The sequence below is a fragment of the Xanthomarina sp. F2636L genome (assembly GCF_026410195.1).
GTDB lineage: Bacteria > Bacteroidota > Bacteroidia > Flavobacteriales > Flavobacteriaceae > Xanthomarina.
Genome location: NZ_JAPMLM010000069.1, coordinates 1 through 57,671 on the forward strand (window position 1 = coordinate 1; position 57,671 = coordinate 57,671).

A 57,671-nucleotide genomic window follows, 5' to 3' on the forward strand; every position below is an offset into this window, starting at 1 on the left:
CCAACTTGTTCAGATGGCGTTCAAAACGGTAATGAAACAGGTGTAGATTGTGGTGGACCAGATTGTGCACCTTGTGAAACTTCTTGTACAGATAATGAAGTTATTGTATCTATTAAATTTGATAATTATCCTGCTGAGACAGCATGGTCACTTAAAAATAGTTCAGGTACAACCGTAGCTTCTGGTGGAACTTATGGGTCTGCAGCTGGAGGATCTACTATCTCTGAAACCTTATGTTTACCAGACGGATGTTATACATTCACAATCACGGACACTTATGGCGATGGCATCTGCTGCTCTTACGGTAATGGAAATTACTCTGTTACAGGTTCTACTGGAACATTAGTTTCTGGGAGTTCTTTTGGAAGTTCAGAAGCCACTGATTTCTGTTTAGGTGGTGCACCAGCTCCAACATGTACAGATGGTATTCAAAATGGTGATGAAACCGGAGTTGATTGTGGAGGTTCATCTTGTGCTCCATGTTCAACAGGTGGTACAGAAGTGCTTCACGAGGGTTACTTCGAATCTGGTTGGGATGGATGGTCTGATGGGGGAAGCGATTGCTACCGTTACTCAGGATCACGCTCTTACGAAGGCAACTACTCTATTAGGTTAAGAGATAATTCTGGTACAGCTTCAGCAATGACCTCACCTTCATTTAATTTAACCGCTTATGGTCAAGTGGAAGTGGAATTCTATTTCTACGCATACAGTATGGAAAACAACGAAGATTTCTGGTTGCGTTATTATAATGGTTCTAGTTGGACTACAGTAGCAAGTTATGCCAGAGGAACTAACTTTGATAATAACACCTTTTATACGGCAACCGTAACTTTAGATGCCTCGCAATATAATTTTGCTAGCAACTCTCAGTTTAGATTCCAATGTGATGCAAGCAATAACAGTGATTATATTTATATAGATCAGGTAACTATTAGAGGAGTCGGTTCTGGTTCTAGAGGAAAAGGAAACTCTCTTCAAGCTATTAGAACATTAGATACCAATGATGGTTTTACTTCTGAAGATGACTTCTTACTATATCCAAATCCTGTAAAAGGTGCTATTCTGAATGTAAAATTACCTGGAAATATTTCAGGATCTTTCAGAATTATCAATATGATTGGTCAAGAAGTGTTAAAAGGAAACTCCATTAAAGAAATAAACGTGAGCAGTTTAAAATCTGGCATGTACTTTATAGAAGTGAATGATGGTGAAGAGATTATGACTAAGAAATTTATTAAACAATAATCATAATTAATTATTAAATGAAGAAGTCCAGAGTGAAAGCTCTGGATTTTTTTTTTTGGTTTTGTATGTTTGGATCAGGTGAAAGAGGTATTAAATATTCACAATCTCATTAGTATGAAGTAGTTCATCACCACGGAGTCTCAGGAAGATTTGAGCCACAGCAATCGTGTCTTTTTCGCAATAGGTAATAATCCGGTCTATTTCCTTTTCTTCGTAATAAACCCGATAGACTTCACTACCATCAATATCATCTTTAGGCGAAGGAATTCCTAAAATATTAGTCAATAATTTTAAAGAAGTATAATGCTTATAATCGCCAAATTTCCATAATTCTAAAGTGTCCAGATGTGGTACTTCCCAAGGTTTTTTACCAAAGAGATTCAGCTTATAAGGTAATTCTATGTCATGAATAATCATCCGTCTGGCGATGTACGGAAAATCGAATTCCTTTCCATTATGGGCGCATAATAAGTGTTTGGTCTGACTGAAATATGAGGCAAGTAGATTTTTAAAATCTTTTAAAATATCGGTTTCTTCTCCGTAAAAAGAAGTTACCCGAAAGGTTCTAATACCTCCTTGATATTTAAAATAGCCTACCGATATGCAGACTATTTTACCAAATTCGGCCCAAATGCCTGCTCTATCGTAGAATTCTTCGGCAGTAAATTCGTCTTTTCTTTGATATTGGGTTTTTTGTTCCCAAAGGTCTTGTTTGGTTTTATCTAAATCTGAGAAATGCTGATTTTCTGGAACAGTTTCAATGTCCAGAAAAAGAATATTCTCGAGATTTAATTTATTAATCATCTAAACAATTTTTAAGACTTAGATAATAAAGTTACGCATTGTTTTCCAAATATTCCAGCAACTCCAGCAGCAAGACCTCCAATAATTCCCGTAACTAAAATTAAAAGATAAGCATTTCCATTTAAAGGTAATAATACGGCCATCTTTTTAGCTAGAATAAAATCGTTAGTACTGCTTAACCAAAAGGAATAGGCCACCCAGAAAAGAGTAATAGCTAAAAAAGGTACGACAAATACCGAAGCACGTTTCAAACTAAAAAACAGACCTGTGGCAAAGGCTGCTACCATAACCGACCACCAAGGTAAAAACTGTGAAAGAATAATGGCTAAGATTATTGTTACTATAAAATTAATGATATTTTTTGTCATGATTACGGAGTTAAAGTTTGGGTGGAAATTACGCCTTCTGTGTTGTTTTGATCTTGAATAAAGAGAGCTTCAAAATATTCTCCAACAGCCCAACGATCAATAAAATTATCGTAATATTTACTGCCTGGATTTCCAGATTGACCTCCTGGATATATTCCTAAAGCGGTTGGTGGCGATGTCATTTCTACAATCATTCTCCAAGAAGGACCATGATTGGTATCGGCTGCATTTACGGTATGTCTGTCTCCTCCAATTGGTAAATCGAATCTGGAAAAAGCAGGTAACCCCTGTAATAAATGTCCAACATAAGTTGCTTTATAAGCTTGCCAGTTATAATTGCCATGAATTTCCTTCCATTCATTAAGCTCTTTAACTGTTTCTTTAAAAGTAATTAAAAACAGGTCTTTAGCTGTTTCTTTTTCAGGTGTTGCTACAATATCCATAAGTTCGTCTTCTGGATAGTTTTTAAGTAAATATATGGTTTGGTACATAAACGGTTTCATATAAGCTATGTTTTCATCATCAAATTCATCCCAGGTTAATGGGTATAATTTCTTCCACCATAAATCCCAAATACTCGGAGCAATTTTATCGATATCGCTATTATAATCCCAGGTTGTAATAAGTTTTAAAACTTCTTGTTCTTCGTTACTCAAGCTAGAAGTATCTAAGTGTTCTAACATGTATGGCAATAATTCAGATGCTCTTAAGTTATAATTGTTGTTTTGAAGGTCTTTAAAATCTTGAATGTTAAAGGTTTCTTTTGAACGGAAGAAATCGTTAATCACACGGTTTCTATAAGTTTCATAACCATCGTTAAACACATAAAACGGATAAGATTTATCTACAGGGTGTTGATTTGCCGAACTTACAAAACCACGTTCTGGATTTTTTGAAAAGGCGTTATTCTCTTTAGGAATAAAGCTTTGCCAGTCGTGATCTGGATTGCTGCCATCCATTAAAAACTTTCCTTGTCCTTGCCACTTATTTGGAAATAACCCTTGAATCCATAAGGCAATATCTCCTGAAGTTGATGCAAAGGCAAAGTTTTGAGCTGGAGCCACCCAATGTTGAAGAGCTGCTAAGTAATCGTCGTAATTTTTTGATGAGTTTAAATCGATTAAAGTTCTTTGATTGTTACCACCAATATGCCCAATCCATTTCATAGCATAACCTACTTCTTGTCCGTTGCCTTTAAAAGTATGATCGTAACTTACAGGCCCATGATGGGTATAAATTACCGAGTCTATAAAGGTTTCTTTTCCGTTAATTTTTATTTCTTCAACCCTTAAGGTAGCATCTTTCCAAGCACCATTATATTTATACTGAGTTCTACTCTTATCCTTAAATTCAATTTTATACCAATCCTTGACATCTCTTGTGGCATTGGTTTCTGCCCATGCAATATCTGTATTAAAACCTGAAACCACGCCCATGGCTCCAGGAAGGGTTGCACCGTAGGAGTTATGTTTTGGCGTAGCCAATTGCATAACAAACCATATTGACGGTAAATTAAGGCCTAAGTGTGGATCGTTGGCAAGAATGGGATTACCAGAATAAGATTTTTTACCAGATACCGCCCAATTATTGCTCCCATTATTAGCGTGAGGTTTTTCCATGGTTTCCGCAATAGAATCTAAGGGTAATTCGCTAAGTGGAGTTTCAGTAATAGCGGTTTCTATATAGCTCCAATCTGTTTCTTTAGAAATAATTGGATCGTTTACATCAAAAAAATCTGGGTATAGCAAATCAAATCGCTCTTCACCTAATAACCTCAAGGCATTGGTATATTCTAAATCGTGCTCTCTACTACACAACATATCTGTCATATACATAAGTAAATAGGCTGTTTTATCTAAAGCCCATAATTCCGGCTGATAGCCTAACAATTTGTATTCTACAGGATAGTCTTTTGGGTTTAAAGATTGAATATAACTATTAACTCCATCGCTGTAAGCTTCTAGAAGCTCTATAATCTCTGGATCTTCAGCTTCCATTTTCTTTATGGCGTTTTCGGCACCAAAACCTATGCCTTTTCTGCGTTGGGCTCTATCGTAATCCAAAGCTTTTTCACCAATAATTTCAGATAATCTTCCGGCAGCTGCAAAGGTTTGGAAATCCATTTGCCAAAGTCTATGTTTGGCTGTAATATAACCTTGTGCTCGGTATAAATCTGTGTCGTTTTGTGCAAAAATATGAGGCACAAGGTTTTCATCGTAGTGCACAGTTACCTTCTCCGAAAGGTTAGGAATCTCTACATTTCCAGTAATAGATTCGGTTTGTTCATTTTGCCAGATTCCTTTAGCTGGATTTAAAAATTCACCTAGAGCAGGAATTGCCCCGAACTTAGTGTTTAAAATGAAAAAAATGCCAATAAGAAGCAGCAGGGAAACTAAAAATTTGAGGTATTTCATTTAAGAAGGTTTTAAGGACTAAAGATATATGTTTTTGTTGAATTTTAAATTTTGAAAAAACATGAAAATTTAAATTAAAAAAGGGATTGTTGTTTATACGGACTTTCGTGATCTAGCAGCCATTTTTTTCTGTGTAAACCTCCAGCATAACCGGTTAAGCTGCCATCGCTACCAATAACTCTGTGACAAGGAACTACTATCCATAAGGGATTTTTACCATTAGCATTGGCAACAGCTCTTATAGCTTTAACATCGCCAAGTTGTTTGGAAAGTTCGAGATAAGACAGTGTTTTTCCAAAGGGGATTTTTAATAAGGCGTCCCAGACTCTCTTTTGAAAATCTGTACCTTCTGGATGTAATTCTAAATCAAAATCTGTACGAGAACCTTCAAAATACTCTGTGAGTTGCTGCACGCAATCCTCTAATTCTAAGGGAATAATATCAGTAATTGGTTCTTCGGAATTCAATACAATAATAGATGAAATGCCATTTTCGTCTCCAGCAATCTTAGTAAAGCCTAGAGGTGTTTTTATAATGCAATCTTTCATTATTCGTCAGGGTTAATATCGTCTATTAAACCAAGACGCTGTGCTCTGGCTTCCCAACTGCGTCTAGCTAATTGTTGTAAATCTGGAACATCATCACTTTCGTCCATAATCTCTAACCCCAAAAGAGTTTCAATAACGTCTTCCATGGTTACCAATCCACTTACCGAACCGTATTCGTCTACCACTAAAGCCATGTGATTTTTGCTTTCAATTAATTGCTCAAACAATCGAGGAATAGGCATACTTCTATTAACTATAATGATATTTCTTTTAATGTCTGAAAGTAATTTACTACCATTACCAAAGGCCATTTCTTTAAATACTTCGTCCTTTAAAACCAAGCCTGTAATATTGTCTGGATTATTAGTAAAAACAGGAATTCTAGAGAATTTTATATTCGCATTATTTTTAAAAAAAGCTTGAATTGTTTGGTCTTCATCTTCAATTGTCATAACCGTTCTGGGCGTCATAACATCTTTTGCCAAGACCTCTTTGAAGGTTAGCATGTTTTTTATAACTTTACTTTCCGATTCATGAAAAACCCCTTCTTCTTCGGCAATATCTGTCATGGCATGAAAATCTTCACGACTTAAAACACTTCCATGTCCTTTACCTCCAATAAGCTTGGTAGTGAGTCTTAAAAGCCATAAAATCCCTGTGTATTTTAAAGGAAAAATTAAAATATTAAGAGAGGTTGCTGTAAATCCTACCAAGGATTTCCAATAAGAAGCACCAATGGTTTTTGGGATAATTTCTGAAACTATTAAAATTAACAAAGTCATGATGGCCGATACAATTCCAACCGTATTTATTCCGAAGAGTTCTAGTTTATAAGGTAGTTTTTCAGCTTCAATTCCAACCATCATAGCACCTAGCGTGTGAGCAATGGTATTTAGGGTAAGAATAGCAATTAGAGGCTGATCAACATCAGCTTTAAGAGCTTCTAGCTTAAAAGCATAATCTTTCTTTTCTTGTTTTTTTACACTAATAAAAGTAGGAGTAACGCTTAGTAAAACAGCCTCCAAAATGGAGCATAAAAACGAGAAAAATATAGAAACTGTGGCCCAAAGAAGGAGTGTACTCATTAATGTTTGTTTTGTTTCCTGCTAATTTAAGAATATTAAAAGAGTTAGACTATATGGTAAGATAGGAATTTTAGGAAACTTTAGTTTTTATAATGTGTTGTAAATCTGATAATTCCAAAAGAGTTAAAATTAAATTTATTAGAGATAATCTATACTTAGTATTTTAGTGTCTTTTGCCATGTTAGATTTACCTTTCACTCAAAATAGGATTTGATTGAATGAAAAGCAATTGCCTTTTAATTAAACAGATTAGATTGATGTCATTTTATAGAAATATTTCATTTTGATATAAAGTGATGAAAATAAACATCATATTGCATAAAACATATTACAGATCTCAAATTTATAAACATGAAAACCTACCATACTCTTTCTCAAATTTCAATTCTTAAAAAATACTCTTATAAATTTCTTTTTGTTGCCTTCTTAGGGATTCACATCCCTTTACTAGGTATTATATTTTATGCATTATTTGCAACCTCTATTTCAACTACAACATTTATTTTAATTACTTTAGGATTAACATTATTAGCTACAGCATTAACTTTAAGAGTTTTAAATGCTCTTTTAGCGCCTATAATAAAAGGTGAAGTGGCATTGAAAGATTATGTAGAAAATAATACTCTTCCAAACTTACCTATTAATTACACCGATGAGGTGGGAGACATGTTAAAGAATATTCAATACACAATTGAGTGTTTAGATGAAGTGGACAAAGAGAAACAAGACATTATTGAATTGATTTCTCATGATTTACGAACACCAATTTTACAGTCCCTTGAAGTAATTAATTTTTTAAAAGAAGATGGAGATGATGCGCAACAACGAGAAGAAAATTTGAATTTATTGAATGAAATTTCAACCAAGCAACTTAAATTTCTTGAAGAAATGCTTAAGACTCTAAAAGCAAACCATATAGAGGTTGGTTTTAAAAATTTTGAAAACTTATCAGTTTCAGAAATAATTAATGAGATTATTGCTGACTATAAGAATCGTATTGATGAGAAACAGTTGACTGTTATTAATACGGTTCCAGATGATTTAATGATGTATGGACATGCCATTGGTATGAAACAAGTGTTTGAAAACCTATTAAATAATGCCATTAAGTTTTCTGAGAAAAATGATGAAATACATATATCTGGAGTTTCAGATAAAAACTCAGTCCAAATTATAATAAAAGACCATGGAATGGGTTTTAACGAACAAACCAAAGAAACACTTTTTAGTAAATTTGTACCAGGTCATTTAGGGACTAGCGGAGAACCAACTACAGGATTAGGACTTTATTTAACCAAAAAAATTGTTGAAAAACATAGAGGTACCATTCAGCCTTTTAGTGATGGGCAGGGTAAAGGTGCCAAATTTGTAGTTTCTATTCCTAAATAATTTCTATTCTAAGAAGAAGCTAATATGTATCGATTATGTTTGCTTATTCTTATCGTTTTAAACTGAAATGTGATACAAATTCACGATCATTATTATCATCATCTTTAAAAATAACTTTAAACCAATAATCCGAACTAGGTAAAACCTCTCCATTTAAAGTCCCATTCCAACCACTACTGTGTGGATCCAGATCTTTTAAAAGTTTTCCTTGTCTGTCGAAGATATAAATTCTAGGTTCTTTAAGTTTTTCAACACCAATTATCTGCCAAAAATCGTTATAACCATCATTATTTGGTGTAAAATACTTCATATAACCAATTAGAGTTTTTCCAACTGTTACAGTTCCACAGCCATTGGCATCTCCTATATGAAACTCATGATATCCACTAGGAACATTATAAAACACATGGTTTTCTTGATATTGCCCCTCATCCATAGCATATAAATAATCTCCATGTCCTACAGCTATAATTTCTACCACATGGTTGTCTGAGAATGGTTCAGTAACAATATTTACATCTAAGGTTTGAGGTGGACCAGAAGGTAAAATAGTAGCTTGTTTTTCAATGGAACAACCTGTAGCATTTATAGTAACATTTACCGAATAATTACCATAATTATTTGCAGTCAGTTTATAGAATGTTTCTCCAGGAATTAAAGCACCCTCAAAGTACCACTCGAAAGTATGTAAAGTATCAGATAAACCAGTTGATAATATTGGTAGTGAATAAAATGTATTTGGGGTGTCATCACTATTTACACATAAATAATCATCGTTTATCTCAAATACAGCAGGAAGCTGAATAGTGATAGTAAAAGGCATATACGAATAGCAATTGTTGCTTAAAGTTGTTTTTTTGGCATACAAGGTATAACTAGGTAAGCCTGATGTGGTATAATTTGTTTTTGAAACGGCAACGTTGTTCATAACATCTAACTCCGTCTCATGATAAGTGATATTAAAGTCTGCAGGATTATCTGGTCCAATTATAAATGCATCTGCTCCAGAAAGATCTATATTTGTTATATAATCGTAATCTTCATCACAATAAAATTGTTCAGGGATATCATAAGATGTTGGTAATGGCGGGCCATATATTTCAATGGTTTCATTACTAGAAGTGATGCAACCATACTGTTCTATTATAAAATTGGCATAAGTTCCTCTATCCAGATTTGCTAGAATAATATCTCCATTGGCATCAGCCTCAATATTGTTAGGACCAATTAATTCCCCGTTATAAGTATATTCATATATGTAATTTGTATATGGAGTTAGCCCATGTAATATAATTTTTCCATTAACGTTGGCACAATCTGTTACATCTTCTTTTTCAATAGTGTAGTCTGGGAACTCTGGATCTGATAATTCAAAAACAGTATCGATACTCGTGTTACAAGCAGCATAAGTTATGTTAATATTATCATAGGTTCCAGCGTCTAAATTTTCTATTGCTATAGCCCCATCTTCGTCGGCAATAAATGTTTCATCTGGAACAAAAACTCCGTCATCTTCATAGTTGATTGTGTAAGATTCTCCAGGCTCTAAACCTGAAAACACAATTCTACCATCGGTTCCGTCACAAACGGTTGGGTTTTCTTGAAAAATATTTACAATAAGAGGAATGAAAGAATCATCAATCTCTTCTAAAATATAATAATAAGTGAAAGCAACGGTTTGGTTAACATCGATATTATTAAGTTTTACAGCTAAAGAAATGGCTTCATCTACGTTATCTCTTGAACTGCCTTCTATGCCAACGTAGGCAGAGCTTGCATTCCAAATAGCACTGGCGAAACGATTATTGAATCCACCATATGTCACTCTCATATTTTCGTTTTGTGAATAAAAACTTACATGAGATCCATCCATATCCTGTGGAGTTCCAAGAGGGTCTTGAGATGCTGTAATAAGACAAACATTATCTGTTACAGAACTGGCTTGAGAAAATAAGTTCATGTCGGTTTCATAGCTCCCACTTAGAGTTACATTGTTGTCTGGATCGACATTATGCATAAAAAACACATTGGTTTTTGGAGTATCAGATAAGTTTTTTATAATGGTTTTCATTTGAATAAATAGACCATCTTGAGTGACACTATAATAACGTTTTATGTTTAAGCCGTTTATGTTTCCTTCCCAAGTAATTTGGGACGAATCTTCGAAACAATCTGAAGAAATAAGATTTACATTGGTAATTTCTCCCGGGATTTGAAATGTGTCATCTACATTATTATTACTATAATTAGCACCATCTATTTCAATGGTAAATCCTTCTTCAGGAGACCCAGGTGTAAAAAAATCTCCATCGTAATCGACCCATCCGTCTCCAAGTGGATTGGCAATAAACCCAAACCTACCAACGCCATCCGACTCTCTATTGTTATGAAAATTTGGAGGCTTATTGATAGTTTTTGCTCCAAAAACTCCTTTCTCATTTATTCCTATCTCAATGTAATTCCCTTTTGCCCATCCGTCTCCATCTATTAAATGAGCTTCTAATTGAGCTTGAACTTGATTAAATGTTAGGCAAGATAAAATAGCTAAAAAACAAAGTTTAAGTGAAATATTCATTGGTTGGAAAGGTAGTTTAGGTCTGAAATAGTAGGTCTTTTTAAATTCAAAAGTGAAATATAAATATTATTTTTTTATATATGAATACTAAATGTTACTTATTAATTAGTTTTACTACATCCTTAGCAAAATAAGAAGCAATTATGTCTGCTCCAGCACGCTTCATAGCTGTAATTTGTTCCATCATTACGGCATCATGGTTTAACCAGCCTTTTTCTGCAGCAGCTTTAAGCATGGCATATTCGCCAGAAACCTGATAAACTGCTACTGGAACATCTACTTCTTCTTTAATGTCTCGAACAATATCTAGGTAGCAAAGTCCTGGTTTTATCATGACGATATCTGCACCTTCGTCAATATCCATTTCTGTTTCTCTGATGGCTTCAAAACGGTTGGCATAATCCATTTGGTACGTTTTCTTATCTTTTGGAATGTTTTTTAAATCTACCGGAGCAGAATCTAAAGCATCGCGAAAAGGACCATAAAATGCCGAAGCATATTTAGCCGAATAACTCATAATTCCCGTGTTTAAAAACCCTTCGTCTTCAAAAGCCTCACGAATACTTAATATACGACCGTCCATCATATCGCTTGGTGCTACAAAATCTGCTCCAGCATTGGCGTGAGACAAGCTCATTTCGGTGAGTATATCGACACTTTCGTCGTTTAAAATCATTCCGTTTTCCACAATACCATCATGTCCGTACATAGAATATGGATCCATGGCCACATCTGTCATTACTAACATATCCGGACAGGCATTTTTAACAGTTTTAATGGCACGTTGCATTAATCCTTTTGGATTTATAGCTTCTTTTCCAGCATTGTCTTTTAAGTTGTCGGGAACTTTTACAAAAAGCAATACCGACCTTAATCCTAGATTCCAGAGTTCTTTGACTTCTTTTTCAAGTAAATCTAAACTGTAACGATAATAATTTGGCATGGAAGCAATTTCTTCTTTCACTCCTTTGCCTTCAACCACAAAAAGTGGTACTAAAAAATCTGTTGGAGAAATAATAGTTTCTCGGACTAAGCTTCTAATAGCTTCGTTAGATCTTAGTCTTCGGTTTCTTTTTATTGGATACATAATTTCTAATTTTTGGCATAACCTAAGTAATACCATGTGTTATTTTCTTTTATAAAAGCAGATTTTTCATGAATATTGTTATTGGTACCGTTTTCATTAAAATAAGCATTAAATATAACTGTGCCTTCTTCATCATTTTTCAAACCTTTAGTGGTTTTAAGCACCTCAAGTTTTATCCATTTTACAGATTTAGCCCATTTTACAATGGCTTCTTTTTCTGCTATTGGTCTTGTAGATTTATGATGGGTTTGCATTAAATAATCACCATTGGCCAAAACAAAAGCACTATATCTAGAACGCATAAGTTGTTCTGCTGTTTCCGTTTTTCCATCGTTTAAATGAAACATTTTGCAGCATTCTTGATAGGTTTTATTATTTCCGCAATAGCATAGCATGTTAATCTCGGTCTATTGGTTTTGCAATGTGATTATTCTTTTTTCTTCAAATCTAAATCTTCAAAATCGAAACTAAAATCGGTAATATCAGAAATTGGTTTTAATTTCATGCCTTGAGCATTTCCATTCTCATCGAATTGAAAATTTACAAACACATCGGCATCATAACTTCTATCATCCCATTTTGCAATCATAACATTAGAGGAATAAGGAATTAATTCGCCTTTTAATCTTGGAGAAGTTTTGCAGGAAATTCGTAACGTATTTCCGTCGTTTAAAATCTCTACATCTCCAAACCAATTATCTGTGTATGTTCCTATAATTTGCTCGTTTTTTATCTGACATTTTTTATCTTTCTTAAAAGCCTCCGATTTTGCAAAAACTTCTTGTTTTTCTTTTTCAAATTCAGCATTTCTCTTGGTCATTAATTCGTTGTATTTTTTTAGCCAATCTCTATCTTCAACATCTAAATATGCGTCTTTTATAGTATTAGTAATGGTACTAAATGCAGCACCACTTTGCTGATTGGTAAGTACAACAATTCCTAAATTCATATCAGGAATTAATGTAAATTGTGTAACTGTTCCTATTAATCCACCCGTATGATATACTTGTTTATGTCCTTTCACATCGGTTAAAAACCAACCTAATCCATAACCACGAAAATTAGAATCGTATGAGTTTTTTAAAGATACAGGGCTTGCTATTTGAAGATTCCATAATTGATAAATTTGCTTGTCTGTAACAAGTTTTACACCTTCTTTTGTTGTAAAACCATTCATTAAAAACACTGCCCAGGTGTTCATATCTTTAATATTACTAATAATTCCACCAGCCGCATTTGCAGTTTCATTCCAATCGTGAGGAATAGCTACTACTTTGCCATCAACAGGGGCGTGAGCATCAATAATATTTGAAACATTTGCCTTTTTAGCGTTATTATAACTTCCATAGCTTGAAGTCATTCCAACAGGTTTTAAAATCTTTTGTTCTATAAATTCTGCCCAAGAAAGCCCAGAAACTCTATGAATAACTTCGCCAGCAACAATGAACATTATATTGTTATAATCTAAAGTGCTTCTAAAAGAATTCTCAGGTTTTAAATATCTTACATTATGGATAATGTCGTTAACCGTAAGACTTCCTCCTTCGGGGAAAAACATCAAATCGCCTTGACCTAAACCAAGACCAGCACGGTGTGTAATTAAATCTTTGATGGTTACTTCCTGCGAAGCATAAGCATCATGCATTTTAAACTCAGGAATATGTTTAGAAACTTTGTCATTAAAACTTAATTTACCTTCATCGGCCAAAATGGCTAAAGCAGTTGCAGTAAATCCTTTTGAATTCGATGCAATTCCGACTAAGGTTTCATCAGTCATTTCTTGATTTGTAGTCAAAGATCTTACACCAAAGCCTTTTGAATATATTGTTTCGCCATCTTTAATAATTCCTACTGAAATACCAGGAACATCAAAGGTTTCTAAAGTGTTTTGAATGAGATCATCTAATTTCTTTTCTTTAATTTGAGAAAAGGAAATACAGGATATTAAAAATAATAAAATAGAGAATTTTGTTTTCATTTTTTATTGATTTTGAATTTTAAGAAACAATCCATTCTTTAGGATTTTCGAGTACTTTTATTAATTTTTCTTCTTCGCTTCCAGGCTCTGGATGATGATTGTAAACCCATTGTACATGAGGTGGTAAACTCATTAAAATACTCTCTATTCTTCCGTTAGTTTTGAGACCGAAAAGCGTACCTTTATCATGCACTAGATTAAATTCTACATAGCGTCCACGACGAATTTCTTGCCAGGTACGCTGTGTGTCTGTATAAGGTAAATCTTTTCTTTTTTCGACTATAGGTACATAAGCTTCTAAAAAACTATCCCCTACTTCAGTTACAAAGTCGTACCAGTTTTTCATACTCATGTTGTCTGTAGCTTTGCAGTAATCGAAAAATAAACCTCCAATACCTCGACCTTCGTTTCTATGCGAATTATAAAAGTATTCATCACATCTGTTTTTGTAGGTTGGATAAAATTCTGGATGATGGTTGTCGCAGGCTGTTTTACACACTCTATGAAAATGTGTGGCATCTTCATCAAACAAATAATAAGGTGTTAAATCTTGTCCACCGCCAAACCAACTATCTACAATATTTCCTTCTGGATCGTACATTTCAAAATAACGCCAATTGGCATGAACTGTTGGAACCATTGGGCTTTTTGGGTGTAGGACCAAGCTTAATCCACAGGCAAAAAAATTGGCGTCTTTTACGCCAAAATGCTTACGCATGGTTTCTGGAAGTTCGCCATGGACAGCAGAAATATTTACGCCACCTTTTTCGAACACATGCCCATTTTCTATAACCCGGGTTTTTCCGCCACCACCTTCAGAACGTTTCCAAAGGTCTTCTTGAAATTTGGCTTTACCGTCTACAGCTTCTAGTTTCGATGTAATACTATCTTGTAGCCCTTGTATGTATTGGTAAAATTTATCTTTCATTTTTTTGTTTTTTAATAGTGAAGCTCATATAGCTCCATATCTACACTTGATTTTTCTAAAACAAATTCTTTTTCCAAAGTTCTAGACCAGATAAACCCGCAACGTTCAGCTACCTGAATGCTGCTTAAATTTGTTTTGTGAATAAGTATGTGCAGATTTCTTAATCTTAACTCTTCTAAAGCAAAGTTAGAGACTGCTTTTATACTTTGTGTAATCCAACCTTTCCCCGAATATTTTTTGCCAATACAATAAGCAAATTCACCTTGTTTTAATTGATAATCAATGCTTTTTAGAGTAATTAAACCTGCCACAGCATTAGTTTCAATATCTTTAATAGCAAAAGTGTACTCTGTTTTATTTTTAGAGGCTTTATTTTTATTGGAGATATATATTTTAGAAGCAGCTTCCGAAAGATTTTGCTCTAAGGTTTTAGGTAAATATTTTTGAAAACTTTTTCCATTAGAAATCATCAGAGCACTTAAACTTGAGGCGTCTTCAGGTTTAAGCGCTTCAAGTTTAAATGTTTCTGTGGAAAAAGTCATTTTTTATTCTCGGTATTCTTTAACGGCATCAATAAATGCTTTGGCATTATCTAGCGGAATATTTGGTAGAATTCCGTGCCCTAAATTTACAATATATTTATCTTTTCCGAAATCGTTGATCATTTGATGTACCATTTTTTTGATTTCTGCAGGTGGAGAAAACAATCTTGTAGGATCGAAGTTTCCTTGCAATGTAATATTTCCACCAGTTAAATACCGTGCATTTTGAGCTGAGCATGTCCAATCAATTCCGAGGGCTGAAGCACCAGATTTTGACATTTCTTCTAAAGCAAACCAGCAACCTTTTCCAAAGGCTATTACTGGAGTTTCATCTTTTAATGCATCGATAATTTGTTGGATATATTGCCAAGAAAATTCTTGGTAATCTACAGGAGACAACATGCCTCCCCAAGAATCAAAAACCTGAACAGCATTCACGCCAGCCTTTACCTTTTCTTTTAAATAGGCAATGGTAGTATCTGTAATTTTTTGAAGTAGTTGGTGAGCAGCAATAGGGTTTGTAAAACAAAATTCCTTTGCTTTATCAAAATTCTTACTTCCTTGACCTTGTACGCAATAGCATAGAATAGTCCATGGAGAACCAGCGAAACCAATTAACGGCACTTCGTTATTTAGTTTTTCTTTGGTCTGTTTTATAGCTTGGTATACATAATCTAACTCTACGGTAACGTCTGGTACAATTACGTTGTCCACATCTTTTTGAGTACGAATAGGATTTGGTAAATAAGGTCCGAAATTAGGTTTCATTTGCACCTCAATATTCATGGCCTGTGGAATTACCAGAATATCGCTAAATAAAATTGCAGCATCCATTCCGTATCTACGAATAGGTTGTACGGTAATTTCACTAGCTAAATCTGGAGTTCTACAACGTGTAAAGAAATCGTATTTTTCTTTGATTTCCATGAATTCAGGTAAATACCGTCCAGCTTGACGCATCATCCAAACTGGAGGACGGTCTACGGTTTCACCTTTTAATGCTCTTAAAAATAAATCGTTTTTTATGCTCATATTTTCTGTCATCCCTGAATATTCGGGAATATTTTTAGTTGTACTTTAATTCTTGTAATAACCTTAGTTATAATGTTCGTTTACTAATTCAATAACACTTTCAACAGTCGGAATTTTAGCAACTCGAACGTCTTTAAAATGTTTTTTTGCTTCTAAAGCTGTAGAGTCGCCTATGCAGAAAGCTATTCCATTTGCATGGTTTTTCTTAATAAAGCTTTGAACAGTTGAAGGACTGTAAAACATAACACCTTCAATATCTTGGCCAACCTCAATAGCATCGTATTTTGTTTGGTAAGCTTGAATTTCGTTGATTTTTATATTATTTTCGGTTAAAATATGTGGTATATAATCTAATCTTAAATCACTACAAAAATAATTAACTTCGGTTCCTTCCATGAATTCAGCTAAGTAATTGGCTAAGTCTTTTCCGTAATTTTCAGAGTGAACAACTTTCCCAATACGCTTTTCCACCATACGTTTGGTGCGGCGACCAACACAGTAGATGTTTTCAAATTTTAAATCCTCTGCAGGGCAATTTGTTAAAATAGCTTCAACGGTGTTTTGACTTGTAATAATTACATTTTTCATTGGAGCTTTTAAAATGGCAGCTGGAATTCTATTTAAACTTATTTTAATAGCATCGTTACTGGTTGCAACAAGATCATCGTTTAAAAGCTTCATTTGTCCTTCGGTTAAAGACTTTGTTGAATAAATATTGGTTTTTTTGTTCTGATTCTTAATACCATCCATCAAAGTTTTTCCACCACGCTCTATAACATAGTTAGAACAGTATTGAGCTATATCTTTGTGTTCTCCAAGTTTTTCAGTTCTTGTTACTTCAATTTTCTTAGTTCCATCAGGACTTAATAAAACCCCCTTAAAAATAACTTCTTCATTCTTAATATATGCTATAGCTCCAATAGGAGCTGAACATCCTCCTTCTAAAAGGTTTAAGAATTTACGTTCTATAGTTGTGCAAATCTCGGTTTCTTCATGATTTAATTCAGCGCAAATAGCTCTAACTTCTTCATCTTCTTCCAAGGCTGTTACCATAATAGCGCCTTGTGCAGGAGCAGGAATCATCCAATCTAAATTGATAATGTTTTCTGGTTTGATATTTAATCTTCCTAAACCTGCGGCAGCAAAAATTGCTCCATTCCATTCGGAATTATCCTGAAGTTTTTTAAGTCTTAAATTAACATTTCCTCTTAAACCAACTACGGTATGAGTAGGGTATCTATTTAACCATTGTGCACGACGACGCAAACTTCCTGTAGCTACAACGGCATCTTTAGAGGATAAAAACTCTTCATTATTTTTAAAAACTAAGGTGTCTTTTATGTTGCCACGTTTTATAACAGCCGCCTGAACTATACCAATTGGTAAAATAGTAGGAACATCTTTAAAGGAGTGAACGGCAATATCGATATCTCCATTTAACATGGCAATATCTAAAGTCTTGGTAAAAACACCGGTGATACCAAGCTCATAAAGGGGTCTGTCCAAAACTAAATCGCCAGTAGATTTTACTGGAATGAGTATTGTTTTATGACCTAATTGTTCTAATTGTTGTTGTACTGTTTTGGCTTGCCATAGTGCTAATTGACTATCGCGAGTTCCAATTCTAATTATTTTAGACATGGTTTGTAGTGGCTTCTAATTGAAAAACCTTTTTTATGAGTTCTAGGCTTTCATCTGTAGGAATTGCTTCATCTCTTAAGTGATGAGCAAAATGATTTGTAATTTTTTGAATGATATTATTACTAATAATCTCTGCTTGTTCTTCATTAAAACCAGATAATTTTTTGCGTTGCGTATCTAATTCAGCAATTTTAAAATCGTTTAGTTTTAATTTTAAAGCTTTAATGGTTGGTGCAAATTTTCTGGTTTCTAACCAGCTATTGAATTCTGTTTCAACCTCAACTATAATTTGCTTTGCTAAAGGAATTTGTGCCTTGCGTTTTTCTAAGGTTTCGTCAGTAATTTGAGATAAATCGTCTAAATGGATTAGCGTTACATGTTCTAATTCGGTTACGTTATTATTGACATTTTTTGGAATAGATAAATCTAAAATTAATAACGGATTTTTAGATTGAATAAGATGTTTGTCTACCGTTGGATTCTGTGCTCCGGTAGCCACAATTAAAACATCTGATTGATTTATTTCTTCTTGTAGATTTGAATAATCTTTTACGATTAAATTAAATTTTCCAGCAACTTCTTCAGCTTTGTTTTTAGTCCTGTTAATTAAGGTAATATGTTCATTTTTAGTATGTTTTACAAGATTTTCACAGGTGTTTCTACCAATTTTTCCAGTACCAAAAAGTAAGATGTTTTTATGGGTAATTTCTGGTATATTTTTCATTATATATTGAACCGAAGCGAAAGAAACAGAAGTTGCTCCAGAAGAAATATTTGTTTCAGTTTTAATACGCTTACTAGCTTGTATAACAGCATTAATTAAACGCTCTAGAAAGGCATTTAATAAGGATTCTTTTTTAGACTTTCTGGCACTTGTTCGTAGTTGGCTAATAATTTCGAAATCTCCAAGAATCTGACTGTCTAAACCAGAACCAACTTTAAACATATGAGAAACAGCCTCCTTACCTTTAAAGATATAAGCTACATTTTGAAACTCTTCAACTGTGCCTTTGGTGTTTTCACAGAGTAATTTTATAAGCTGATAAGGGTGTTCAGCAAAACCATATATTTCTGTTCTGTTGCATGTAGAAGTTACAATTAAACTTTCAATGCCAGCCTCTTTAGCTTGTTGTAATAAATTATTTTTAGCATGCTCGTCTAAACTAAAATGTCCTCTAACTTCGGCATCGGCTTTTTTATAACTTAAACCAATGGCATAAAAGTAAGTTGTTTTTGATGTGTTCATATATTCCATACCTAACTTGGGAATTGAGGAACAAATGTATATCTATGTTTAGATAAAAAGTAACGCTCAAAGAACTTTAAGTGTCGTTAGTCGCTTTTTAACTATATTTTTTAATATTATATGATAATTATCATACTTTTGCCCTTATATCAATGCTTTTAGACTGTTTAGTTTAGAATCAATCTAAATAAAAAAGAATGAGACCAAGTTTTAGTACTGAAAAAAATATCGCTCAAGGTTCTTTTGATGAGTTGGAAATTGAGAAAGATTTTTTTGTTCTAACTTATCGTAACGAAAGTGGAGTATTTGAAGCGCTTGATCGTGAGATAGATAGTAATTTTATACAGTTTCATTACTGCGTAAAAGGATCTAGTCAATTTGTTTTTAATAAAGGAAGATATGCTCTTGACATTCAGGATGAAAATTCGTTATTACTTTATAACCCACAGCGCGACTTGCCTATTCATTTAGTGGTGAGTCCAAATTCTTGGTTGGTTTCTGTATTAATTTCTATTAAGAAATTTCACAGTTTGTTTTCTCAGGAGGCAGATTATATAACTTTTTTGAGCGAAGATAACATCGATAAAAAATATTATAAAGACGGAAAAATTTCACCATCCATGGCCATTGTGCTTAATCAGTTAATAAATTATAATTTAAACTCGTCTATTAAAAATCTATACTTTAAAGGAAAGGCTTATGAGTTATTGAGCTTGTATTTTAATAGAAGCGAAGAAGCTAATATTGAACAATGTCCTTTCTTAGTGGATGAAACCAATGTTATTAAAATAAGGAAAGCCAAAGACATTATAATTTCAAGAATGGCAGAGCCTCCAACTTTACAAGAATTGGCAGATGAAATTCAACTAAGTTTAAGAAAGCTGAAAGAAGGCTTTAAAGAAATTTATGGCGATTCTGTATTTAGCTTTTTATTCGATTATAAAATGGAAGTTTCTAGAAAATTATTAGAAACTGGAGACCTAAATGTTAACGAGGTTGGTTTAAAAGTGGGCTATAGTACTTCAAGCCATTTTATTTCGGCCTTTAAAAAGAAATATGGAACTACTCCAAAAAAATATATAATGTCGGTATCTTCGCAGACTTAAATTTATTTGCTGTTTTTTAAAAATGAAATTTCAATTTTTCATGTTCCCCAAATAGCTAAACAAAATAAAAAATATGAAAGGCGTATTATTTGTAAATCTCGGATCTCCTGAAAGTCCAACCGCTAAAGATGTTAAACCATATTTAGACGAATTTTTAATGGATGAACGCGTTATAGACGTTCCGTTTTGGGCAAGAGCTCTTATCGTAAGAGGAATTATTTTAAATACCAGACCTAAAGCATCAGCTGCTGCCTACAAAAAAATCTGGTGGGAAGAAGGCTCTCCTTTAATTGTTATCTCTGAAAGATTACAAGCTAAGGTACAACAACAAGTTGAAAATTACCCAATAACCTTAGCCATGCGTTATGGAAGTATGACTATTAAAAAAGGCTTGCAAGAATTAGTAGATAAAGGTGTAGATGAGGTTTTATTAGTGCCGTTATATCCGCAATTTGCTATGGCAACCACCGAAACTATTGTGGTACTTGCTGAAAAACTGAGAAAAGAGCATTTTCCTAATTTAAAAATTACTGAGTTCCCTCCATTTTATAATGATCCTGATTATATAGATGTTTTAAGTAATAGTATTTCAACACATCTAAAGGATAAAGATTACGAACACCTCTTATTCTCTTATCACGGAGTTCCAGAACGTCATATTTTTAAAAGAGACGTTACTAAATCTCATTGTAAAATAGATGGAAGTTGTTGTATAACACCATCAAGTGCTCACGAATATTGCTACAGACACCAATGTTTTGAGGTAACTAGGTTGGTTGCTAAAAAACTGAACTTAGCACCAGGAACATATTCTAATAGTTTTCAATCCCGATTGGGTTTCGATCCATGGTTACAACCTCCAACCGATAGAACTATTGAACGTTTAGGAAAAGGAGGAACTAAAAATATGGCAGTAGTAACACCTGCTTTTGTTAGCGATTGTCTTGAAACTTTAGAGGAAATTGCCATGGAAGGACAAGAAATTTTCCATGAAATTGGTGGTAAAGAATTTACAACCATTCCGTGTTTAAATGATGATGATCCTTGGGTTAAATTACTTGCAAAATGGATTTTAAACTGGGCAGAGCCTAGTATTGCAGAACGCGTTTAATGGCAAATGTATCTTCACAAGATTTAGGGATACAGCCTATTGGAAAGCTTTTAGTTAAGCAGGCCGTTCCGGCATCCATAGGTATTTTGGTCATGTCGTTAAATATTCTTGTAGACACTATTTTTGTTGGTAACTGGATTGGCTCTACAGCCATTGCAGCTATAAATGTCGTGTTGCCTGTTTCTTTTTTTATTGCTGCTTTAGGTATGGCTATTGGTATTGGAGGTTCCTCCATTATATCCAGAGCTTTAGGTGCAGATAATATTGAGAAATCCTTAAAAACATTTGGGAATCAAATAACCTTGACTTTGTTATTAACCGTTTCCATGGTTATTTTGGGGCTGTATTATGTGGATGCAATTATCCCTGCTTTTGGTGGAAAAGGAGCTATTTTTGAACCTGCAAAAATATATTATACCATTATACTATATGGAATCCCATTTTTAGCTTTGTCTATGTTGGGAAATACCGTTATTAGGGCTGAAGGCAAACCAAAATTTGCTATGTATGCCATGATGATTCCTTCTGTTGGGAACTTGTTTCTAGATTATGTGTTTATCAATATCTTAGATTTTGGTATGGAAGGAGCGGCTTGGGCTACTACTGCTGCTTACTTATTAAGTTTCGGATTTATTTCCTGGTATTTTCTTTCTAAGAATTCAGAATTAAAAATAAATTTTTCGCATTTCGGACTTCAAAGATCTATCGTTTCAGAAATTGGGTCTTTAGGTTTTGTAACCCTAGCTAGACAGGCTGTTGTAAGTGTTACTTATCTGTTTATGAATAATATTCTTTTCGATTTAGGAGGAGAAACCTCCGTAACAGCTTATGCTATTGTTGGAAGAATGCTCATGTTTGCTTTGTTTCCCGTATTTGGTATTACTCAAGGATTTTTACCAATAGCAGGGTTTAATTATGGAGCAGGTAAATATGAAAGAGTTAGAGAATCCATAAACACAGCTATAAAATATGCCGTGTTTTTGGCAACGATTATCTTTATACTTCTTATGATTTTCCCAGAAGCTATAACTAATCTATTTACTCAAAATCCAGAAGTACTTAAGGAAACACCAACGGCCATGAGATGGGTTTTTGCAGCCACACCTATTATTGCCATTCAACTTATTGGAGCAGCATATTTTCAGGCGATAGGGAAAGCCATTCCTGCGCTTTTGTTGACATTAACCAGACAGGGTTTCTTTTTTATTCCTTTAATTCTTATTTTACCTATGTTTTATGGTGAATTAGGTGTTTGGATGTCCTTTCCAATTTCAGATATTTTAGCAACTATTGTCACAGCTTATTATTTAAATAAGGAAATAAAATCGACGCTTTTAATTCAATCAACTGAAAAAGAATAATTACATTTAAACTGTGGAATATTATAATTACATAAAATCGCTTCATCTTATTTTTGTTATTACTTGGTTTGCAGGTTTGTTCTACATTCCAAGACTTTTTGTTTATCAAATTGAAGCATTTCATAAGTCTTCACCAGAAAAAGAAATTTTAGGAAAGCAATTGAGGCTTATGGCAAAAAGATTGTGGACTATTATAACTTGGCCTTCGGCTATTTTGGCAACCATATTTGCTGTTTGGTTATTAATTTTACAACCACAATGGCTGCAACAGCCCTGGATGCACGTTAAGTTAACTTTTGTGTTGCTTTTGTATCTCTATCAATATAAAACTCATATCTATTACAAGCAGTTACAAAATAATGTGGTTAAAAAATCGTCTAATTTCATGAGGCTTTGGAATGAAGGAGCCACATTTATACTTTTTGCAGTAGTATTTTTAGTGATTTTAAAAAGCGCCATCAATTGGGTTTTTGGTGTCATTGGTATCTTTGTTTTGGGCGTATTAATTATGTTAGGTTTTAAAATGTATAAAAGAATTAGAGAGAAAAATCCTGATGCTTAACCTATAATTTCAATAGATTCATTCTTCATGTTAAATTATAATTTAAGCCAGCTTAAAAGTACATTTGGTTTGATTATTGTTATATTTATCTCAGCACAATTGTAACCATGTACTTAGGAAAATACTCTTTACGACTTCGCATATTTTTAGCCATGATTCTTTTGGTATTGTTAGCATCCGTATTAATTGCTGCTGTAACAGTTTATCAATATAACGAGGAGGCTAGAGATTATCACAACGACAGGTTAGATCGAAAAGAAGAAAATATTCGGGAGAGCATTAATTATACAATTAGAGAAACAACCTATCCTGTTTCTACCGAAACCATGCCTCTAATTTTTAAAAAAGAGATTTATGAAATTGCAGCCATCCATAAACTGCAAATTAATTTATACGATTTAGATGGGGGACTCATAAAATCTTCTAGGGCAACTTTTGAAACGGATTCGCTTACAAAATGTCTCGATTCTGAAGTTTTAAATACCTTATCTAATACTATTGAGCATAGATATGTGAGCAAAACTTTCGAGAATAACCAAGCATTCTTATCTTCCTATTCTTATATTACTGATAAAAAATTCAAACCTTTAGCCATATTAAATTTACCATATCTGGAGGATGATAATTTTTTGGATAAAGAACTTAATGAGTTTCTGGAGCGCTTATCTTATGCCTATTTGCTCATGTTGATTATAGCTATTAGTCTGGCTTATTTTCTTTCAAAATATATTACAAAATCACTTAAAACCATAAGTGATAAAATGAATGAAACCAGACTTGAAAAGCGCAACAAAAAAATAGAAATTGAATCTTCTAGTGAAGAGATAGCAACTTTGGTAAAGTCGTATAACAGCATGATTGATCAACTAGAGGAAAGTGCTGTAAAGCTAGCCACCAGCGAACGTGAGCAAGCTTGGAGAGAGATGGCAAAACAAGTAGCTCATGAAATTAAAAACCCCTTAACACCCATGCGATTAAGTGTGCAAAGTTTTCAGAGAAAATTTGATCCTATGGATGAAAACATTCATCAGAAAGTAGACGAATACTCAAAAACACTTATTCAACAAATAGATACTATGAGCTCTATAGCTTCAGCGTTTTCAAACTTTGCAAAAATGCCAGCCCAACAAAATGAAATGTTGAATGTAGTAGAAATTTCGCGCTTGGCTTTAGATATTTTTAGTGAAGATTATATCGTGTTTCAATGTGATGAATCAGATATTATGGCCGAGTTTGATAGAACACAACTCATTCGAGTTATAACTAATTTGGTGAAAAATGGTATCCAAGCTATTCCAGAAGAGCAAGAAGATAAACTTATTGTTGTTAAATTATCAGAAGAAAAAAATCAGGTTGTTATAGAGATTTCAGATAATGGGATTGGTATAACAGAGGAAAATAGCCAGAAGATTTTTGAGCCTAAATTTACCACAAAGAATAGTGGGATGGGACTTGGACTTGGAATGGTAAAAAACATTGTGGAAACTTATAAAGGAAGTATTACCTTTACATCTCAAAAAAATATAGGTACCACTTTTAAAGTGACCTTCCCAAAAAATTAACCGAAATATTAAAATATGAAATACGCCCTTTTATTATTTTTAGTAACTTTTAATCTAAGCTTATCTGCTCAGTCAGAAAAAATCACAGGCAAATACGTGAAAACGTTAAATACAGATAGCGGAGATGTTATGACCTGGACAATTAGATTAAATTCTGATCGTACGTTTTTATACCATTTTCAAATAAATAACAAAAATGAAGAGTTAAAAGAAGAAAATGTCTTCGGCAAAGGAATCTGGAGATCTCAAAGAGGTTTAGTTTTTTTTACCACTAATGATAAAGATTTAGACAAAATTCATACTTTAAACTTTTCCAATTCTAGAGCAAGAATCCATATTGATGCTTCTAAAAATACTTTTATTGTTTTTTATGATTCTGATATTTCAGAAATAAAAGAATTGGAGCTTTTAAAGGAAGCTAATTAACATAAAATAATACAAAATGAGTTACGAAAATATCTTAGTTGATTTCCAAAATGGAATTTCGACACTTACCATTAACAGACCTAGTAAACTGAATGCTTTAAACAAAGCTACAATTCAGGAATTACATGATGCTTTAGACGCAGCAAATAAAGATGCCAATACCAAAGTTATTATCCTTACAGGAAGTGGCGAGAAAGCTTTTGTGGCAGGAGCAGATATTAGCGAGTTTGCACATTTCGATGTTTCAAATGGAGGTAAACTGGCAGCCAAAGGTCAAGAGTTATTATTCGATTTTGTTGAAAATCTATCTACTCCAGTAATTGCTGCCGTTAATGGTTTTGCACTTGGAGGAGGTTTGGAATTAGCCATGGCTTGTCATTTTAGATTAGCTAGCGATAATGCCAAAATGGGATTGCCAGAAACATCTCTTGGAGTTATTCCAGGTTACGGTGGGACTCAACGTTTACCACAATTAGTTGGAAAAGGACGCGCTATGGAAATGATTATGACGGCTGGAATGATTGACGCCAATCAAGCGCAAGCTTATGGCTTGGTAAATCATATTACAAGTCCAGAAGAGCTGTTGTCACTTGCTGAAAAAATTGCAGGTAAAATCATGCGAAATTCTTCTGTAGCCATAAAAGGAGCAATTAAAGCTGTTAACGCTAATTTTAAAGATAGCGTGGATGGGTATCAGGTAGAAATTGAGGAGTTTGGAAACTGTTTTGGAACCGAAGATTTCACAGAAGGAACTACAGCCTTTTTAGAAAAACGTAAAGCAGATTTTCCTGGAAAATAATTCTAGTATAAAATCTGTTAAATACAAAAAAGCGATTTCAAATAATGAAATCGCTTTTTTTATTTATTATAACTAGATAAAATTAATTATCTATAATAGTTAATTCGTCAATAATAGACTGTGCATTAGAATATTTATCTATCAACCAAAGTACATATCTAATATCTACATTAATGGTACGTTGTAAATCGGCATCAAAAATAACATCTCCAGCCATAGCTTCAATATTTCCATCGAAAGCCAATCCAATAACTTCACCTTTTCCATTAATAACAGGAGATCCAGAGTTTCCACCAGTAATGTCATTATCCGATAAGAAGTTTACAGGAAGTTCGCCTTTTTCATTAGCATAACGTCCGTAATCTTTTGTTTCGTAAATATCTAACATGTCTTGAGGTAAATCGAATTCAGGATCGTCTGCTTTATATTTTGCTACCATCCCTTTTAAGGTTGTGTAGTTGTTTACTTCTGCATCGTTACTTTTGTTTTCATTAGTTGGTAAAGCTCTTACTTTTCCGTAAGATAAACGCAATGTAGAGTTAGCATCTGGATATTGAATACTGCTTAATCCAGAAACACGTAAACCTTCAACTAATAATCTAAACGATTTTTGATAGTCATTTTCAGGTTGTACTAAAGCTTCAGGGTTTTCACGGTATTTAGTAAGTAAAGTTGTCGATAACTTATATAATTCATCATTTTCAATAACAGCTTTATCTGGAGACTTTAAAAAAGCTTCTACTTTTTCTTTTGAAGAGAAAATACTAGAATCAAAAGCAGAATTGATATAAGATGTAAAATCGTTATTGTTTTTACTTCCAACTTCAGTAATTAATTCTGGTAAATCATAGTTAGATTTTGTAGTGTATAATTCTAACTGCTTTGCTAAAACTTCTTTTTCTAAAGGCAGGTAAATGTCTTTATAAGCATTGTCTACAAAACTTTGTAGTCTTGGAAGCATTTCTTCGCGTTTTGCTTCGTTTGCATCAGCATATTGTTCAAAAGCGCCACCTAACCTATATGGTAAGGCTGCAAATGTACTAGAACGCAACATCCCAACTAAATAGTTGTCGTGTTTTGCTTTTTCGTTAGTAAGCGCATAATATTTATTGATGTTAGATATAACATCTCCATATTCTTCTTTATTGGCTTTTTTATTGGCCCATTTGTTAAATTTCTTTTCAACTTTGGCTTTTGTTTTAACGGTTTCATGAGCTGTTAACGCATCAATCATTCCACCTCTATTTTTCCAATAGTTAGCAATACTAGCATATTTTGAAGCATACATTAAGTTAACAGCTTCATCTTTATTCATATACTTTTTCATAACATCCATGCTTAATTTTGAACCTTCAACCCAAGCAGGATATGCATATTTTACGTTTTGCTCCACCCCTTGAGCAGGCATCCAACGGTTTGTTCTTCCCGGATATCCTAAAATCATAGCAAAGTCGTCTTCTTTAACTCCATCGATATTTACCGGAAGATGGTACTTTGCTTTCATAGGAATGTTTGTTTCAGCGTAATCGGCTGCATTTCCATCTGTATCTGTGTAAACTCTAAATAAAGAGAAATCTCCTGTGTGTCTTGGCCATTCCCAGTTATCCGTATCTCCACCGTATTTTCCAACGCTTTCTGGAGGAGTTCCTACTAAACGAACATCTTTATAATCTTCGTAAACAAAATAGTAAAATTCGTTTCCTTGGTAGAAAGAACGTACAGAAACGGTGTATTTACCACCTTCGTTATTTTCTTGCTCAATTTTTGCAATTTCTTTGTTAATAGCAGCTTCACGTTCTTTTTCGCTCATGCTATCATTTACCTGAGATAGAATTCTTTTTGAAACATCGTCCATTCTAACAAAAAAGCGAACGTATAAGCTTTCTGGTTTTAATTCATCTTCAAAAGAACCAGCCCAATAGCCATTTTTTAAATGGTTTTGTTCTGCAGTTGATAGTTCTGCAATAGCCGAATATCCACAGTGATGGTTGGTAAGTACCAAACCACTATCGGAAATAATACTAGCTGTACAGCCACCATTAAATTGAACAATACCGTCTTTTAAGCTCTGGTTATTGATACTGTAAATTTCTTCGGGAGTTAATTGAAGTCCCATTTTTTGCATATCGCGATAATTTAAACGCTCTATATGCATTAAAAACCACATTCCTTCGTTGGCCAATAATGGCGACAAAAATGTCATGGAAAGAACGGTTAACGATAAAATAAATTTTTTCATATTCTCAAGTTTAGTGATAAAGGTCAAAAATATCGAAAATATCTATAGTTAACGTGTTTTTAGGTTGTTAAAAAGATGTTATAATTTTAAGATCAAGCTAAATGAACACTAAAGAACTTAGAAAAATAAATTTAAGTAAAACCAGAATCTCTTATTTTATACCCTCCCACTCCGCATAAAATTGCTCAAGATATTGCAGCATAAAGTCGTGTCTTTTAGTGGCAATTTCTTTACCTGTTTTGGTGTTCATTCTATCTTTTAATAAAAGGAGTTTTTCGTAGAAATGATTGATTGTTGGAGCTGTTGAGGATTTATATTCCTCTTTACTCATATTAAGATTGGGCTCAATTTCTGGATTATAAAGCGCTCTATTTTTAAAACCACCATAATTAAAAGTCCTGGCAATACCAATAGCACCCAGCGCGTCTAATCTATCGGCATCTTGAATAACGTCCAGTTCTGGCGATTGAAATTCTTGAGTTAGGTTGCCTCCTTTAAACGAGATGTTTTCAATTATTAGCACCACATGATTAATAGTATCTAGGTCTACTTGAATACTTGTTAAAAATTCCCGGGCTAATTTAGGTCCTATGGTTTCGTCTCCCTTGGTAAATTTACTATCGGCAATATCATGTAAGAGAGCGCCAAGTGAAACAACGAATGTATCCACTTCTTCATTTTTAGAAATGAGTGAACAATTATTAAGCACTCTTTGTGTATGAAACCAATCGTGTCCACCTTCGGCATTTGCAAGGGTTTTCTTTACAAAGCTGATTGTTTTTTCAATTTGTTCTTTCTGTTGCATTTTAATATTTCCCAATAGGCTCTACCCATTTAAACTGATAGGAGTTTTCAGGAACTTTCATACGTTCAGATAGTCTTGTAAGACGAGAAGGAAGTTTCATTAAATAATCACGTGCTTTTTCTGCTTCATCAGAAAGGTTGGTAATTTTATCAATTTCCCAACGCACAATAAGTTTTTCTAAAATATCCACATAATCTTTAGATGTATAAACTCCTATTCGTTGTGCCGTGTTAGAAAATTCTTCGAAAGCAGAACCAATTTTACCACCAGATTCTCTTAAAAAATGTGCTGGCATGGTTATTTTTAATTTCATCATTTGCTGAAACGCCATCATCATTTGGTTTGGATCTACCTTGAAAATACGTTCTACAAATTCGCAATATGCATGGTGATGTCTCATTTCGTCTCCAGAAATAATTTTACACATTTTACTTAATTGCTTATTTCCTTTGTCTTTTGCTAGTTTTGCCACACGGTTGTGAGAGATATAAGTGGCTAATTCTTGAAAACTAGTATACAAAAAGTTTTTATAAGGATCCTGGTCTGTGCCAATATCAAATCCATCAGCAATAAGATGATGGGTGGTTTTTTCAATTTCCTTCATATTAACACGTCCGGATAGATAGAGGTATTTGTTTAAAACATCACCGTGACGGTTTTCTTCGGCCGTCCAATGTCTTACCCATTTTCCCCAAGAGTTTCTTCCAATTTGGTCTACACCTTCAACATCCATTAACCAAGATTCGTAAGTTGGTAGTGCTTCTTCAGTAATCATATCTCCAACTAAAACTACCCAAAAATCGTATGGGAGTTCTTTAGAAAGTTCTCTAATTTCTTTGACTTCTTCCATAAAGTTTTCACCTTCAGAATTAGGTAAAAAATCTGTAGGCTGCCAAATACTGTCTACAGGAATTAAATATTTTTCAATTAAAGAATCTACGTCCTTCTCTAAATGATTCATTACTTCCAATCTGATATTTTTTAACGACATAATTTAGAATTTTAAGGGCTGATACTCGAGCCTATAGTTTTTTCAACTTGTTTGATAAGTTCTTGCCTATCTTCAAAGTTAGATAATTTTATAGGTTCATGTACAGTTAATTGGATATGATTTCCAATTCCCATTGGAAATTTACCATATTTTAACATTTTCCATGAGTTGTTAATGCTAATAGGAACGATGGTCGCTGAAGGAATTTTCTTAAACAACATTTCTAAACCTTTTGTTTGAAATTGTTTTGGATGTCCGTTTTTACTACGGGTTCCTTCTGGGAAAATAACAGCAGCCCGGTTGTTTTTTTCAATATATTCTCCAAATTTCATAATGGCTGGCAAAGCTTGTCTAGGGTTTTTTCTATCTATTAAAACCGAACCTCCATGACGTAAATTATAAGATACACTTGGTATCCCTTTTCCTAGTTCTTTCTTACTAATAAACTTAGGGTGATGTTTACGCATATACCACATAATAGGCGAAATATCGTACATGCTTTGATGATTAGCCACAATAATTAACGGCTGATTTGTAGCAATTTTATGAGGATTGGTGAAGGTATATCTCGTGCCCAAAATATTAGTACATCTCATGATGAAAAACTGAAGTGCATCCACACTTTTTTTATGGGCTTGATATCCTAAAACATTAAAACAAAACCATTGAATGGGATGGAATATCGCTAAAGTACTTAAAAAGACTACAGCATAAATGGACGTTAAAATATAGGCTAAAAGTTTTTCCATGCTACAAAATTATATTTTTGATAACTAAGAACAAAAAAACCACAATCTAAAAATCGTGGTTTTATATTCAAGGATCATTTATTTAAAGAATGAATGATATTTAAAATACTAGCAATGCGTATTGTAAGCATCTACTAAGTTATCTGCAATAACTTCTGCCGGACGGCCTTCAATATGATGACGTTCTAACATGTGAACTAATTCGCCGTCTTTAAATAAAGCAATACAAGGAGAACTTGGAGGAAATGGAATCATGTGTTCTCTAGCTTTATCAACAGCTTCCTTATCTACACCTGCAAAAACAGTAACTAAATTATCAGGATGTTTTGCATTTTTAATACTCATACTTGCTCCTGGACGCGCATTAGCTGCTGCACAACCACATACAGAGTTTACAACAACTAAAGTAGTCCCTTTTTTTGCTAAAGCATTATCCACAGCTTCGGCAGTATGTAATTCTTCAAAACCAACTTTGGTTAAATCTTCGCGCATTGGTTTTACTAATTCTGCTGGATACATATTTTTTAATTTTTAAGATTAATATTTTAGACTGCAAAGATACGGAAAAAGTATTCAGTTGAATATGGATATTAGCAGTCTTTTAACGTGTTTGATAATTTGTATGCAGCTTTTATTTTATTTGGAATAGGTAACAATTTCATTAAAAAAACGACTAACAATAGTATATTTACCCAAATATTAAGATTGTAATAAAAAGGATGTTCTGAGTTTGTAGTAACAAGAGAAGGATGTTCAGAAAAAAATAAAGAATAATACATGAATTTTTCAAAATGGATTGGCGCAGCTATAGGATGGTCTTTTGGTGGTCCAATTGGTGCTATTTTAGGAATGATTTTAGGAAGTGTTGTCGATGGATTTTCTAAGGGAACAATTAAAGTCGATTCGCAACAAACCTACCAAAAAGCTAGACGAACCCAATCTGGAGATTTTGAAGTTAGCTTATTAATTTTAGCGTCCATTGTTATAAAAGCTGATGGGAAACAAAATCAAAAGGAACTTGATTTCGTTCGACAGCAATTTGTAGGAATGTATGGAAAAGATAGGGCTAACCATGCTTTTAAATTGTTTAAAGAACTAAATAAACAAGAAATCCCTGTTCGTCAGGTTTGTTTACAAATTAGACAAATGATGGATCATCCATCACGATTACAATTGCTTCATTTTTTATTCGGAATAGCTAAAGCCGATGGTATTATTGTTGAAAGCGAAGTGAAGTCTATTGAAACTATTGCAAATTACATAGGCATCAGTCATCGAGATTTTGAAAGTATTAAAGCCATGTTTTATAACAGCAGCGATAATGCCTATAAAATCCTTGAAATAACAAAAGAAGCTACAGTAACTGAAATCAAAGGAGCTTATAGAAAAATGGCTAAAAAATACCATCCAGATAAAGTGATTCACTTAGGAAAAGAACATCAACAGGGCGCTGAAGAGAAATTCCGTCAGGTTCAAGAAGCCTATGAGCAGCTGCAAAAGGAGCGAGGGTTTTAGTAGCATCTGAAAATGCACTTAAGTCTTGGTATAATTTTTGTCGATAATCTGAGATAAATCAGTTTATTATGAAACAGATTATTTTCTTAACTTTAGTCATTCTTCAAACGACTGTGTTTTCGCAAACTAAAACTATTACAGGAACATATCAATTCATTTTTGAAGGTTCCAACGGGAGCTTTGGCGAAAAAATAATATTACATCCAGATGGAACTTTCAATATCCATAGTTTTAAAAAACTGGATGGTTCGAATCCTCCTGAAACTAATATATTCGGGAAAGGAACTTGGAAGTTGGATAAAAAGATGGTTCACTTTACAACAATTGAAACCGATTTTGATTCAAAATTTACTTTAGATTTGAATCATACTCAAGCACGTTTTAATACAAAATCCTCTAGAGATACAAATAAGCGTGAAGTTCCAACAACCTTAAAAGTTATAAAATCGGAGATACCTTGGCTCATAGGCCGAACTCTTAAAAAACAATAAGCAGTTTGTTAAGAATCCATCATGAGATTTTTTCTTAACCTCTAAATAAGAAGAAATCATCTTTCATATCTTCTATTTGTGCGTCCTCGTTGGTAATAATATAGTCGATAGCTTTAGATGTAAATTCGTCTCCTTTTTGAGTTAAAGACACAATATTTTTATCAATTAGAATCATGTTGTTTTTTAGTGCCAAATCTAAAACAGTTTTAGCTCTTACCTTTTGCCAATTGATGTGTTCTTGTAAATGATTAACATGACGCTCACGCGTTTCTGTATGATTTTTTAAATGAAGTAAAAAGGTCAATAAAGATACTTCTGTACGTTGTTGTTTTTCTCGATACATGACAGCAATTAGTCCTTTACTTGGTGCAAATAAATAGATGACTAAAAACAGCAATCCTAACATGGTTGTGATAGACCCAGCTATGGAAGCATCTAGCCAATGCGCCAACCAATAACCTGAAATAGCACTAAATACACCAAAAATTACGGCTAAGCCAAGCATTTTTTTTAAGTCTGTGGTTAATAAATAGGCGCTAGCTGCAGGCGCAATCATTAAGGCGACGACTAAAATGGCTCCAACGGCATCAAAGGCGCCAACGGTTGTAACGGAAGCTACCGTCATTAATCCGTAATGAATTAAGGCTGGTGAAAAACCTAAAGAAGCTGCTAAACCAGCATCGAAAGTACTTATTTTTAATTCCTTAAAAAATGCAAATAATAATCCAATTGTAATGGATAGGATAATTCCAATAATCCATAGAGATTTTGGTCCGACATCTATTCCACTAATAAAAATTCTGTCAAAGGGTGCAAAAGCTAGTTCTCCTAATAATACGGCATCCACATCTAGATGAATATCGTTGGCATTTTTAGCTATTAAAATTACCCCAATACTAAAGAGGGCAGGAAACACCAAGCCAATAGCTGTATCTTCCTTTACCAAACCTGTTTTTTGAATGCGTTCTACCAAAACAACCGTTATTACTCCAGTTAAAGCCGCAAGTAAAATTAATAAAGGCGAGTTGAGGTCTTGAGTTATAAAAAAACCAACCACAAGCCCAGGTAGGATAGAATGACTAATGGCATCGCTAATCATAGCCATTTTTCTAAGAACTAAAAACGTACCAGGAATAGCACAAGCAATAGCCACCAAACTAGCAATTAACTGTATTTCAATTTGTGCATTATTCATCTTTTAGGGCTTGTTGATTATATAAATTAGCTGCCGTTTCAAAGCCTTTTTCAGTTAAACTCCACATGGTTCCATCTAGGGTAACATAGCCTTTATCTACTAACTTTTGAAGCGTTTTCCGAGTATACCCTTGAAAGTTATTTAAGATTTTAATGGTATGTGGATGTGAAATATTATCATGCGTTTCTGCAATATGATACATAAATGCCAAGGTTTTTTGTTGTTCTAAGTCACGTCTGTTAGCTATAAACCTAATTTGACGGAATAACAAGCCTCTGCTAGGCGAAAATATAAAAGAAATTACCACAAAAACAGAAGCGACAATTACAATGACTGGTCCTGTGGATAGATTATTCTGACTGGCACTGATGGCTGTTCCAAAAACTCCAGAAAACGCTCCGAAAATGGCAGCTAAAAACACCATTTTAGATAAGCTGTTTGTCCATTGTCTTGCAGCAGCAGCAGGAGCAAGAAGCATGGCGCTCATTAATACAACCCCTACAGTTTGTAAACCTAGAACAATAGCTAAAACAATAAAAGAAGTAATAAGAATATCAATAAAGTTGGTATTAAAACCAAGGGTTTTAGCATAGTCGGCATCGAAAAGAAATAATTTGAATTCTTTCCAAAAAAACAATAAAACGAACAAACATAATCCTGTGATAATAGCCATAAGCCATACATCTTTTTCTACCAAAGTAGCTGCTTGTCCAAATAAGTATTTGTCTAACCCAGCTTGATTCGCATTGGGTTGTTTTTGAATAAAAGTTAGCAATAACATTCCAAATCCAAAAAATAATGAAAGAATTAGTCCTAGAGCTGTATCAGATTTTAAATGAGTTTTGGTTACAATTCCTCTAATCCAGAAGGTGCCAATTAAACCACTTATCAAAGCCCCAATAAGTAAAGTGTTTGTGTCTTTAGACCCAGTAATTAAAAAAGCAATAGCAATTCCAGGGAGAGCGGCGTGAGAAATAGCGTCTCCTAGTAAACTTTGTTTTCGCAACACAGCAAAGCTACCTAACATTCCGGTTACAGCACCTAGAATGGCAGTTCCTAAGGTGATGGTTCGTAAAGTGTAATCACTGAAAACTAAAGAAAAATACTCTTGAATATCCATTATTCTTGAATGCTTACTTTATAATTAATTCCGTAGGTTTTTGTTAAGTTATCATCATTAAAAATATCTTTAACAGGTCCAGTAGCAATTTTCTTCACATTTAAAAAGGTTACCCAATCAAAATATTCTGGAACAGTTTGTAAATCGTGATGTACTACTATCACTGTTTTTCCAGCTTTACGCAATTCTTTTAAAATATTGATGATGGCAATTTCTGTGGTAGCATCAACTCCCTGAAAAGGTTCGTCCATAAAATAAATAGAGGCATCTTGCACTAATGCACGAGCTAAAAAGATACGCTGTTGTTGCCCACCTGAAAGCTGACTGATTTGTCTGTTTTTAAAAGCTAACATACCAACTTTTTCTAAAGCTTCGAGCGAGGATTTTTTTTCTTTTAGCCCCGGACGTTTTATCCAGCCTAAACTTCCGTAAGTTCCCATCATTACAACATCTAAAGCCGTAGTTGGGAAATCCCAATCTACACTTCCTTTTTGTGGCACATAAGCTACTAGTTTACGCTGCTCATCATAAGGTTTTCCATAGATTGTTACACTTCCAGCAATTGGCTTTAATATTCCTAGAATGGCTTTTATTAAGGTGGATTTCCCGGCACCATTTGGGCCAACAATAGCCATAAGAACCCCTTCTGGAATTTCTAAATCAATATCCCAAAGTACGGGCTTGTAGTTGTAAGCAACAGTTAAATCGTCTACTTGTACCGCCATCTTGCGTTCGGAAACAGGAGTTTTTTCTTGAATTTTTATTTCGCTCACCTAGTTTTTATTTTTGTCGTTTTCATTATTTACTAGTCTTTAAGGAAATTCCTGAATAGTAAGATCGCTTATTTTAATGCATTCACAATGGTTTTCACATTGTATTCAAACATGCCAATATAAGTGCCTTCAAGAGTTCCAGCGTTTCCTAATGCATCGGAATACAAAGTACCTCCAATAGCCACGTCATGTTTTTTAGATATTACTGCGGCTTGCAGGGCTTCGATAGTTCTTTTAGGAACAGAACTTTCAACAAAAATGGCTTTAACTTGTTTGTCAATAATAAAGGCTGCAAGTTTTTGAACATCTTGAACTCCAGCTTCAGTAGCAGTAGAAAGGCCTTGCAGGCCAACTACTTCAAAATCAAAAGCTATCCCAAAGTAATTAAAAGCATCATGGGCAGTTACTAAAATACGTTTATCTTGTGGAAGAGTTTCTATAGTTGCGCGTAATTTTTCTTTTAAAACCTGTAATTTTTCTATATAGGTTTTTGAATTAGCCTGAAAAAAAGATTTATTTTCAGGGTTTTCTTTAGATAGATTCCTTGCTACATATTCTGTAATCTGAATCCAATAATCGATATTAAACCAAATGTGTGGATCGTAATTTCCGGCAAAACTTTCTGAAGAAATAAGTGTGCTTTCATCTAAAGCATCAGAAACGGCAATGGTTTTAATGTTTTGATGACCCATTTTTTCGAAAACTTCAACTAATTTCCCTTCTAGGTGTAAGCCACCATAAAAAATAATATCTGCATTTGCTAATTTAGAAACGTCGCCTTCACTGGCTTTGTAAAGATGCGGATCGACTCCAGATCCCATTAAACCTTGAATGTTAATTTTATCTCCCCCCACGTTACTTACCAAGTCGGTAATCATGGTAGTTGTTGTTACAATATTTAGTTTGCCATTGCTTTCTTGGGCGTTTTTACAATTAAATAAAAGTCCAAAAATTAATAAGCTAAAAACTAATTTTTTCATGAGTCTAAATATTTATTGCGAAGTTACTAAAAAAATGAGTATTTTTTAAAAAAGTGTATATCTAAGTCCAAAGAATAATCGGATACCTTGATTAGGGCCATACACATAACTGGGATCGAAAGTTAAGGCATACGGGTTATCAGGTGTTGCGACAACATCTCCATTGGAATCGAAAATAACATTTTCATCGAAAGGATCATCTGCTCTTGCAATAATAAACGGATTTCCTTTGTTAGGCGTCCAGTTTAATAGGTTTTTTACACCTGCATATATTTCAAACTTTTCAAAACCATCATAAGTAAATTGAATGTTTTGAATACTCCAAACCGGAGAGTATTCTTGTCGAGGATCTAAGTCGCTTAGTAAAGGTAAACGCATAGGTCCGAAAAGGTTTCCGGTATAATCTATGGTTATATTTGTTGGATAGTTTTTATATGAAAGCGACCAAACTCCCGAATACTGCTCAGTTAACATTTGCTTCACTTTTTCACCATCTATAGTTTGTGAAACATCTTGGAAAGTAGCACCTACAGAAGCGCGGATTCCACTTGCGAAAACAGCATCCACATTAAAACTAATACCTTTAGAAACGGAATACCCATCTAAATTGGAGTAGATTATCTGGTTGGGATTGGTATCGTAATCAGGAATAATGGCATTGGTAAAATAAGTGAACCAAGCAGAAGTATCGAAAGTAAAGTGCATGCCACTTGTGGTATATATTTTTTTTAGATAATTTAAATTCACGTTATAAGATTCTTCTGGGCTTAACTCTTCCTCTATAATAACATCTCTAGCTCCGGTAAGAGCAGCATGTTCTTCTGTAAATAAATTGACCACTCTAAACCCTGTTCCGGCGTTTAATCGGATAATATCGTTTTCAGTTGGTTTAAATCTGTATGCAATTCGTGGTGTAACGATGGAACCATGACGTTTATCATAGTCGTAACGCAAGCCAAGTAACAGGCTTTGCTTTGTATTGAAAGCAATTTCATCTTGAATAAAAAGTGAAGGAATTATTATTTCATCGGCTATATCTGTGGCTGTGGTATTATCGTTATAGTAATTGTAGCGCAAGGCTGTACCAAATAAGAGATCGTGGTTATTTAGCTGTTTATCCCATATTAACTGACCAAAAGCAATACGTTGCTGAGCCATATAAAATGTATCACCATAAGCAGAATTTTGATCGTGATCTGAATATGAAAATTGGAAGTTTATCCGCTCATTAACTGGAAGTTGGTAGTTGCCAAGTATTTCATATCTGGAGGTATAGATGCTTTCGCCATAAACTTCATTACCACCCCTAAAACTCGAGTTCCATTGCATTTCTCCTCCCCAGCGATCTTCATAAAAATACCTTCCAGCTAAAGAAAACTGTCTATTATTTTTTCGTTGAAAACTCCATTTTTGAAATACAGAAATACGATCTTGAAGAGTGACATCAGTAAAATTATCGTTGTTATTATCAATTGGGTTACTGTAATTATAATAGTTTGCACCAAATAATAGAGAAGCTTTTTCTCCTACTTTAGTTTTGAACCCAGCATCTACATTCAATTCTCCCCAACCAGAAATATAACTATCTGCAAAAAATAAGGGAGCATTTTCTGGCAACTTGGTTATAATGTTGATTAAACCACCAACAGCTTCACTTCCATACAGTGATGAAGCTGGACCTTTTACAATTTCTACTTGCTCAATAAGAGAGTTTGGAATTCCAGATAGCCCATAAACAGTTGACAAGCCACTAACTATAGGCATTCCATCGATTAAAACTAAGGTATAAGGACCTTCTAGACCATTAATATGAATATCTCCAGTATTACAAACATTACAATTTAATTGCGGTCTTACTCCATTGACATTTTGTAGAGCTTCAAAAATATTTGGTGTTGGATTTCTCTTTAAGAAAGTTGGAGTATATACTTCTACAGGAACAGCACTTTCTAACCTGGAGACAGCTTTTAAAGTTCCGGAAATGGTTATTTCATTTAGAGACTCACCACTTTCCAAATTAAAGTTGACGTTGCTGTTTTTATCGGTTATTTTAATTTCCTTTTTTACAGTATTATAACCTGTAAAAGACGCTATCAATTGATAGGTTCCAGGCTCTATATTTTCAATAAGGTACTTACCATCGTAGTTGGATGTTGTACCTTTTATGGTGTTTTCTAAATAAATACTTGCAAAGGGAAGTGTTTCGTTGTCGCTTGTAATAGTTCCTTTAATTGAAAATTTGTTTTGAGCAATAAGGCCTAAGTTGCAAAATAACAGCAAATATGTTAGTCTCATGTTAAATATATTTTTGTCAAAGATAAATAAATTTTTAGATTAGTCTAAAAATTTATTTGTTATTTAATTGTTTTATATTTGTGTGTATTTAAAATTTAAAATGATAACCTTAACAGAAGAAAATTATATTAAAGCCATTTACCATTTAAGTAAACATGGTAAAGAAATGGTAAGCACTAATGCATTGGCAGAAGCTATGAGTACAAAAGCTTCGTCTGCAACGGATATGGTTAAGAAGCTAGCTGAAAAAAACTATGTAGATTATAAAAAATATCAAGGCGCCATACTTACCGAATCTGGTAGCACGATTGCTATTAACGTGATTAGAAAACATAGGCTTTGGGAAGTGTTTTTAGTAGATAAATTACATTTTTCTTGGGATGAGGTTCATGAATTAGCTGAGCAGTTAGAGCATATAAAATCTCAAAAACTAATTGATAAGTTAGATGCTTTTTTAGGACATCCAACTCACGATCCACATGGAGATCCCATTCCAGATAAACATGGCGACTTTACTTTTATTGACAAAATAACGTTGGCTCAGGCGCAAATTAACGCAACTTATAAATGTGTTGGAGTTAACGATAGTTCTTCAGAGTTTTTGCAATATTTAAACAACAACAAGATAGAGCTTGGAACAAAAATTGAAGTCTTACATAAAGAAGCTTTTGATAGTTCGATAAAAATTAAAGTAAACGAATTAGAAATGGTAGTTTCTAACAGTGTGGCACAAAATTTATATATCCAAAAAACATAATTGTCTTAATATAATACAGGCCTATTTTACACATTTTATATGATGAAACAAGCTTTATTTTTTTTATTTTTCTTTAGTTTCTTGATCGCTTTTTCTCAAGATTCGACCCTTGTAAAAGTGGAAGCTCCAAAGATAGCTGCAAAACTATTTTTAGGAAAAACCTATCAGGTAGAAGATGTTCAAATAAAGTTTTCTGATGTATTATCGGATTCTCGATGTCCTGAAGATGTAACTTGTATATGGGCAGGTGAAGCTATTGTATTGATTGAAATTTTAAAAGATAACCAAGTAATAGAGCAAAAAAATCTGACTTTTCAACCTGGAAAGAAAATGGATGAAAAGTTATTGACCTTATTTACTTCCGAAACATCTACAATAACAGCTCTTGGAATTTTACCCAATTTAAATTCTAGAAAAAAAATTAAGATAGAAGCGTATTATCTTCTGTTAGAAATAGCTAATAAAGAATAAATATTTAATGGCAATTATCGCAATCGTGTGGCTTAACTCCTTTTTTTGATTTGGGTTTTTTCCAGAAAAATTTCTTCACCAAAAAAGCCACAGCCAAAAAAAGTGCTGCAAAGGCTAAAATATTTTGTAGAAGATCATTCATAAATTTGTTAGTCGTAATTCACATTAAAACTTTAAATCAATATTTGGTAAGCAATTAGGGCTACCACATAGGCAAAAGCACTCATTAATACCAATTGTAAAATAGGCCATTTCCAACTATTGGTTTCGCGTTTTACTATGGCAAGTGTACTCATACATTGCATGGCAAAAGCATAAAATAGCAATAAGGAAATTCCTGAAGCAAAATTAAATAGTGGCCCACCTAAAATAGGATTTACTTCTCCAGCCATTCTGTTTTTAATAGTTTCTTCTTCGTCGTTACCTACACTATAAATGGTTGCTAATGTACCAACAAAAACTTCTCTAGCTGCAAATGATGTCACTAAGGCAATCCCAATTTTCCAATCGTAACCCAAAGGTCTAATGGCTGGTTCTATGGCTCTTCCTGTTAAACCGATAAAGGAATATTCTAATTTTTGAGAGGCTATTTCGTTTTCTAATTGCTCTTCGGATAAATCTTGTGAAGCAAATTTTTCGGTAACTATTTCTTCAGCATTATTAAATTCATCTCCTGGGCCATAAGATGCCAAAAACCATAAAATTATAGAAATAGCTAAAATAATTTTTCCCGCACCAAACACAAACGACTTTGTTTTTTCAATTACTGTTAAAGCAACATTCTTCATTAAAGGCAGTTTGTAATTTGGCATTTCTACTACAAAAAACGATTTACTTTTGAATTTTAATATTTTATTCAGAATCATGGAAGAAATCAAGGCAGCTCCAAATCCTATTAAATAAAGTAACATTAAAGTTAAAGCTTGATAGCTCATTCCTAGAAAGCTTCCCTCGGGAATCACTAACGCGATAATAATTAAATACACTGGAAGTCTGGCCGAACAGGTAGTAAATGGTGTTACCAAAATAGTAATTAACCGCTCTTTCCAACTTTCAATATTTCTAGTGGCCATAATAGCAGGAATGGCACAAGCAGTTCCGGAAATTAATGGCACAACACTTTTTCCACTTAAACCAAAACGTCTCATTCCTCGATCCATTAAAAAGACGACACGGCTCATATAACCACTTTCTTCCAACACAGAAATAAAGAGAAATAAAAAGGCAATTTGTGGAATAAATATCACAATTCCTCCTAGCCCTGGAATAATTCCTTCAGATAGTAAATTGGTGAAAGTTCCTGTGGGTAAAGAGTCTTTGGTCCATTCACTTAAAGCGGCAAAAGAAGCATCAATAAAGTCCATTGGCACGGCAGACCAATCGTAAATAGCTTGAAATATAAGGAGTAGAATTAGCAGGAATATAACATAACCCCAAATTTTATGAGTTAAAATCCTGTCTAATTTTATACGTAAATCTTTAGCTGTACTCAGGTCTATGGTTTGCCCTTTTTTAAGAACATTATTAATAAACTGGTAACGCTTTACTGTTTCTTTTTGCTGTAACCTTTTTAGGTCAGCTTTAGATTTTGTTTTAAAATCTTCAACGGTTTCATATTCATTTCTATCCGTTTTACCAAAGTTAACATCTTGTGTAATAACTAACCAAAGCTTATATAACAACTGATTTGGAAAAACCTTTTGAAGATCATCAAAATATTTTTTATCAATTTCGGATGCATTCAAACAAGGCTTAATAGAAAGGTCTTTATAATTTGAAATCAATTCTTTTAAAACATCAATTCCATTATTTTTTCTGGTGCTGATTAAAGCAATCTTGGTATCAAGTTCTGCTTCTAAATAAGGAACATCTAAAGAAATACCTTTATATTTCATTCTATCTGCCATGTTTATGGCAAGAATAACAGGGATTTCTAGATCTTTTATTTGAGTAAATAAAAGTAAATTTCTTTTTAAGTTTTCTACATCGCTTACTACTACTGCAACATCCGGAAAGTCTTTGTCGTTTTTATTTAAAAGCAATTCTATAACCACATTTTCGTCTAGAGAGGATGCATTTAAGCTGTAGGTTCCAGGTAAATCTATAATATGGGCTTTAACGCCACGAGGAAGTTTACATATACCTTCTTTTTTTTCGACTGTGATACCTGGATAATTACCAACTTTTTGGTTTAAACCTGTTAAGGCATTAAAAACCGAAGTTTTTCCAGTATTTGGGTTCCCTATTAAGGCGACGTTGATTTGTTTACTCATTACAAATTTCAATTAAAACATGGATAGCTGTTTCTTTTCTTATAGCCAAATGCGTTCCGTTTATATTAAGATACAGAGGGTCTGAAAATGGAGCTACTTGAAGAAGTTCGACCTCATTTCCTGGTAAACAACCCATTTCTAGTAATTTTAAAGGAATATAAATGGAGGAAACATCAGTAATAATGGCTTTCTCTCCTCGTTTTAGATGTGCTAGTGTAACTTGCAAGCTTATTTAGATTGATTTTAAAGAAGCAAAAATAGTATAAAATTTTAGTCTAAAAAAATTGTGAACTATAAAACTATTTATATTCCTCTTTTAGGATTTCAATTTCATCAAGCAATCGTGAAATATCTTCAGAATTTGTGCCATCATAATAACCTCTAATTTGACGTTTTTTATCTATAAGCATGAAGTTCTCGGTATGGATCATATCATATTCATCTCCAGTGCCATCTGTTTTTACAGCTAGATAACTTTTTCGTGCTAAGGCATAAATTTCTTTTTTGTTGCCTGTTACTAAGTTCCATTTACTATCTATAACCCCTTTATCAATTGCATATTTTTTTAGTTGTGGCACCGAATCAATTTCCGGAGTAACAGTATGAGAAAGCAGCATGACATCTTCATCTTCTTTAATAGCGTTTTGAATTAAAACCATATGGTCCGTCATAATCGGACAGATGGTCTGACAGGTAGTAAAAAAGAAATCGGCTACATAAATTTTGTCTTTATAAGTATCTTGATTTATGGTTTCTCCGTTTTGATTAGTTAAGCTAAAATCAGCAATTTTATGATATTTTTTTACATATTGAATGGTACTGTCTACCATTTCGGTGTTTACCATTGCTGGTTGGTAAATTGGAAGTGGTTTATAAACATCAAAAATGTTGTAAATAATGGTAACTATGATAATTGATAGGGTTGCAAATACTATAGCAAAGTATTTATAGTCTTTAAAAAATGAAAGCATTTCCTTTTAATTTGAAATTTCTTGTAAGATTTGATTGCAAAAATACGATAGATAAGTGTTTAATTCGGTATTTTTAACATCTTAAATACAATACCGTGAATAGATTTTTAAATTACTTACTTGTTCTTGTGCCTATATTTTCTTACGCACAAGATTTTACTAAATCGATGGAAATTATTAGAGAAGCTGAAACAAAAGCTGCTTTAAATAAAATGTTTCAACGAGTGAATATGAATACAGGAAATTACGATGTAACATATCATAGATTAGAATTGAATGTCGATCCTAGTCAAGCCTTTATTTCAGGTGATGTCACTACCTATTTTGAAGCCAAGGAGAATCTCTCAGAAGTTACTTTCGAGCTTACTCAGAATATGGTTGTCTCTGAAGTATTGCAACGTGGAAATCCACTTTCTTTTGTGCAAAACTCAGAAGATGAGGTTGTAATAGCTTTAAATCAGGTTCAAAATGTGGGTGTTTTAGATTCATTAACCATAAGCTATTCTGGAAACCCGGTGAGTTCTGGATTTGGGTCTTTCGAACAGAACACCCATAATGGCGATCCAATAATATGGACACTTTCAGAGCCTTATGGCGCTAAAGGATGGTGGCCTTGTAAACAAGATTTAATTGATAAAATAGATAGTATTGATATTTATATTACAACTCCAGTAAACAATCCTTCAAACGAAGAATATGTTGCTGTTGCCAATGGATTGGAACAAAGTCAAACCATAATTGGTACTAATAAAACCACACATTTTAAGCACCAATATCCAATTCCTGCGTATTTAGTAGCTATAGCGGTAACCAATTACTCGGTGTACTCTCATACTGTAGAAAACAATGGAAATCCTTTTGAAATTGTTAATTACGTATATCCTGAAAACCTAGCTTCGGCTCAGGCTAGTACTCCAGTAACAGTAGATATAATGGATCTTTTTTCTAACTTGTTTCAAGAATATCCTTATGCAAGCGAAAAGTACGGACATGCTCAATTTGGCTGGGGTGGAGGTATGGAGCACACCACAGTGTCTTTTATGGGAAGCTTTGGAAGAGGTTTGATTGCTCATGAATTAGCACATCAATGGTTTGGTGATAAAGTTACTTGTGGTAGTTGGAAAGACATTTGGTTAAATGAAGGTTTTGCTACTTATTTATCTGGGCTTGTGGTTGAAAACTTAGATGGTAATAATTCATTTATTAATTGGAAAAATTCATTAAATAACTCAATTACCTCCCAAAATGGAGGCGCTGTCTATTTAACAGATTCTGATACGTTGAATATAGGTAGAATATTTAGCAGCAGACTAAGCTATAATAAAGGCGCCATGGTAACTCATATGTTAAGAAAAAAAGTGGGTGATGCCAACTTTTTTCAAGGAATGCAAAATTACTTAAACGATTCAAACCTGTCTTATGGATACGCTAAGACAGAAGATTATAAGCAAATAATGGAAACAACAAGCGGACAGGATTTAACGGAATTTTTTAGCGATTGGGTATACAATCAGGGATATCCAAGTTATTCTATAGAATGGCATCAGCCTAGTACAGATCAAATTCGAGTTTCAATTTCCCAAACGCAAAGTCATTCATCTGTTTCATATTTTGAAGCCCCAGTTCCAATTAGAGTTATAGGTACCTCAGGAGGGGTTTTAGATTTGGTTTTAAACAATACTGTTAATAATGAAATGTTTTTAAGAGAGGTTACTTTTCCTGTTGATAATATTATTTTCGACCCCGAAAAAGACATAATTTCAAGGTATAATACTGTGACTTTGGGTATAAAAGATGTAGATTTAGATATCCAATTTAATATATATCCTAATCCAACAAAACAAAGCATAACAATTTCTAAACCCGAAAATATAACTGTTAATAAAATAAATGTGTACAACACTATTGGCCAACTATTGTTTACAACACCATGGTCTAGTCAGTTGGATTTCTCATCCTTGTCTACAGGTTTGTTTTTCTTACAAATACACACTAATAAAGGTATAATTAATAAATCCGTGTTAAAAAACTAGGTATTACAGGAGTAATTGTTTTCTAAATGATGCTAAAACATTACTTTTGCAAATTAATTTACATTAGACACTAATTTACATGGAGTTTGTTATAAAAATATCTCAATTTTTATTGAGCCTTTCATTATTAATTGTTTTACATGAGTTGGGACATTTTATTCCTGCAAAACTTTTTAAAACCAGAGTTGAAAAATTTTATCTGTTTTTTGATGTTAAGTTTTCTTTATTCAAGAAAAAAATTGGGGATACTGTTTATGGAATAGGTTGGTTACCACTTGGAGGATATGTTAAAATATCAGGAATGATAGACGAAAGCATGGACAAAGAGCAAATGGCGCAACCACCACAACCTTGGGAATTTCGTTCAAAACCAGCATGGCAACGTTTAATTATTATGTTGGGTGGGGTTACTGTTAACTTCTTATTGGCTGTAGTTATATATATAGGCATGAGTTATTTTTATGGAGATAGAATCTTGCCAAATGAAAACATTACAGATGGTGTTTTGGTTGAAAGTACAGCTGCACAAAAAGCAGGACTTTTAACTGGGGATAAAATTCTTTCTGTTGATGGGGAAACAATTGAACATTTTTCACAGATTTCTGAAAAAGTATTATTTGGAAAAAGTATTGTTATTGAAAGAAATGGACAACAATCAACCGTGACCTTACCAGAAGATTTTTTAGCTCAATTAATAGATTCTAAAGAAAAATCGTTTATAGATTTAAGAATGCCATTTATTATTGCAGAAGTACCAGATTCTTCTTTTAATAAAGGAAGTGGTATTCAAAAAGGAGATATAATCACTGCTTTTAATGGCCAGTCAACAAAATATATCGATGAAGTAATTCCTGCTCTTGAAACTTTAAAAGGACAAGATGTAGAAGCTACGGTTTTAAGAGATCAGGAAAAGCTACAAATTCCACTTCAAGTTAGTAACGATGGGAAATTGAGTCTGGTTTATGCATCTCGTGCTACCAATGAAACATTAGAAGCCTTAGGATACTACAAGTTTGAAACTCAAAAATATGGTTTTTTTGAATCAATTCCGGTTGGCTTTATAAAAACAGAAGAAAAAATAAGTTCATATATAAAACAATTCAAAGCCATTTTTACACCAAGTACTGGTGCTTATAAAGGTGTTGGAGGATTTAAAGCAATCTATGATATCTTTCCAAGCTTTTGGAGCTGGCAAGTATTTTGGAGTATTACAGCCTTTTTATCTATTATGTTAGGGGTTTTAAATTTATTGCCTATCCCAGCTTTAGATGGTGGACATGTCATGTTTTTACTCTATGAAATGATTTCTGGAAGAAAGCCAGGTGACAAGTTTTTAGAGTATGCTCAAATGGTTGGATTTTTCATATTAATTGCTTTAGTTTTGTTCGCCAACGGGAACGATATTTTTAAAGCTATTTTTAATTAATTTTTTTTAAAATATAGTTTGCAATAACTAATATTTAATTTATATTTGCGCTCGCTAACGCGAAAAAACACACTACTTAACTGCTGTAATTTATGGTAAGTTTAGAAAATGTGAAAGTCAGAAAAAAGACTCTAAAAGAAAACAACACTCCTCCTTAGCTCAGTTGGTTAGAGCATCTGACTGTTAATCAGAGGGTCCTTGGTTCGAGCCCAAGAGGAGGAGCTTAACAATAGAAAGCCTTTACAGAGATGTAAAGGCTTTTTTGTTTTCTTTAGGTTGAACATAGGTTAATTAAATACCCGAATACATACTTTTATAGAAATAGGTGCAACAGGTATATTAATAAATTTCATCTTATTTTGTAAAATTCTAATTGTTGCACAAACAGATTACACGTTTATGAAGAAAAAAGAAGTGGTAATAAAAAAATTAAATAAGCCCTGGCCAACTAAAGAAGCTATGGAACAGATTTACGAAATGAAACTTTGGGGTAGGGATAACTCAGATTTTTATTCTGGCGAAGGATCACATCTCCCAGAGATAGTAAATCCTTATTTAGATGTTTTAATATCGTTTTTAATTTCTTTTAAAAACCCACTTGTAGTTTGCGACTTAGGTTGTGGAGATTTCAATGTAGGAAAAGAATTGGTGAAATATACTAAGAGATATGTTGCTGTAGATATAGTCCCAGATCTAATTGAGTATAATAAAGAAATGTTTAAAGAAGAAAATTTAGAATTTCATTGTTTTGATATTGCTACGGACGATTTCCCTTCTGGAGATTGTGCTTTATTGAGACAAGTATTACAACATTTATCAAATTCAGAAGTACAAAACATAATTAAAAAGCTAACTAATTTTAAATATGTTATTTTAACTGAACATGTCCCAGAAGGAGATTTTAAACCCAATAAAGAGATTATTTCAGGACAAGGAATTAGACTAAAAAAGCAGAGTGGAATAGATTTACTAGCTCCTCCTTTTAATTTGGTCGTAAAAAATAAAAGACAGTTATTGTCTCTTAAATTAAATAATTGTGACGGTGTTATAATAACAACACTTTATGAAATGTTTTAATTCTTAACTAAAAAATTCAAAAAAATCAGCAACATTGATACTCTCTAAAAAATATTAATAGTGTATTACTTTATAGACTATTCATTTTTTTTTGAAATTACCTAGGAAGTATTAATTCTGACATTAAAAAAAAATCTATTAGTACTCATTTCAGTTTTTAAAATTTGATTAATTAATATTGTTTTTTAAATAAGGAGCCTATTTATTGTAAGCTCTTTTATTTTAAATGATGTTAAATTTTAAAAAAGACTAAAAGGTATGATATTTGTCATCTTTTAGCCCAAATGGATTGGTCATATTTGTAGCTTATTTAATTTTTAAAAAAATTAAAAGATGACTTTACCTAAATCTTTACACAGTTTCCATATTCCAGTTATGGGATTAGCTTTTACAATAGACAGTCCTATTCGCGTAGCTCCATTTGGTATTTCGTCAGTAATATCGATTATAGACGACGAGCTCATGGAAAAAATGAATGCCTTTTACAGTAAGAAATTTGACATCCCATATCAAGAAATATCAAAAAAAGCACAAGATTATCGTGCCGAACGTATTACGTCTTATTTGAATTTGGTAGATAGTATTGTTAAAGAAAAATTTTCAAAATTTAAAACGGAATTATCAGAAAGTAAATTAGCCTTAGATAATTTCATGGCTACATTACCTAATAAATCCACAATTAAAGAAGGACTTTCTAATTTAATGAATGAAGGTTCTGCGCTAAAGGAAAATATACAGAATTACTTAGAATCCCATTTAAAAGCTGGAGACATTGATGTTAATATCATGACTAAAGTGGATAAGGATAATTTTATTAAAGGCGAACAATTACCAGTAGAATTTAATGATGCTCATGCCTCTCTTCGAGGTTTCGCTAATAGTAATCTAAACTCTTCTGTAGTACTTTCAGCTGGGATGAATCCGAGATTATATAGTTACTTTGAAAATTTCACCGACTTCTTTCCTGATAGTCAAGGACATTTAAAAAAGAAGATTATTTTGAAAGTGAGCGATTATCGTTCGGCAACCATTCAAGGAAAGTTTTTAGCAAAAAAAGGACTTTGGGTTTCAGAATACAGAATTGAATCTGGTTTAAATTGTGGCGGACACGCTTTTGCAACAGAAGGCTTTTTATTAGGACCAATTTTAGAGGAATTTAAAAACAAAAAATCTGAATTAATCCAAGATACTCATGATGTTTTTGTAAAAGGATTAAGTTTAAAAGGATTAGCCGTTCCGGAACATCCCTTAGATTTAAAACTTACGGTTCAAGGTGGTGTGGGAACCGCAGTCGAACACGAATTTCTACTAGAAAATTACCAGGTAGATTCTGTAGGTTGGGGAACGCCATTTTTATTGGTGCCAGAAGCTACTTCGGTAGATAAGGAAACCAGAGATTTATTGGCTAAGGCCCAAGAAAAAGATTTGTATTTAAGTGGAATTTCCCCTTTAGGAGTTCCTTTTAATACTATTAAAGGAACCACCAACGAGTTTTTTAAACAAAAACGTATCGACGATAATAAACCAGGAAGCTCTTGTCCGAAGAAATTTTTAGCTTTGAGCAAAGAATTTGGACCAGAAGGAATTTGTACAGCTTCAAAAAAATATCAAGATGTAAAACTGAAAGAATTAGAAACTAAAAAATCTGAAGTTTCTTCAAGTATGTATGAAAATGCCAAAGCAAAAATCACCGAAAAAGCATGTTTGTGTGTTGGGTTGGCAAATGCATCTTATCTAGAAAACGATATCAAAATAAAAGGCCAGGCACAAGGTGTCGTAATTTGTCCAGGACCAAATATGGCTTATTTTGATAAAGAAGTGTCTCTTTCTAACATGATGCAGCATATTTATGGAAATGCATCTGTACTTTCAAATGTAAATCGACCAAATATGTTTGTAAAAGAATTGAAAATGTATGTGGATTATTTAAGAAATGAAATAGCAACTATTTCAGAAGAGGTTACAACCAAACAAATAAAAAAATGGGAAGCTTTTAAAAGTAATTTGTTTGAAGGTATTGCTTACTATCAAAATCTATTTCAAATATCCATTGCTTCTGAAAATATAAAGATTCAAATGGATCTTCAGTTTTATAAAGAAGAATTAATTGCAGTTTCTATTCCAGAATTGGAAATAGCCTAATTAATGTATAAATAGTTTAAGACTCGTTATGCCGTTTATCAATAACCATAACGGGTTTTCTACTCATAATAGGAAATTGTAATTTTTGAATTTCTTTTTTATCCAGAATTTCAATGCGTGGGGACACGCGTAATTTAGCTCTAAAATGGTCTTTAATTCTTGATAATAAATTGTCCGTTGGAGTTTTAGTTGCTATTTTAATGTAAATCTCATCCGTACCAATCGAGTTGCTTGAAATTTCAATGATATAGCTTTCTACTTCGTTAAAATCGTTTAAAATATTATCCATTGCTGGCGGATATAAGGTGGTGCCTTTATATTTTATCATTTGTTTTTTTCTCCCAACAACTGGTCCTAAACGCATGGTGTTTCTACCACAACCACAAGCTTCTGTATGAGCTTGAACCATATCTCCTGTTTTAAAACGAAGCAAGGGCATACCTTCAACTCCTAATGTAGTAATGGTTAATTCTCCAACGTCATGTGAAGAAACTGGTTGATCGTTTTCATCTAAAATTTCAACAATAATCAATTCCGGATGATGGTGTCCACCTTGTTGCTTTTCACATTCGTTGAAAGCCGTATTCATTTCGGTGGAAGCATAAGTTGAATACAAGTCTATTTGCCATTGAGAGGTAATTTTTTCAGCTAAGGTATTCAAAGAAAAATCCTGATTTCGTAAAGGTTCTCCAATACAAATAGCTCCTTTTACTCCAGATTTTTTTAAGTCGATGTTATGTTGCTTGGCGTGTTCAATTAGTTTTAATAAAAACGATGGCACAGCAATTAAATAGGTAGGTTTAAATTTTAAAATAGAATCCCATTGCAATTCCGGAATTCCTGCTCCCACACGAATAATACCAGCACCTAGTTTTCTGGCTCCTAAAAAATATGCTAAGCCGGCCATAAAACGCCTGTCTATAGTGGTCATTAGCTGCATGATATCGTTTTCTGTAACTCCAGAACATGAAAAAGACATGGCTTCGTTGTGTGCCAAACGGTTTAAATCGTTGTCAGTTAATGCAAAAGTTACCGGATCTCCTAAAGTTCCTGAAGTCGTAACATAATCAATGATTTTGTTTTTAGGAACACATAGAAAATCGTTGTTGTATTGTTGTAATTGATCTTTTGTCGTGGTTGGGATTTTTGTTAAATCTTCAAGTCTATGGATGGAATTTATATCAATGTTTTGCTCTTTAAACATACGTTTGTAATATGGAGATTGTGTGTTTAAATACTGCAGTAAATCCTTCAATTTTTCTTCTTGAAAGGTTTTTATGTCTTGTGCGGATGCTTTTTCTATCTCGGGAATCATTCGTTTAATTTCCTTTTAATCTTCTTAATATACAAATCTATATGTTCTTGGTCAGGAACTGTTGTAATTTCTTTGGTTTTTGCTATTTCAAAAGCATTTAATGCCGCTCTGTAATACTTTTTTTCATAATGATATATTCCTATCAAATAATAGGCTTTCCAATACTCTGGATTGCTGTTTTTTAGTTTGTTTAATATGTTTGGATCCAAATGATCATCGTTATTTATTGCTTTAGAAACTTCTCTACTTAATATACGATAGGTTTCATAATTGCTATAAGCTTGAGTATATTGAAACGGATCTTTTTCTATAGTTAGCTCTTTATTATTTAATGGTATGGCTTGCTTGTTTTCTGGTCCTTCAGAAAAAATAGTATTCAAATTATAAGCGACAAACTCACCTAATTGATACGGATTTGCGGACACCCAGACTAACCCTGCTTCAGGTTTAAAAACAATGCCATGATGTGCCAACAGTTGATTTAAAGCTTTCTCATTGCCAAAACCAATCGTTTTATTCTGTAAACCTTTTTTATTCCTCAAAATATCGACGGCTAGCTCTGGAGTGATTTTTGGAGTTTCATTTAAAAGCTCTTCCATACGTTCGTAACGGTATTGCGAATGACTTTCAGCCTTGTGTTTGTTGTTTTTTTCATCATTTGCATAAGCCTCACTTTGAAAATGATTGGAGCAAATTAACTGATTGGAATTTTCAACTTCATAAACTCCAAAATTCTTAGGAGACACTTCTATAGTAACGGCTTTATTGTCTTTAGCACTTCCCACTAAAATGGATTCTGAGACAAATACCTGTCGTTTTTTAGCAATTGCAATGGCTTCTTCAATATTGGAGGCATATTGTAAAATTTCGCGAGTAAGAATAGAAATTGGGGTTTTGGCCACCCATGGAATATCAGACTTCCCAGCGTTGATTGTCACAGTCAAACCTTGATTGTTCATTCCAGAAACAACGCCAATCATGCCAGCCCAGGTTACAGACATAAAATTGTAGCCTTTTGTTGGTTTTACAAAGGAAATTATTTTGTCTTTTGCGAAATCGTCGCCAGCATAAAAATCGAAATTTCTACCGATAATTAATTTCCCATCTTCCGTTTTATCTCCCCAAGCAGCAAAGGATGAACAGCCTACTAACATGAGGTCTTGAAGCGCATGACCAATATCATGAGCGCTATGGAAATAAAGCATTCGTAAATAATCGTCTGCTACATAATCATAATCGTCTCCTGCATATTTAGAAAGCCCTAAAATTTCTGCTTTGTATTCTTCTGGAACATGTAAATACATTTTACGGTTGTACCAAGCCAACATTTTTCGCAATAGAGATTGTTTGAATTTTGAGGGTACCAACTCGTCCACTTTACTTAAAAAAGCATGTTCTTGTTTCTCAAAAAGCTCTTTGGTTAAACTTCCAGTATTTAAGCCAATTTGATAGGGATCTCCAGCAACATATAATTCCCATTGACCAAATTTATTTTTTGTTAGATAGCCATTTTCAGTGGTGAAAGAGGTATCGGAAACTTTTTCACGCTCCGGAATATTGAGATTATAACTACTAACATCTGGAACATCTTTTATGGATTTTGAAACTCCACAAGAGCTCAAGCTAAATATCAAAAACAGAAAGAGTATCTTAAAAACTAGCTTCATGTTTCTTTAGTTTTTGTGGGTTTATTAGCTTCAATAATCTTGTTTAATAAATATTCCTGCCCTAATATTTCCGAACAGGTTACAACAGCACCAATAGTTACACCTAAAATGCCATGCATGTTTAAACATTGTCCAGTAAAAAGGAGGTTGTCAATTTTGGTTTTAGGTGAAATAAAAGATTGCATGGATTTGTTTACATCTTTAGAATAACCATACATAGAACCGCGATTGGTGGCAATATAATCTCTATATGACAAAGGTGATGAGGTATAGGTTTCCAAAATACATTCTCGAATATTTGGAAATTTTTTCTCTAATTCTATGATGATTTTTTCGGCTTTTTCTTGTTTGAATTGCTCATAAGTCTGCCCACGATCATTTTTATCAGCTACTGTGTTAAAAGTGTTTTCCCAAGGTTCCACTTCTTCATAACGCATGTAGGTCATAATAGTTATATTATCACCATACTCGTCGTTATTTTTCTTGATTCCCATGGAAAGCATATAGTTTTCTGGCCAACTTTCTTGGGTGTAATGTTGTCCATTCCAAACAGCATCAACCGATTTAAAATGATAATAATTCTTGTTTATATATTTAAAACAATCAGGTTTTAAGACAATATATAGGCTGAAAGCAGCAATGGTACTTTCTATGTTTTTAATTCTATTGACATAGGACTTTCGCAGTTTTCCTTGCCCAATTAGGTCTAAGGTAAGCTTAGGCTCAATGTTTGAGATGAATTGATTTCCCTGAATTTCATTACCATTTTCGCAAATTACAGAACTTATTTTTTCATCTTCAAACTTAAATTTTACAACTTCGTGATATTTGTATACTTCACCACCAGCTTCTAAAAGTCTTCGGATTAATAATTTAGTAATTTGACTGCCTCCATTTAAACAACGATAAGAACTTTGAATGTATGAGTTTACTGATAAAGAATGCACATAAAATGGCGTTTTATAACCATCTCCTGCATATAAAAAATTGGTTCCAGCCAAAATAGCTTGTAAGAGTTTGTTATCTGTTATGGATTCTAAAAACTCTCGAATTTGTAGTTTAAATACTCCATCTGCATAAGGTCTGCCAGGTTTTAATCTATATAGTGGGAACTTATCGCAGGTTTCTTTTATTTTATTACAGTAAGCTTGAATGGCTGCTTCTTCATCTGGAAAATCTGCAACTAAAATTTCAATGAATTTCTCATAGCCTTGGGCATAAAGGTATTCCTTTTCATCGTCATCAAAAGTAATAGCATCAAAGCCCTCTTCATCCATTTTTTTTAATGCCAACTCTTCCATAATTCCCAGGTAATTGAAGTATTGATAAAGGTTTTGTCCTTTGCTTAAACTTCCTATGTAGTGAACGCCTGTATCGAAAATTGATTTGTCTCTAACAAAGGTTTGAAGATTACCACCATACTGTTGATTTTTTTCCAAAACACAAACGCTGTAACCTTCTTTTGCAAGAATGACTGCTGAGACCAGACCTCCTAAGCCACTGCCAATTATTACAACATCGTATTTAGGTTTTGGTTTCAAGGACTTACTGTTTTGGTTAATATGATTATTTGATCTGTTTGATGTACTATCTTAAAAGTATGGTTTTTAATTATTTCTGAAGCTGATTCTATATTTGAATGAAGCAATATAACTGTACTAACTCCATTTAAAATAACTGTTTCAAGTTGTTCATTAGTTACATGTATATCATCCAGAATGATAACATTGCCTTTTTGTTTTAAAATTTCTTCAGGTGTATCTAATACCGAAATTTTATAATGATTATTAGTTAAATAACTGTTTTTAATGATGGCACTAATAGGTTTATCTTCAAAATGAGTAAAGATTTTTCTATCAGGTCTGTCCAGTGCCAATAAGAAATCCAATTGCCCACAAGTTTTCGAAAAATGCAAAATACCATCTTTTTCTCCAACCGAATCTATGATGGTTTTATAAGTTGTTTTATTAGTTTTTAAATCTAACTTTACTTGTTTATAAAGAGTATCACCCTTATATCTAAACTCTTCCAAAACAACCTTATGAAAATAGCTTTCATCTTCAATGTTTGCTCTTAAAACATTAAATTCATTTTTAAAATAAGTACTAATTTTTTTTGTTGTATCTCTGGTTGTACCGTTAAAAAAATCACTTTTAAATGGGATTCTATCTAATATTTTAACTGAAATAACACCTCTTTTTATAACGAAATTTCCTTTTGGCAGCACTTCAGAATTTCCATGAATCATTACTGGAACGATATCTAATTTAAATTTTTCGGCTAAAAAGAAAGCTCCTTTATGGAAACGTTTTGCCTTATTAGTGTATGAACGCGTTCCTTCAGGGAAAGCCATTAAACTATAACCCTGATTGACTTTTTCTTGAAGATGATCCACACCTTTTTCAATACCACTAGATACGGGATAAAAACCAGCAAGTTTGACTGCTTTTCCAAAGAATGGCGAGTTGTAAACCCAATCGTTGACTAAGAAAATCATTTTTGGATGCAACATGCCAATAGCCAAAATGTCTAGAAAAGAGGTGTGATTAGCAATAATCATGGCTTGTTTTTCAAATGTCTCATGAGATTCGTTTATCACTTTGGTTTTAAAAAAGGGATAAGAATCTAAAACTGATTTCATAAACTTCGACATGACTCTATGAAACCAATTCATTTTAATTTTCATACTTATTGGTACTACTTTCATAACAGCAATGCCGATTAAGGATAAAAACAAACCTCCTAAGCCATAATAGGTAAAAGAGATAGAAGAGTGAATAAACATGAGGATTGGCGAAGGTTTACTGTGTTTACTTCCTACGAAAAAGATAAATAACAATGGCTGAATAGTAAAGGAAATCAACATGGCCGATGAAATTCCAATTAATGACACCAAGGAAATACTATGCAATGCTGGATGCTTAGCGAAAATGAGAACACCAACACCTAAAATAGTTGTAATTACAGAAAGTAAAATGGATGTTTTATGAGTTGGTAAGGAGCTTTCTCCTGTTCGTAATTCGTGTAGCAAGCCATTGGTGATAAATATACTATAGTCGATTCCTAAACCAAAAATAAAGGTGGTTATTATGATGTTGAAAATATTAAATTCTACTCCAAATAAACCCATAACTCCTATGGTTAACAACCAAGTTAAGGCAATAGGGAGGAGGGTTACTAAGGTTAAAGAAAAGCTTCTGTAAAAAAGTAATAAAAGCAGTAAAACTACAAAAAACGAATAGCCAACCAAACTATTGAAATCGTTTTTAAGATTACCTAAAAAGGTTTCGTTCATTTGTTTTCTGTCAATAACAAGTGTTTGCGAGCTGTCTTCAAATTTGTTAAACAAGTTTTCGGCTTGTTCGTCTTTTAATTTAACTAAGGTAGTAATGGTTGTAAAATCGTTTTTGGTTGCAATATAATCGTCAACAGAAATAGTTTTAAAATCTTTAAAACCGTCAACGTTTAAAACGTTGAAATCTGAATTTAAATGTGAGTAAAACTCTTCAAAACTACTAGGTTTAAAACCTAATTCCGAACCACTTTCAATCAGGTTTTTTTGTGTGATTTGCTTGGTTTCTTCTGTCCAGAAACTATTCCAAGTTTCTAATTGTTGTTCTTGGATTTCAGTAGATTTTATTAAGGTACTTATAGAGCTAAACCCAATAATACTATCTTTTTCTTTCAGACTTTTTAGGATTGAAAAAATGCTGTCGTTTGCAATTAAAACATCTTGTTCTTTATTGCCGTAAGCTGCAATATAAACGGATTTAGAATTTATATTGGTTAAGGCATCTAATCTATCCTGGGCTTCGCGGAGTTCAGTTGGTTCAAAGTTTAAGTTAGCTAAATCGTTGTTGAAAGTTACTTTTGTATAAGTAAAGTAACTCATAAAAAACAGCAAAACTAAACCTATTAAAACCCATTTGTTTTTATGAAGCGGATACCTTGCTACTTTATCTAAAACAGTGGATTTTTTAGAGCTTTTACTTTTGTCTTTATAAACTAAAGGAATAAAAATTAAAGCAAAAGAAGAAGCTCCAAGCACACTAATAGCTGCAAACAGGCCTAAATCTTGAAGCGCTTGAGAATCTAAAAAGAGTAAACATAAAAACGCAAGAGCGGTAGTTAAACTGCTCATTAAAATAGGTTTGGTAATTTCTTGATACAGTGCTTTTACATTATTGTTACTTCTTATATGCGTTAAAATATGCAAGGCATAATCGAGAGTTATTCCAAGTAATACCGAGCCAATTCCTAAGGAAACAGCCGAAATTTTTGTTCTAATTAAAAAGAGTAAAGCTACTGCTAATAAAGCACCAAAAGCAGTTGGTACAAAAAGAATAAGAGGCACACTTAGCTTTCTATAAAAAAGAATTAAGATTAGTAATAAGACTGTAACAGCAATTCCAACGGTTAATTGAATATCTTTTTTTATCTGTTTGGCATTGGCAACTGCTACCAAAGCTCCACCAAAATATTCGCTACTAATTTTGCCTTTAAACTCCTTATTTAATTTAGAATTTAAACTATAAAGCTGTTCTGCAAAATGAGCGTTTTCAGATGTTTCGCTA

At 33.2% G+C, this 57,671-nt stretch carries 48 protein-coding genes and 1 tRNA gene (1 of these 49 running past the window's edge); 18 read left to right on the forward strand and 31 right to left on the reverse strand.

What is annotated here, in order from left to right; genetic code table 11:
* Nucleotides 1–288: 288 nt before the first annotated feature.
* On the forward strand, nt 289–1,248 hold the full coding sequence (locus tag OS191_RS11180) for a T9SS type A sorting domain-containing protein (protein ID WP_267156235.1): 960 nt from the start codon (nt 289–291) through the stop codon (nt 1,246–1,248).
* A gap of 90 nt (nt 1,249–1,338) precedes the next feature.
* On the opposite strand, the gene OS191_RS11185 is transcribed toward OS191_RS11180, so the two are convergent.
* The 5 genes from OS191_RS11185 to OS191_RS11205 all read right to left on the reverse strand — a co-directional run bounded on the left by OS191_RS11185 (nt 1,339) and on the right by OS191_RS11205 (nt 6,467).
* The gene (locus tag OS191_RS11185) at nt 1,339–2,052 is read right to left on the reverse strand and encodes a 3'-5' exonuclease (protein WP_267155795.1); all 714 of its coding nucleotides are present in this window, start codon (nt 2,050–2,052) and stop codon (nt 1,339–1,341) included.
* An 11-nt stretch (nt 2,053–2,063) separates the two neighbouring features.
* Nucleotides 2,064–2,420 carry a hypothetical protein gene (locus tag OS191_RS11190; RefSeq protein ID WP_267155796.1) on the reverse strand — a complete coding sequence of 119 codons (357 nt, stop codon included), beginning with the start codon at nt 2,418–2,420 and terminating at the stop codon, nt 2,064–2,066.
* Between the two features lie 2 nt (nt 2,421–2,422).
* Nucleotides 2,423–4,834 carry a penicillin acylase family protein gene (locus OS191_RS11195; protein WP_267155797.1) on the reverse strand — a complete coding sequence of 804 codons (2,412 nt, stop codon included), beginning with the start codon at nt 4,832–4,834 and terminating at the stop codon, nt 2,423–2,425.
* 74 nt (nt 4,835–4,908) lie between these two features.
* Nucleotides 4,909–5,382 (reverse strand): methylated-DNA--[protein]-cysteine S-methyltransferase, encoded by a 474-nt coding sequence (locus OS191_RS11200; protein ID WP_267155798.1) that lies wholly within the window; start codon nt 5,380–5,382, stop codon nt 4,909–4,911.
* Nucleotides 5,382–6,467, reverse strand: a complete 1,086-nt coding sequence (locus OS191_RS11205; protein WP_267155799.1) for a CNNM domain-containing protein — start codon at nt 6,465–6,467, stop codon at nt 5,382–5,384. The genes OS191_RS11200 and OS191_RS11205 overlap by 1 nt, the downstream gene beginning before the upstream one ends.
* Nucleotides 6,468–6,818: 351 nt before the next feature.
* Between OS191_RS11205 and OS191_RS11210 the strand changes: the two genes are divergently transcribed.
* Entirely contained in the window at nt 6,819–7,856 is a 1,038-nt protein-coding gene (locus tag OS191_RS11210; RefSeq protein ID WP_267155800.1) for a sensor histidine kinase, read from the forward strand.
* Nucleotides 7,857–7,905: 49 nt separating this feature from the next.
* On the opposite strand, the gene OS191_RS11215 is transcribed toward OS191_RS11210, so the two are convergent.
* From OS191_RS11215 to hemA, 9 genes are all read right to left on the reverse strand, one after another.
* Nucleotides 7,906–10,431 carry a T9SS type B sorting domain-containing protein gene (locus tag OS191_RS11215; protein ID WP_267155801.1) on the reverse strand — a complete coding sequence of 842 codons (2,526 nt, stop codon included), beginning with the start codon at nt 10,429–10,431 and terminating at the stop codon, nt 7,906–7,908.
* Between the two features lie 94 nt (nt 10,432–10,525).
* Complete coding sequence (hemB, locus tag OS191_RS11220) at nt 10,526–11,518, reverse strand: porphobilinogen synthase (RefSeq protein ID WP_267155802.1); 993 nt, start codon at nt 11,516–11,518, stop codon at nt 10,526–10,528.
* A 5-nt stretch (nt 11,519–11,523) separates the two neighbouring features.
* Nucleotides 11,524–11,865, reverse strand: coding sequence for a YchJ family protein (locus OS191_RS11225; RefSeq protein ID WP_267155803.1), 342 nt, complete (start codon nt 11,863–11,865; stop codon nt 11,524–11,526).
* Nucleotides 11,866–11,945: 80 nt separating this feature from the next.
* On the reverse strand, nt 11,946–13,496 hold the full coding sequence (locus tag OS191_RS11230) for a serine hydrolase (protein WP_267155804.1): 1,551 nt from the start codon (nt 13,494–13,496) through the stop codon (nt 11,946–11,948).
* Between the two features lie 19 nt (nt 13,497–13,515).
* Nucleotides 13,516–14,424 (reverse strand): oxygen-dependent coproporphyrinogen oxidase, encoded by a 909-nt coding sequence (gene hemF, locus OS191_RS11235; RefSeq protein WP_267155805.1) that lies wholly within the window; start codon nt 14,422–14,424, stop codon nt 13,516–13,518.
* An 11-nt stretch (nt 14,425–14,435) separates the two neighbouring features.
* Nucleotides 14,436–14,966, reverse strand: coding sequence for a GNAT family N-acetyltransferase (locus OS191_RS11240; RefSeq protein WP_267155806.1), 531 nt, complete (start codon nt 14,964–14,966; stop codon nt 14,436–14,438).
* Nucleotides 14,967–14,969: 3 nt separating this feature from the next.
* Entirely contained in the window at nt 14,970–15,998 is a 1,029-nt protein-coding gene (gene hemE / locus OS191_RS11245) for a uroporphyrinogen decarboxylase (protein ID WP_267155807.1), read from the reverse strand.
* A gap of 63 nt (nt 15,999–16,061) precedes the next feature.
* Nucleotides 16,062–17,639 carry a hydroxymethylbilane synthase gene (gene hemC, locus OS191_RS11250; RefSeq protein ID WP_267155808.1) on the reverse strand — a complete coding sequence of 526 codons (1,578 nt, stop codon included), beginning with the start codon at nt 17,637–17,639 and terminating at the stop codon, nt 16,062–16,064.
* Entirely contained in the window at nt 17,632–18,894 is a 1,263-nt protein-coding gene (gene hemA, locus OS191_RS11255) for a glutamyl-tRNA reductase (protein WP_267155809.1), read from the reverse strand. The genes hemC and hemA overlap by 8 nt, the downstream gene beginning before the upstream one ends.
* Nucleotides 18,895–19,082: 188 nt before the next feature.
* Here hemA and OS191_RS11260 point away from each other — a divergent pair, with 188 nt between their 5' ends.
* The 7 genes from OS191_RS11260 to OS191_RS11290 all read left to right on the forward strand — a co-directional run bounded on the left by OS191_RS11260 (nt 19,083) and on the right by OS191_RS11290 (nt 25,812).
* Entirely contained in the window at nt 19,083–19,991 is a 909-nt protein-coding gene (locus tag OS191_RS11260; protein WP_267155810.1) for a helix-turn-helix transcriptional regulator, read from the forward strand.
* Between the two features lie 73 nt (nt 19,992–20,064).
* Entirely contained in the window at nt 20,065–21,102 is a 1,038-nt protein-coding gene (gene hemH / locus OS191_RS11265; RefSeq protein WP_267155811.1) for a ferrochelatase, read from the forward strand.
* On the forward strand, nt 21,102–22,463 hold the full coding sequence (locus OS191_RS11270; protein WP_267155812.1) for an MATE family efflux transporter: 1,362 nt from the start codon (nt 21,102–21,104) through the stop codon (nt 22,461–22,463). Before hemH ends, OS191_RS11270 begins: the two co-directional genes overlap by 1 nt.
* Nucleotides 22,464–22,476: 13 nt before the next feature.
* Entirely contained in the window at nt 22,477–23,025 is a 549-nt protein-coding gene (locus OS191_RS11275) for a CopD family protein (protein ID WP_267155813.1), read from the forward strand.
* Nucleotides 23,026–23,132: 107 nt separating this feature from the next.
* Nucleotides 23,133–24,587: a sensor histidine kinase gene (locus tag OS191_RS11280; protein ID WP_267155814.1), complete on the forward strand. Its 1,455-nt coding sequence runs from the start codon at nt 23,133–23,135 to the stop codon at nt 24,585–24,587.
* 15 nt (nt 24,588–24,602) lie between these two features.
* Entirely contained in the window at nt 24,603–25,013 is a 411-nt protein-coding gene (locus tag OS191_RS11285; protein WP_267155815.1) for a hypothetical protein, read from the forward strand.
* Nucleotides 25,014–25,029: 16 nt separating this feature from the next.
* Nucleotides 25,030–25,812 (forward strand): enoyl-CoA hydratase/isomerase family protein, encoded by a 783-nt coding sequence (locus OS191_RS11290; protein WP_267155816.1) that lies wholly within the window; start codon nt 25,030–25,032, stop codon nt 25,810–25,812.
* A gap of 82 nt (nt 25,813–25,894) precedes the next feature.
* Here the strand turns inward: OS191_RS11290 and OS191_RS11295 are convergent, their stop codons facing one another.
* The 5 genes from OS191_RS11295 to OS191_RS11315 all read right to left on the reverse strand — a co-directional run bounded on the left by OS191_RS11295 (nt 25,895) and on the right by OS191_RS11315 (nt 31,115).
* Nucleotides 25,895–28,051 carry a S46 family peptidase gene (locus OS191_RS11295; RefSeq protein ID WP_267155817.1) on the reverse strand — a complete coding sequence of 719 codons (2,157 nt, stop codon included), beginning with the start codon at nt 28,049–28,051 and terminating at the stop codon, nt 25,895–25,897.
* Nucleotides 28,052–28,202: 151 nt separating this feature from the next.
* Nucleotides 28,203–28,856: an HD domain-containing protein gene (locus OS191_RS11300; protein ID WP_267155818.1), complete on the reverse strand. Its 654-nt coding sequence runs from the start codon at nt 28,854–28,856 to the stop codon at nt 28,203–28,205.
* Nucleotide 28,857: 1 nt separating this feature from the next.
* The gene (locus OS191_RS11305) at nt 28,858–29,847 is read right to left on the reverse strand and encodes an acyl-ACP desaturase (protein WP_267149395.1); all 990 of its coding nucleotides are present in this window, start codon (nt 29,845–29,847) and stop codon (nt 28,858–28,860) included.
* Nucleotides 29,848–29,858: 11 nt separating this feature from the next.
* The gene (locus OS191_RS11310; protein ID WP_267155819.1) at nt 29,859–30,596 is read right to left on the reverse strand and encodes a lysophospholipid acyltransferase family protein; all 738 of its coding nucleotides are present in this window, start codon (nt 30,594–30,596) and stop codon (nt 29,859–29,861) included.
* Nucleotides 30,597–30,704: 108 nt separating this feature from the next.
* Nucleotides 30,705–31,115 carry a BrxA/BrxB family bacilliredoxin gene (locus OS191_RS11315; protein ID WP_267155820.1) on the reverse strand — a complete coding sequence of 137 codons (411 nt, stop codon included), beginning with the start codon at nt 31,113–31,115 and terminating at the stop codon, nt 30,705–30,707.
* Between the two features lie 258 nt (nt 31,116–31,373).
* Here OS191_RS11315 and OS191_RS11320 point away from each other — a divergent pair, with 258 nt between their 5' ends.
* Together OS191_RS11320 and OS191_RS11325 are read left to right on the forward strand one after the other, a co-directional pair.
* Complete coding sequence (locus tag OS191_RS11320; RefSeq protein ID WP_267155821.1) at nt 31,374–32,111, forward strand: TerB family tellurite resistance protein; 738 nt, start codon at nt 31,374–31,376, stop codon at nt 32,109–32,111.
* 68 nt (nt 32,112–32,179) lie between these two features.
* Nucleotides 32,180–32,602 (forward strand): hypothetical protein, encoded by a 423-nt coding sequence (locus OS191_RS11325; RefSeq protein ID WP_267155822.1) that lies wholly within the window; start codon nt 32,180–32,182, stop codon nt 32,600–32,602.
* 34 nt (nt 32,603–32,636) lie between these two features.
* On the opposite strand, the gene OS191_RS11330 is transcribed toward OS191_RS11325, so the two are convergent.
* From OS191_RS11330 to OS191_RS11350, 5 genes are all read right to left on the reverse strand, one after another.
* Nucleotides 32,637–33,797, reverse strand: a complete 1,161-nt coding sequence (locus tag OS191_RS11330; protein ID WP_267155823.1) for a metal ABC transporter permease — start codon at nt 33,795–33,797, stop codon at nt 32,637–32,639.
* The gene (locus OS191_RS11335) at nt 33,790–34,917 is read right to left on the reverse strand and encodes a metal ABC transporter permease (protein ID WP_267155824.1); all 1,128 of its coding nucleotides are present in this window, start codon (nt 34,915–34,917) and stop codon (nt 33,790–33,792) included. Before OS191_RS11335 ends, OS191_RS11330 begins: the two co-directional genes overlap by 8 nt.
* A complete protein-coding gene (locus tag OS191_RS11340; protein ID WP_267156236.1) occupies nt 34,917–35,642 on the reverse strand; it encodes a metal ABC transporter ATP-binding protein in 726 nt (241 codons plus the stop codon). The genes OS191_RS11335 and OS191_RS11340 overlap by 1 nt, the downstream gene beginning before the upstream one ends.
* Nucleotides 35,643–35,758: 116 nt before the next feature.
* Nucleotides 35,759–36,670, reverse strand: coding sequence for a metal ABC transporter solute-binding protein, Zn/Mn family (locus OS191_RS11345; protein ID WP_267155825.1), 912 nt, complete (start codon nt 36,668–36,670; stop codon nt 35,759–35,761).
* A 45-nt stretch (nt 36,671–36,715) separates the two neighbouring features.
* Nucleotides 36,716–38,965 carry a TonB-dependent receptor gene (locus OS191_RS11350; RefSeq protein ID WP_267155826.1) on the reverse strand — a complete coding sequence of 750 codons (2,250 nt, stop codon included), beginning with the start codon at nt 38,963–38,965 and terminating at the stop codon, nt 36,716–36,718.
* 100 nt (nt 38,966–39,065) lie between these two features.
* Between OS191_RS11350 and OS191_RS11355 the strand changes: the two genes are divergently transcribed.
* Entirely contained in the window at nt 39,066–39,722 is a 657-nt protein-coding gene (locus tag OS191_RS11355; protein WP_267155827.1) for a metal-dependent transcriptional regulator, read from the forward strand.
* Between the two features lie 42 nt (nt 39,723–39,764).
* Nucleotides 39,765–40,193, forward strand: a complete 429-nt coding sequence (locus OS191_RS11360) for a hypothetical protein (protein WP_267155828.1) — start codon at nt 39,765–39,767, stop codon at nt 40,191–40,193.
* 173 nt (nt 40,194–40,366) lie between these two features.
* On the opposite strand, the gene feoB is transcribed toward OS191_RS11360, so the two are convergent.
* From feoB to OS191_RS11380, 3 genes are all read right to left on the reverse strand, one after another.
* On the reverse strand, nt 40,367–42,466 hold the full coding sequence (feoB, locus tag OS191_RS11370) for a ferrous iron transport protein B (RefSeq protein ID WP_267155830.1): 2,100 nt from the start codon (nt 42,464–42,466) through the stop codon (nt 40,367–40,369).
* Nucleotides 42,459–42,692: a FeoA family protein gene (locus tag OS191_RS11375; protein WP_267155831.1), complete on the reverse strand. Its 234-nt coding sequence runs from the start codon at nt 42,690–42,692 to the stop codon at nt 42,459–42,461. The genes feoB and OS191_RS11375 overlap by 8 nt, the downstream gene beginning before the upstream one ends.
* A 73-nt stretch (nt 42,693–42,765) precedes the next feature.
* Nucleotides 42,766–43,437 (reverse strand): SCO family protein, encoded by a 672-nt coding sequence (locus tag OS191_RS11380; protein ID WP_267155832.1) that lies wholly within the window; start codon nt 43,435–43,437, stop codon nt 42,766–42,768.
* Nucleotides 43,438–43,532: 95 nt separating this feature from the next.
* Here OS191_RS11380 and OS191_RS11385 point away from each other — a divergent pair, with 95 nt between their 5' ends.
* The 5 genes from OS191_RS11385 to OS191_RS11405 all read left to right on the forward strand — a co-directional run bounded on the left by OS191_RS11385 (nt 43,533) and on the right by OS191_RS11405 (nt 50,115).
* Nucleotides 43,533–45,470: a M1 family metallopeptidase gene (locus OS191_RS11385; protein WP_267155833.1), complete on the forward strand. Its 1,938-nt coding sequence runs from the start codon at nt 43,533–43,535 to the stop codon at nt 45,468–45,470.
* Nucleotides 45,471–45,549: 79 nt separating this feature from the next.
* The gene (gene rseP / locus OS191_RS11390) at nt 45,550–46,896 is read left to right on the forward strand and encodes an RIP metalloprotease RseP (protein ID WP_267155834.1); all 1,347 of its coding nucleotides are present in this window, start codon (nt 45,550–45,552) and stop codon (nt 46,894–46,896) included.
* Nucleotides 46,897–47,044: 148 nt separating this feature from the next.
* Nucleotides 47,045–47,118, forward strand: a tRNA-Asn gene (locus tag OS191_RS11395).
* A gap of 177 nt (nt 47,119–47,295) precedes the next feature.
* Nucleotides 47,296–47,973: a class I SAM-dependent methyltransferase gene (locus OS191_RS11400; protein ID WP_267155835.1), complete on the forward strand. Its 678-nt coding sequence runs from the start codon at nt 47,296–47,298 to the stop codon at nt 47,971–47,973.
* A 333-nt stretch (nt 47,974–48,306) separates the two neighbouring features.
* Nucleotides 48,307–50,115 carry a hypothetical protein gene (locus OS191_RS11405; protein ID WP_267155836.1) on the forward strand — a complete coding sequence of 603 codons (1,809 nt, stop codon included), beginning with the start codon at nt 48,307–48,309 and terminating at the stop codon, nt 50,113–50,115.
* Between the two features lie 16 nt (nt 50,116–50,131).
* Here the strand turns inward: OS191_RS11405 and flxY are convergent, their stop codons facing one another.
* The 4 genes in view from flxY to OS191_RS11425 are tightly spaced (each overlapping or abutting the next) and all read right to left on the reverse strand, a layout consistent with a single transcriptional unit that may run on beyond the window.
* Nucleotides 50,132–51,430 carry a flexirubin biosynthesis putative acyl-CoA ligase FlxY gene (gene flxY, locus OS191_RS11410; protein WP_267155837.1) on the reverse strand — a complete coding sequence of 433 codons (1,299 nt, stop codon included), beginning with the start codon at nt 51,428–51,430 and terminating at the stop codon, nt 50,132–50,134.
* Complete coding sequence (locus OS191_RS11415) at nt 51,427–53,097, reverse strand: C45 family autoproteolytic acyltransferase/hydrolase (protein WP_267155838.1); 1,671 nt, start codon at nt 53,095–53,097, stop codon at nt 51,427–51,429. Before OS191_RS11415 ends, flxY begins: the two co-directional genes overlap by 4 nt.
* Nucleotides 53,094–54,638, reverse strand: coding sequence for a phytoene desaturase family protein (locus tag OS191_RS11420; protein WP_267155839.1), 1,545 nt, complete (start codon nt 54,636–54,638; stop codon nt 53,094–53,096). The genes OS191_RS11415 and OS191_RS11420 overlap by 4 nt, the downstream gene beginning before the upstream one ends.
* Nucleotides 54,635–57,671 carry the 3' portion of an MMPL family transporter gene (locus tag OS191_RS11425; protein WP_267155840.1) on the reverse strand. The gene runs 656 nt beyond the window's last position, so the window shows 3,037 of its 3,693 coding nt (coding positions 657–3,693); its start codon lies off the right edge, out of view; it ends in the stop codon at nt 54,635–54,637. Before OS191_RS11425 ends, OS191_RS11420 begins: the two co-directional genes overlap by 4 nt.

Bases quoted from the DNA above. Each gene is read 5' to 3' on its own strand.
- OS191_RS11185 (WP_267155795.1), bottom strand. From the start codon at position 2,052: ATGATTAATAAATTAAATCTCGAGAATATTCTTTTTCTGGACATTGAA.
- OS191_RS11190 (WP_267155796.1), bottom strand. From the start codon at position 2,420: ATGACAAAAAATATCATTAATTTTATAGTAACAATAATCTTAGCCATT.
- OS191_RS11195 (WP_267155797.1), bottom strand. From the start codon at position 4,834: ATGAAATACCTCAAATTTTTAGTTTCCCTGCTGCTTCTTATTGGCATT.
- OS191_RS11200 (WP_267155798.1), bottom strand. From the start codon at position 5,382: ATGAAAGATTGCATTATAAAAACACCTCTAGGCTTTACTAAGATTGCT.
- OS191_RS11205 (WP_267155799.1), bottom strand. From the start codon at position 6,467: ATGAGTACACTCCTTCTTTGGGCCACAGTTTCTATATTTTTCTCGTTT.
- OS191_RS11210 (WP_267155800.1), top strand. From the start codon at position 6,819: ATGAAAACCTACCATACTCTTTCTCAAATTTCAATTCTTAAAAAATAC.
- OS191_RS11215 (WP_267155801.1), bottom strand. From the start codon at position 10,431: ATGAATATTTCACTTAAACTTTGTTTTTTAGCTATTTTATCTTGCCTA.
- hemB (WP_267155802.1), bottom strand. From the start codon at position 11,518: ATGTATCCAATAAAAAGAAACCGAAGACTAAGATCTAACGAAGCTATT.
- OS191_RS11225 (WP_267155803.1), bottom strand. From the start codon at position 11,865: ATGTTTCATTTAAACGATGGAAAAACGGAAACAGCAGAACAACTTATG.
- OS191_RS11230 (WP_267155804.1), bottom strand. From the start codon at position 13,496: ATGAAAACAAAATTCTCTATTTTATTATTTTTAATATCCTGTATTTCC.
- hemF (WP_267155805.1), bottom strand. From the start codon at position 14,424: ATGAAAGATAAATTTTACCAATACATACAAGGGCTACAAGATAGTATT.
- OS191_RS11240 (WP_267155806.1), bottom strand. From the start codon at position 14,966: ATGACTTTTTCCACAGAAACATTTAAACTTGAAGCGCTTAAACCTGAA.
- hemE (WP_267155807.1), bottom strand. From the start codon at position 15,998: ATGAGCATAAAAAACGATTTATTTTTAAGAGCATTAAAAGGTGAAACC.
- hemC (WP_267155808.1), bottom strand. From the start codon at position 17,639: ATGTCTAAAATAATTAGAATTGGAACTCGCGATAGTCAATTAGCACTA.
- hemA (WP_267155809.1), bottom strand. From the start codon at position 18,894: ATGGAATATATGAACACATCAAAAACAACTTACTTTTATGCCATTGGT.
- OS191_RS11260 (WP_267155810.1), top strand. From the start codon at position 19,083: ATGAGACCAAGTTTTAGTACTGAAAAAAATATCGCTCAAGGTTCTTTT.
- hemH (WP_267155811.1), top strand. From the start codon at position 20,065: ATGAAAGGCGTATTATTTGTAAATCTCGGATCTCCTGAAAGTCCAACC.
- OS191_RS11270 (WP_267155812.1), top strand. From the start codon at position 21,102: ATGGCAAATGTATCTTCACAAGATTTAGGGATACAGCCTATTGGAAAG.
- OS191_RS11280 (WP_267155814.1), top strand. From the start codon at position 23,133: ATGTACTTAGGAAAATACTCTTTACGACTTCGCATATTTTTAGCCATG.
- OS191_RS11285 (WP_267155815.1), top strand. From the start codon at position 24,603: ATGAAATACGCCCTTTTATTATTTTTAGTAACTTTTAATCTAAGCTTA.
- OS191_RS11290 (WP_267155816.1), top strand. From the start codon at position 25,030: ATGAGTTACGAAAATATCTTAGTTGATTTCCAAAATGGAATTTCGACA.
- OS191_RS11295 (WP_267155817.1), bottom strand. From the start codon at position 28,051: ATGAAAAAATTTATTTTATCGTTAACCGTTCTTTCCATGACATTTTTG.
- OS191_RS11300 (WP_267155818.1), bottom strand. From the start codon at position 28,856: ATGCAACAGAAAGAACAAATTGAAAAAACAATCAGCTTTGTAAAGAAA.
- OS191_RS11305 (WP_267149395.1), bottom strand. From the start codon at position 29,847: ATGTCGTTAAAAAATATCAGATTGGAAGTAATGAATCATTTAGAGAAG.
- OS191_RS11310 (WP_267155819.1), bottom strand. From the start codon at position 30,596: ATGGAAAAACTTTTAGCCTATATTTTAACGTCCATTTATGCTGTAGTC.
- OS191_RS11315 (WP_267155820.1), bottom strand. From the start codon at position 31,115: ATGTATCCAGCAGAATTAGTAAAACCAATGCGCGAAGATTTAACCAAA.
- OS191_RS11320 (WP_267155821.1), top strand. From the start codon at position 31,374: ATGAATTTTTCAAAATGGATTGGCGCAGCTATAGGATGGTCTTTTGGT.
- OS191_RS11325 (WP_267155822.1), top strand. From the start codon at position 32,180: ATGAAACAGATTATTTTCTTAACTTTAGTCATTCTTCAAACGACTGTG.
- OS191_RS11330 (WP_267155823.1), bottom strand. From the start codon at position 33,797: ATGAATAATGCACAAATTGAAATACAGTTAATTGCTAGTTTGGTGGCT.
- OS191_RS11335 (WP_267155824.1), bottom strand. From the start codon at position 34,917: ATGGATATTCAAGAGTATTTTTCTTTAGTTTTCAGTGATTACACTTTA.
- OS191_RS11340 (WP_267156236.1), bottom strand. From the start codon at position 35,642: ATGGCGGTACAAGTAGACGATTTAACTGTTGCTTACAACTACAAGCCC.
- OS191_RS11345 (WP_267155825.1), bottom strand. From the start codon at position 36,670: ATGAAAAAATTAGTTTTTAGCTTATTAATTTTTGGACTTTTATTTAAT.
- OS191_RS11350 (WP_267155826.1), bottom strand. From the start codon at position 38,965: ATGAGACTAACATATTTGCTGTTATTTTGCAACTTAGGCCTTATTGCT.
- OS191_RS11355 (WP_267155827.1), top strand. From the start codon at position 39,066: ATGATAACCTTAACAGAAGAAAATTATATTAAAGCCATTTACCATTTA.
- OS191_RS11360 (WP_267155828.1), top strand. From the start codon at position 39,765: ATGAAACAAGCTTTATTTTTTTTATTTTTCTTTAGTTTCTTGATCGCT.
- feoB (WP_267155830.1), bottom strand. From the start codon at position 42,466: ATGAGTAAACAAATCAACGTCGCCTTAATAGGGAACCCAAATACTGGA.
- OS191_RS11380 (WP_267155832.1), bottom strand. From the start codon at position 43,437: ATGCTTTCATTTTTTAAAGACTATAAATACTTTGCTATAGTATTTGCA.
- rseP (WP_267155834.1), top strand. From the start codon at position 45,550: ATGGAGTTTGTTATAAAAATATCTCAATTTTTATTGAGCCTTTCATTA.
- OS191_RS11400 (WP_267155835.1), top strand. From the start codon at position 47,296: ATGAAGAAAAAAGAAGTGGTAATAAAAAAATTAAATAAGCCCTGGCCA.
- OS191_RS11405 (WP_267155836.1), top strand. From the start codon at position 48,307: ATGACTTTACCTAAATCTTTACACAGTTTCCATATTCCAGTTATGGGA.
- flxY (WP_267155837.1), bottom strand. From the start codon at position 51,430: ATGATTCCCGAGATAGAAAAAGCATCCGCACAAGACATAAAAACCTTT.
- OS191_RS11415 (WP_267155838.1), bottom strand. From the start codon at position 53,097: ATGAAGCTAGTTTTTAAGATACTCTTTCTGTTTTTGATATTTAGCTTG.